Source organism: Scytonema hofmannii PCC 7110, from assembly GCF_000346485.2.
Taxonomy (GTDB): domain Bacteria; phylum Cyanobacteriota; class Cyanobacteriia; order Cyanobacteriales; family Nostocaceae; genus Scytonema; species Scytonema hofmannii.
Genome location: NZ_KQ976354.1, coordinates 1,825,874 through 1,880,126 on the forward strand (window position 1 = coordinate 1,825,874; position 54,253 = coordinate 1,880,126).

The 54,253-nt window shown below is 40.4% G+C and carries 69 protein-coding genes, 1 tRNA gene and 3 pseudogenes (2 of these 73 cut by a window edge); 39 read left to right on the top strand and 34 right to left on the bottom strand.

Annotated elements, in window-relative coordinates; translation table 11 throughout:
* The 7 genes from WA1_RS07810 to WA1_RS07840 all read left to right on the top strand — a co-directional run.
* Positions 1-156 carry the 3' portion of a hypothetical protein gene (locus WA1_RS07810; protein WP_148662651.1) on the top strand. The gene continues 129 nt to the left of window position 1, outside the view, so 156 of the gene's 285 nt are visible here — the last part of the coding sequence; its start codon lies off the left edge, out of view; its stop codon occupies positions 154-156.
* A gap of 18 nt (positions 157-174) precedes the next feature.
* The gene (locus WA1_RS07815; protein ID WP_017749081.1) at positions 175-1,101 is read left to right on the top strand and encodes an ABC-three component system protein; all 927 of its coding nucleotides are present in this window, start codon (positions 175-177) and stop codon (positions 1,099-1,101) included.
* Between the two features lie 11 nt (positions 1,102-1,112).
* Complete coding sequence (locus WA1_RS59535) at positions 1,113-1,424, top strand: three component ABC system middle component (RefSeq protein WP_017749080.1); 312 nt, start codon at positions 1,113-1,115, stop codon at positions 1,422-1,424.
* Positions 1,425-1,495: 71 nt separating this feature from the next.
* Positions 1,496-1,693, top strand: coding sequence for a hypothetical protein (locus WA1_RS59540; protein WP_017749079.1), 198 nt, complete (start codon positions 1,496-1,498; stop codon positions 1,691-1,693).
* 12 nt (positions 1,694-1,705) lie between these two features.
* On the top strand, positions 1,706-2,248 hold the full coding sequence (locus tag WA1_RS07830) for a metallophosphoesterase family protein (RefSeq protein ID WP_017749078.1): 543 nt from the start codon (positions 1,706-1,708) through the stop codon (positions 2,246-2,248).
* Between the two features lie 23 nt (positions 2,249-2,271).
* Positions 2,272-2,754, top strand: coding sequence for an SbcC/MukB-like Walker B domain-containing protein (locus WA1_RS07835; RefSeq protein ID WP_017749077.1), 483 nt, complete (start codon positions 2,272-2,274; stop codon positions 2,752-2,754).
* A 73-nt stretch (positions 2,755-2,827) separates the two neighbouring features.
* Positions 2,828-3,853 (top strand): tRNA guanosine transglycosylase family protein, encoded by a 1,026-nt coding sequence (locus WA1_RS07840; RefSeq protein ID WP_017749076.1) that lies wholly within the window; start codon positions 2,828-2,830, stop codon positions 3,851-3,853.
* 685 nt (positions 3,854-4,538) lie between these two features.
* On the opposite strand, the gene WA1_RS07845 is transcribed toward WA1_RS07840, so the two are convergent.
* The 3 genes from WA1_RS07845 to WA1_RS07855 form a co-directional block, all read right to left on the bottom strand.
* A complete protein-coding gene (locus WA1_RS07845; RefSeq protein WP_017749075.1) occupies positions 4,539-4,916 on the bottom strand; it encodes a type II toxin-antitoxin system RelE family toxin in 378 nt (125 codons plus the stop codon).
* A complete protein-coding gene (locus tag WA1_RS07850; protein ID WP_017749074.1) occupies positions 4,906-5,133 on the bottom strand; it encodes a hypothetical protein in 228 nt (75 codons plus the stop codon). Before WA1_RS07850 ends, WA1_RS07845 begins: the two co-directional genes overlap by 11 nt.
* A gap of 221 nt (positions 5,134-5,354) precedes the next feature.
* Entirely contained in the window at positions 5,355-5,558 is a 204-nt protein-coding gene (locus WA1_RS07855) for a hypothetical protein (protein WP_017749073.1), read from the bottom strand.
* Between the two features lie 619 nt (positions 5,559-6,177).
* Between WA1_RS07855 and WA1_RS07860 the strand changes: the two genes are divergently transcribed.
* From WA1_RS07860 to WA1_RS07870, 3 genes are read left to right on the top strand one after another with little or no spacing between them, the layout of a single operon-like run.
* The gene (locus tag WA1_RS07860; RefSeq protein WP_017749072.1) at positions 6,178-6,852 is read left to right on the top strand and encodes a hypothetical protein; all 675 of its coding nucleotides are present in this window, start codon (positions 6,178-6,180) and stop codon (positions 6,850-6,852) included.
* A 15-nt stretch (positions 6,853-6,867) separates the two neighbouring features.
* Positions 6,868-7,491 carry a hypothetical protein gene (locus tag WA1_RS07865; protein ID WP_017749071.1) on the top strand — a complete coding sequence of 208 codons (624 nt, stop codon included), beginning with the start codon at positions 6,868-6,870 and terminating at the stop codon, positions 7,489-7,491.
* 3 nt (positions 7,492-7,494) lie between these two features.
* The gene (locus tag WA1_RS07870) at positions 7,495-7,851 is read left to right on the top strand and encodes a hypothetical protein (RefSeq protein ID WP_017749070.1); all 357 of its coding nucleotides are present in this window, start codon (positions 7,495-7,497) and stop codon (positions 7,849-7,851) included.
* 232 nt (positions 7,852-8,083) lie between these two features.
* On the opposite strand, the gene WA1_RS07875 is transcribed toward WA1_RS07870, so the two are convergent.
* Positions 8,084-8,157, bottom strand: a tRNA-Pro gene (locus tag WA1_RS07875).
* Positions 8,158-8,394: 237 nt separating this feature from the next.
* Between WA1_RS07875 and lipA the strand changes: the two genes are divergently transcribed.
* The 4 genes from lipA to WA1_RS07895 all read left to right on the top strand — a co-directional run bounded on the left by lipA (position 8,395) and on the right by WA1_RS07895 (position 12,713).
* Positions 8,395-9,258: a lipoyl synthase gene (gene lipA, locus WA1_RS07880; protein ID WP_017749069.1), complete on the top strand. Its 864-nt coding sequence runs from the start codon at positions 8,395-8,397 to the stop codon at positions 9,256-9,258.
* Positions 9,259-9,342: 84 nt separating this feature from the next.
* Complete coding sequence (locus WA1_RS07885) at positions 9,343-10,254, top strand: NAD(P)H-dependent glycerol-3-phosphate dehydrogenase (RefSeq protein WP_017749068.1); 912 nt, start codon at positions 9,343-9,345, stop codon at positions 10,252-10,254.
* Between the two features lie 419 nt (positions 10,255-10,673).
* Positions 10,674-11,924, top strand: coding sequence for an RNA polymerase sigma factor SigC (sigC, locus tag WA1_RS07890; protein WP_017749067.1), 1,251 nt, complete (start codon positions 10,674-10,676; stop codon positions 11,922-11,924).
* A 333-nt stretch (positions 11,925-12,257) separates the two neighbouring features.
* A complete protein-coding gene (locus WA1_RS07895; RefSeq protein ID WP_017749066.1) occupies positions 12,258-12,713 on the top strand; it encodes a Fur family transcriptional regulator in 456 nt (151 codons plus the stop codon).
* A gap of 75 nt (positions 12,714-12,788) precedes the next feature.
* Here the strand turns inward: WA1_RS07895 and WA1_RS07900 are convergent, their stop codons facing one another.
* Positions 12,789-14,030: a peptidoglycan-binding protein gene (locus WA1_RS07900; RefSeq protein ID WP_017749065.1), complete on the bottom strand. Its 1,242-nt coding sequence runs from the start codon at positions 14,028-14,030 to the stop codon at positions 12,789-12,791.
* A gap of 241 nt (positions 14,031-14,271) precedes the next feature.
* The gene (locus WA1_RS07905) at positions 14,272-14,643 is read right to left on the bottom strand and encodes a cobaltochelatase subunit CobN (protein ID WP_026135282.1); all 372 of its coding nucleotides are present in this window, start codon (positions 14,641-14,643) and stop codon (positions 14,272-14,274) included.
* Positions 14,644-14,819: 176 nt separating this feature from the next.
* On the opposite strand from WA1_RS07905, the gene WA1_RS07910 reads away from it, so the two are divergent.
* Positions 14,820-16,850 carry a GAF domain-containing sensor histidine kinase gene (locus tag WA1_RS07910; protein ID WP_017749063.1) on the top strand — a complete coding sequence of 677 codons (2,031 nt, stop codon included), beginning with the start codon at positions 14,820-14,822 and terminating at the stop codon, positions 16,848-16,850.
* 25 nt (positions 16,851-16,875) lie between these two features.
* Here the strand turns inward: WA1_RS07910 and WA1_RS07915 are convergent, their stop codons facing one another.
* A complete protein-coding gene (locus WA1_RS07915) occupies positions 16,876-17,064 on the bottom strand; it encodes a hypothetical protein (protein WP_017749062.1) in 189 nt (62 codons plus the stop codon).
* 175 nt (positions 17,065-17,239) lie between these two features.
* Between WA1_RS07915 and WA1_RS59545 the strand changes: the two genes are divergently transcribed.
* The 3 genes from WA1_RS59545 to WA1_RS07925 all read left to right on the top strand — a co-directional run bounded on the left by WA1_RS59545 (position 17,240) and on the right by WA1_RS07925 (position 18,070).
* Positions 17,240-17,368, top strand: a complete 129-nt coding sequence (locus tag WA1_RS59545; protein ID WP_017749061.1) for a hypothetical protein — start codon at positions 17,240-17,242, stop codon at positions 17,366-17,368.
* 108 nt (positions 17,369-17,476) lie between these two features.
* On the top strand, positions 17,477-17,674 hold the full coding sequence (locus WA1_RS07920; RefSeq protein ID WP_017749060.1) for a hypothetical protein: 198 nt from the start codon (positions 17,477-17,479) through the stop codon (positions 17,672-17,674).
* Positions 17,675-17,737: 63 nt separating this feature from the next.
* Positions 17,738-18,070: a hypothetical protein gene (locus WA1_RS07925; RefSeq protein ID WP_026135281.1), complete on the top strand. Its 333-nt coding sequence runs from the start codon at positions 17,738-17,740 to the stop codon at positions 18,068-18,070.
* A 46-nt stretch (positions 18,071-18,116) separates the two neighbouring features.
* Here the strand turns inward: WA1_RS07925 and WA1_RS07930 are convergent, their stop codons facing one another.
* Positions 18,117-18,332 (bottom strand): DUF4351 domain-containing protein, encoded by a 216-nt coding sequence (locus WA1_RS07930; RefSeq protein WP_017749058.1) that lies wholly within the window; start codon positions 18,330-18,332, stop codon positions 18,117-18,119.
* 64 nt (positions 18,333-18,396) lie between these two features.
* Here WA1_RS07930 and WA1_RS56765 point away from each other — a divergent pair, with 64 nt between their 5' ends.
* Positions 18,397-18,534, top strand: coding sequence for a hypothetical protein (locus tag WA1_RS56765; protein ID WP_017749057.1), 138 nt, complete (start codon positions 18,397-18,399; stop codon positions 18,532-18,534).
* 70 nt (positions 18,535-18,604) lie between these two features.
* Here WA1_RS56765 and WA1_RS07935 read toward each other — a convergent pair whose 3' ends face one another.
* On the bottom strand, positions 18,605-19,864 hold the full coding sequence (locus WA1_RS07935) for an HhoA/HhoB/HtrA family serine endopeptidase (protein ID WP_017749056.1): 1,260 nt from the start codon (positions 19,862-19,864) through the stop codon (positions 18,605-18,607).
* A 254-nt stretch (positions 19,865-20,118) separates the two neighbouring features.
* Here WA1_RS07935 and WA1_RS07940 point away from each other — a divergent pair, with 254 nt between their 5' ends.
* The 3 genes from WA1_RS07940 to WA1_RS07950 are packed head-to-tail and all read left to right on the top strand — an operon-like array spanning position 20,119 to position 21,722.
* Positions 20,119-20,769, top strand: a complete 651-nt coding sequence (locus WA1_RS07940) for an AAA family ATPase (RefSeq protein ID WP_033336670.1) — start codon at positions 20,119-20,121, stop codon at positions 20,767-20,769.
* Positions 20,770-20,782: 13 nt separating this feature from the next.
* On the top strand, positions 20,783-21,250 hold the full coding sequence (locus WA1_RS07945) for a hypothetical protein (protein WP_017749054.1): 468 nt from the start codon (positions 20,783-20,785) through the stop codon (positions 21,248-21,250).
* A gap of 16 nt (positions 21,251-21,266) precedes the next feature.
* On the top strand, positions 21,267-21,722 hold the full coding sequence (locus tag WA1_RS07950; RefSeq protein ID WP_017749053.1) for a restriction endonuclease: 456 nt from the start codon (positions 21,267-21,269) through the stop codon (positions 21,720-21,722).
* 413 nt (positions 21,723-22,135) lie between these two features.
* Here WA1_RS07950 and WA1_RS07955 read toward each other — a convergent pair whose 3' ends face one another.
* The 4 genes from WA1_RS07955 to WA1_RS07970 form a co-directional block, all read right to left on the bottom strand.
* Positions 22,136-22,750 carry a Uma2 family endonuclease gene (locus WA1_RS07955; protein ID WP_017749052.1) on the bottom strand — a complete coding sequence of 205 codons (615 nt, stop codon included), beginning with the start codon at positions 22,748-22,750 and terminating at the stop codon, positions 22,136-22,138.
* Between the two features lie 37 nt (positions 22,751-22,787).
* On the bottom strand, positions 22,788-23,606 hold the full coding sequence (locus WA1_RS07960; protein WP_017749051.1) for a peptidylprolyl isomerase: 819 nt from the start codon (positions 23,604-23,606) through the stop codon (positions 22,788-22,790).
* Positions 23,607-23,922: 316 nt separating this feature from the next.
* Complete coding sequence (locus WA1_RS07965) at positions 23,923-24,537, bottom strand: NUDIX hydrolase (protein WP_017749050.1); 615 nt, start codon at positions 24,535-24,537, stop codon at positions 23,923-23,925.
* Between the two features lie 80 nt (positions 24,538-24,617).
* Positions 24,618-25,820: a phosphoglycerate kinase gene (locus WA1_RS07970; RefSeq protein WP_026135280.1), complete on the bottom strand. Its 1,203-nt coding sequence runs from the start codon at positions 25,818-25,820 to the stop codon at positions 24,618-24,620.
* 89 nt (positions 25,821-25,909) lie between these two features.
* Here WA1_RS07970 and WA1_RS07975 point away from each other — a divergent pair, with 89 nt between their 5' ends.
* Entirely contained in the window at positions 25,910-26,311 is a 402-nt protein-coding gene (locus tag WA1_RS07975) for a universal stress protein (protein ID WP_017749048.1), read from the top strand.
* A 191-nt stretch (positions 26,312-26,502) separates the two neighbouring features.
* Here the strand turns inward: WA1_RS07975 and WA1_RS07980 are convergent.
* Positions 26,503-26,703, bottom strand: a pseudogene (locus WA1_RS07980) (IS701 family transposase); the annotation flags it as partial.
* On the opposite strand from WA1_RS07980, the gene WA1_RS58060 reads away from it, so the two are divergent.
* From WA1_RS58060 to WA1_RS07995, 4 genes and pseudogenes are all read left to right on the top strand, one after another.
* Entirely contained in the window at positions 26,657-26,794 is a 138-nt protein-coding gene (locus WA1_RS58060; protein WP_169886872.1) for a hypothetical protein, read from the top strand. The pseudogene WA1_RS07980 and the gene WA1_RS58060 overlap by 47 nt on opposite strands.
* Before the next feature lie 337 nt (positions 26,795-27,131).
* A complete protein-coding gene (locus tag WA1_RS07985) occupies positions 27,132-27,575 on the top strand; it encodes a DEAD/DEAH box helicase (protein ID WP_066612797.1) in 444 nt (147 codons plus the stop codon).
* A 63-nt stretch (positions 27,576-27,638) separates the two neighbouring features.
* Positions 27,639-28,855, top strand: a pseudogene (locus WA1_RS07990) (ISAs1 family transposase).
* Positions 28,856-29,088: 233 nt separating this feature from the next.
* The gene (locus WA1_RS07995) at positions 29,089-31,143 is read left to right on the top strand and encodes a helicase C-terminal domain-containing protein (RefSeq protein WP_081402859.1); all 2,055 of its coding nucleotides are present in this window, start codon (positions 29,089-29,091) and stop codon (positions 31,141-31,143) included.
* 800 nt (positions 31,144-31,943) lie between these two features.
* Here WA1_RS07995 and WA1_RS08000 read toward each other — a convergent pair.
* Together WA1_RS08000 and WA1_RS08005 are read right to left on the bottom strand one after the other, a co-directional pair.
* Positions 31,944-32,840: a hypothetical protein gene (locus tag WA1_RS08000; RefSeq protein ID WP_026135279.1), complete on the bottom strand. Its 897-nt coding sequence runs from the start codon at positions 32,838-32,840 to the stop codon at positions 31,944-31,946.
* 9 nt (positions 32,841-32,849) lie between these two features.
* Entirely contained in the window at positions 32,850-33,953 is a 1,104-nt protein-coding gene (locus tag WA1_RS08005) for a ParB N-terminal domain-containing protein (RefSeq protein WP_017749044.1), read from the bottom strand.
* A gap of 334 nt (positions 33,954-34,287) precedes the next feature.
* Between WA1_RS08005 and WA1_RS08010 the strand changes: the two genes are divergently transcribed.
* Together WA1_RS08010 and WA1_RS08015 are read left to right on the top strand one after the other, a co-directional pair.
* Positions 34,288-35,436 carry an AAA family ATPase gene (locus WA1_RS08010; RefSeq protein ID WP_017749043.1) on the top strand — a complete coding sequence of 383 codons (1,149 nt, stop codon included), beginning with the start codon at positions 34,288-34,290 and terminating at the stop codon, positions 35,434-35,436.
* The gene (locus tag WA1_RS08015) at positions 35,433-36,041 is read left to right on the top strand and encodes a DUF4276 family protein (protein ID WP_017749042.1); all 609 of its coding nucleotides are present in this window, start codon (positions 35,433-35,435) and stop codon (positions 36,039-36,041) included. The genes WA1_RS08010 and WA1_RS08015 overlap by 4 nt, the downstream gene beginning before the upstream one ends.
* A gap of 103 nt (positions 36,042-36,144) precedes the next feature.
* Here the strand turns inward: WA1_RS08015 and WA1_RS08020 are convergent, their stop codons facing one another.
* Complete coding sequence (locus WA1_RS08020) at positions 36,145-37,992, bottom strand: tetratricopeptide repeat protein (protein ID WP_017749041.1); 1,848 nt, start codon at positions 37,990-37,992, stop codon at positions 36,145-36,147.
* Between the two features lie 247 nt (positions 37,993-38,239).
* Between WA1_RS08020 and WA1_RS08025 the strand changes: the two genes are divergently transcribed.
* From WA1_RS08025 to WA1_RS59550, 4 genes are all read left to right on the top strand, one after another.
* A complete protein-coding gene (locus WA1_RS08025; protein WP_017749040.1) occupies positions 38,240-39,244 on the top strand; it encodes a metal ABC transporter substrate-binding protein in 1,005 nt (334 codons plus the stop codon).
* An 87-nt stretch (positions 39,245-39,331) separates the two neighbouring features.
* Positions 39,332-40,108: a metal ABC transporter ATP-binding protein gene (locus tag WA1_RS08030; protein ID WP_017749039.1), complete on the top strand. Its 777-nt coding sequence runs from the start codon at positions 39,332-39,334 to the stop codon at positions 40,106-40,108.
* Entirely contained in the window at positions 40,108-40,965 is an 858-nt protein-coding gene (locus WA1_RS08035) for a metal ABC transporter permease (protein WP_017749038.1), read from the top strand. Before WA1_RS08030 ends, WA1_RS08035 begins: the two co-directional genes overlap by 1 nt.
* A 34-nt stretch (positions 40,966-40,999) precedes the next feature.
* Positions 41,000-41,134 carry a hypothetical protein gene (locus tag WA1_RS59550; RefSeq protein ID WP_017749037.1) on the top strand — a complete coding sequence of 45 codons (135 nt, stop codon included), beginning with the start codon at positions 41,000-41,002 and terminating at the stop codon, positions 41,132-41,134.
* Between the two features lie 83 nt (positions 41,135-41,217).
* Here WA1_RS59550 and WA1_RS08040 read toward each other — a convergent pair whose 3' ends face one another.
* Both WA1_RS08040 and WA1_RS59555 read right to left on the bottom strand, forming a co-directional pair.
* Positions 41,218-41,820 (bottom strand): hypothetical protein, encoded by a 603-nt coding sequence (locus tag WA1_RS08040; RefSeq protein WP_017749036.1) that lies wholly within the window; start codon positions 41,818-41,820, stop codon positions 41,218-41,220.
* Between the two features lie 299 nt (positions 41,821-42,119).
* The gene (locus WA1_RS59555) at positions 42,120-42,251 is read right to left on the bottom strand and encodes a hypothetical protein (RefSeq protein ID WP_017749035.1); all 132 of its coding nucleotides are present in this window, start codon (positions 42,249-42,251) and stop codon (positions 42,120-42,122) included.
* Positions 42,252-42,510: 259 nt separating this feature from the next.
* Here WA1_RS59555 and WA1_RS08045 point away from each other — a divergent pair, with 259 nt between their 5' ends.
* A complete protein-coding gene (locus WA1_RS08045; RefSeq protein WP_017749033.1) occupies positions 42,511-43,032 on the top strand; it encodes a tetratricopeptide repeat protein in 522 nt (173 codons plus the stop codon).
* A 687-nt stretch (positions 43,033-43,719) separates the two neighbouring features.
* Here WA1_RS08045 and WA1_RS08050 read toward each other — a convergent pair.
* Positions 43,720-43,923, bottom strand: a complete 204-nt coding sequence (locus WA1_RS08050) for a CHAT domain-containing protein (RefSeq protein WP_017749032.1) — start codon at positions 43,921-43,923, stop codon at positions 43,720-43,722.
* A gap of 221 nt (positions 43,924-44,144) precedes the next feature.
* Between WA1_RS08050 and WA1_RS08055 the strand changes: the two genes are divergently transcribed.
* The 3 genes from WA1_RS08055 (at position 44,145) to WA1_RS08065 (ending at position 45,272) form a co-directional block, all read left to right on the top strand.
* Positions 44,145-44,456: a hypothetical protein gene (locus WA1_RS08055; RefSeq protein ID WP_017749031.1), complete on the top strand. Its 312-nt coding sequence runs from the start codon at positions 44,145-44,147 to the stop codon at positions 44,454-44,456.
* A gap of 62 nt (positions 44,457-44,518) precedes the next feature.
* On the top strand, positions 44,519-45,028 hold the full coding sequence (locus WA1_RS08060; protein WP_017749030.1) for a DUF4365 domain-containing protein: 510 nt from the start codon (positions 44,519-44,521) through the stop codon (positions 45,026-45,028).
* Positions 45,029-45,083: 55 nt separating this feature from the next.
* Positions 45,084-45,272: a type II toxin-antitoxin system HicA family toxin gene (locus tag WA1_RS08065; RefSeq protein WP_272819099.1), complete on the top strand. Its 189-nt coding sequence runs from the start codon at positions 45,084-45,086 to the stop codon at positions 45,270-45,272.
* Between the two features lie 210 nt (positions 45,273-45,482).
* On the opposite strand, the pseudogene WA1_RS62085 reads toward WA1_RS08065, so the two are convergent.
* The 5 genes and pseudogenes from WA1_RS62085 to WA1_RS08080 all read right to left on the bottom strand — a co-directional run.
* Positions 45,483-45,593 (bottom strand): annotated as a pseudogene (locus WA1_RS62085) (IS701 family transposase); the annotation flags it as partial.
* 288 nt (positions 45,594-45,881) lie between these two features.
* The gene (locus WA1_RS58570; RefSeq protein WP_017749028.1) at positions 45,882-46,148 is read right to left on the bottom strand and encodes a hypothetical protein; all 267 of its coding nucleotides are present in this window, start codon (positions 46,146-46,148) and stop codon (positions 45,882-45,884) included.
* Between the two features lie 130 nt (positions 46,149-46,278).
* Positions 46,279-46,434, bottom strand: coding sequence for a hypothetical protein (locus WA1_RS58575; protein WP_201789077.1), 156 nt, complete (start codon positions 46,432-46,434; stop codon positions 46,279-46,281).
* Complete coding sequence (locus WA1_RS08075; RefSeq protein WP_033336658.1) at positions 46,434-46,805, bottom strand: type II toxin-antitoxin system PemK/MazF family toxin; 372 nt, start codon at positions 46,803-46,805, stop codon at positions 46,434-46,436. The genes WA1_RS58575 and WA1_RS08075 overlap by 1 nt, the downstream gene beginning before the upstream one ends.
* Positions 46,787-47,029: a ribbon-helix-helix domain-containing protein gene (locus tag WA1_RS08080; protein WP_017749026.1), complete on the bottom strand. Its 243-nt coding sequence runs from the start codon at positions 47,027-47,029 to the stop codon at positions 46,787-46,789. Before WA1_RS08080 ends, WA1_RS08075 begins: the two co-directional genes overlap by 19 nt.
* Positions 47,030-47,094: 65 nt before the next feature.
* On the opposite strand from WA1_RS08080, the gene WA1_RS59560 reads away from it, so the two are divergent.
* Positions 47,095-47,265 carry a helix-turn-helix domain-containing protein gene (locus WA1_RS59560; RefSeq protein ID WP_272819100.1) on the top strand — a complete coding sequence of 57 codons (171 nt, stop codon included), beginning with the start codon at positions 47,095-47,097 and terminating at the stop codon, positions 47,263-47,265.
* A 164-nt stretch (positions 47,266-47,429) separates the two neighbouring features.
* On the opposite strand, the gene WA1_RS08085 is transcribed toward WA1_RS59560, so the two are convergent.
* The 3 genes from WA1_RS08085 to WA1_RS08095 all read right to left on the bottom strand — a co-directional run bounded on the left by WA1_RS08085 (position 47,430) and on the right by WA1_RS08095 (position 49,429).
* Entirely contained in the window at positions 47,430-48,533 is a 1,104-nt protein-coding gene (locus WA1_RS08085) for a glycoside hydrolase family 3 N-terminal domain-containing protein (protein WP_017749025.1), read from the bottom strand.
* 123 nt (positions 48,534-48,656) lie between these two features.
* Positions 48,657-49,145 carry a PIN domain-containing protein gene (locus tag WA1_RS08090; RefSeq protein ID WP_017749024.1) on the bottom strand — a complete coding sequence of 163 codons (489 nt, stop codon included), beginning with the start codon at positions 49,143-49,145 and terminating at the stop codon, positions 48,657-48,659.
* Positions 49,145-49,429 (bottom strand): UPF0175 family protein, encoded by a 285-nt coding sequence (locus WA1_RS08095; protein ID WP_017749023.1) that lies wholly within the window; start codon positions 49,427-49,429, stop codon positions 49,145-49,147. Before WA1_RS08095 ends, WA1_RS08090 begins: the two co-directional genes overlap by 1 nt.
* A 152-nt stretch (positions 49,430-49,581) precedes the next feature.
* Here WA1_RS08095 and WA1_RS08100 point away from each other — a divergent pair, with 152 nt between their 5' ends.
* The gene (locus tag WA1_RS08100) at positions 49,582-50,025 is read left to right on the top strand and encodes an SNF2-related protein (protein WP_017749021.1); all 444 of its coding nucleotides are present in this window, start codon (positions 49,582-49,584) and stop codon (positions 50,023-50,025) included.
* Positions 50,026-50,136: 111 nt separating this feature from the next.
* On the opposite strand, the gene rppB is transcribed toward WA1_RS08100, so the two are convergent.
* The 6 genes from rppB to WA1_RS08130 form a co-directional block, all read right to left on the bottom strand.
* Positions 50,137-51,438 carry a two-component system sensor histidine kinase RppB gene (gene rppB, locus WA1_RS08105; protein ID WP_017749020.1) on the bottom strand — a complete coding sequence of 434 codons (1,302 nt, stop codon included), beginning with the start codon at positions 51,436-51,438 and terminating at the stop codon, positions 50,137-50,139.
* The gene (rppA, locus tag WA1_RS08110) at positions 51,425-52,129 is read right to left on the bottom strand and encodes a two-component system response regulator RppA (RefSeq protein ID WP_026135278.1); all 705 of its coding nucleotides are present in this window, start codon (positions 52,127-52,129) and stop codon (positions 51,425-51,427) included. Before rppA ends, rppB begins: the two co-directional genes overlap by 14 nt.
* A gap of 1 nt (position 52,130) precedes the next feature.
* Positions 52,131-52,643, bottom strand: coding sequence for a hypothetical protein (locus WA1_RS08115; RefSeq protein ID WP_017749018.1), 513 nt, complete (start codon positions 52,641-52,643; stop codon positions 52,131-52,133).
* A gap of 278 nt (positions 52,644-52,921) precedes the next feature.
* A complete protein-coding gene (locus tag WA1_RS08120) occupies positions 52,922-53,434 on the bottom strand; it encodes a hypothetical protein (protein WP_148662653.1) in 513 nt (170 codons plus the stop codon).
* A gap of 37 nt (positions 53,435-53,471) precedes the next feature.
* Positions 53,472-53,939, bottom strand: a complete 468-nt coding sequence (locus WA1_RS08125; protein WP_158516614.1) for a hypothetical protein — start codon at positions 53,937-53,939, stop codon at positions 53,472-53,474.
* A 214-nt stretch (positions 53,940-54,153) separates the two neighbouring features.
* Positions 54,154-54,253, bottom strand: partial view of an alpha-amylase family glycosyl hydrolase gene (locus WA1_RS08130; RefSeq protein WP_017749015.1) — the 3' portion only. It continues 1,829 nt past the right edge of the window; 100 of the gene's 1,929 nt are visible here — the last part of the coding sequence; the start codon falls outside the window, past its right edge; the stop codon is at positions 54,154-54,156.

Here is a 54,253-nt window from a genome sequence, read left to right on the forward strand (position 1 = left end):
AAGCTGGGTTCTAAACGTTTTCAACCAGTTATTACTATTCCTGAAGCAGATAAACGATTATTGTCTTTTACTAATTTGGTAGAATTGCACGTTCTTAATGCGATTCGACGATATCATCAAGTACCTTTAGAAAAGGTTAGGCAAGGGGTTGCATAACTTCAAAAATCTTATGGAATGGAGCATCCGCTAGCTTATAAAAAGCTGTATACCGATGGGATAGATTTATTTATTGAACATTTAGGAAATTTGGTTAATGCTTCCAGAAATGGACAGTTAGCAATACCAGAAATTGTGCAAATATATTTAAAACGAATTGAGTGGGATGAAACGGATTTACCAGCAAAGCTTTATCCGTTTACTCGTACAAAAGAAAGTGAGTTACTACTAGTTGATTCTATTCAAATTCTCGACTACTCTCCAAACATCATCGATCTAACTCCAAAAATTAAAGAGAAATTGGTTGCGGTCAGAAGAGAACATCGAAATAGTGTTTACGAACGACTGGAGGGTTGGTGGTTTGGAAAAGTCGTGCAGCATCTTCGTGATAATTCTGTTAATTTCATCTCAGGTTTTGAAGTACGCGATAAAATTTGTGAAATTAATGACCAATTTAAACCGGATGCTTTGCCGATTGACTTTTTTGATTTAGAAATTCCCGAACAATTTGCAATGTCACAAGACAAGAGACGTTTTGTAGCTCAGTTGAAGGAAATCGCTGTTAATAACAAGCGAATTGAAAAAGCTATATTAGATTACTACAAAGCATTCGAGCAGGGTTCTAGGTGGGCGCGTGAAGAACTCCTGTTTGGAGGCGAAATCGAAAAATACGAGAAAAGATTAATAGATGAGTGGGAGCGTTATATGCTTGCGCTCCAAGATGAGATGCCAGATAGTAGTGAAAATGAGCTTGAGCATCAAAAATTTGGTAGAGAAGTATTTAAGTGGATGGAGCAAAAGGCTGACATTCGTATTCGGTCTCAAGTTACAGAACCATACGTAATGCGTGGGAGCTACCACATACTCGCCGATCAAAATCCACCTCGCGTACACTGGCATCCCAAATTTTTAGAGAGGCTAACCCAGTTATTAGCAACTACGTAGGAGACAAGTTTGTGCGGTCTTGGCAGGAGCGTCCAGTTGAATATGCTAACCTTCTAAATCCAGCTTTTTGTTCTATTCTGCTTCAAAATGCTGTTAAGGGTTATCAGAAAGAAAAGAAGCAGGGTATGCCATATCCTCTTCTTTTTTTCGTTTTACCACTTGTTCTTCATAGCTCAACGAGAAACGCTTTACCAAGAACAACAATAACTAAGTTACATATTTGGCTTCAAAAACAACCTGAAGTGCGTGTTGGATTTGGCGATCGCAAGGAATCATTTTACTTGGTGCTCAACAACAAGCCTCAAAAGTTTCTGAAAAAGTAATCGAGAACGCAAGTATCCGCGTAATTGGTCGTAGCGGAAGTCTCGAACTTTCCCAATCTATCTGGCGTTTTTTGAGTAAAAGCAACCAACGCAAAGCTGCTGAATTAACTGTCAGCGAAAAAATGGTAATTCAGGAGAATGAACCAATGCACATCCGAGTACCGCTTCCACCTTGGGCGATGAATCCTAGAGAAGCAACAGGTAATCCCATTGTTGATGCTAATGCAACAATTTTGGAAGAAGAAGACGACGATATTGCTACTTATTAATGAGGAAATAGAATGCGGATTTTACATACATCTGACTGGCATTTAAACGACAAATTAGGGAGAATACCTCGCCAAGGCGATATTGTAAAACGTTTAGAAGAAATCGCCAATTACTTAGACGAACATAGGGTAAATGTTATGGTTGTTGCTGGTGATTTATTTAGTCAGTATAACCGACTTGAAGAGCTAAAATCAGCAGTTGAGAATATGAATGAAGTATTCAAGCCATTTTTATTAGGAGGTGGCACAATTGTCACTATCAGTGGCAATCACGACAACGAAGCTTTCTTTAATTTAATGAGCCTTACTCTAGATCTTGCCGTTCCAATTGACCCCAACAAACCTGGTGCTAGACCACGCGGAAGGCTTTATTTAGCAGCACGACCAACTTATTTATTACTAGAAGATAATGCTGGTCAGCAAGTTCAATTTGTTTTGATGCCCTATCCAACTTCGTCTCGTTATTTAAAAGACGAAAAAACAAAATACAGCAGTATGGATGAGAAAAATAGTTTACTTCATCAAGCCATGCTTCAGAACTTTGTGATTTACTAGGTAATGGGACACAAGGTCTGCAATTGCATTTATTACGTCGTGCAGAACAAGCTATTGTGCAACTTGCCAATGAAATTTTAGACGGTTTATCACGCGGCAAAATGCGATTGGAATTACGTGGAGAAGCAGAAGAATCTAGCGGAGAGTCTAGCAAAGCTCTTGATTTAGTGGCGTATAACCAAGAAATTGGGTCTTATCCCACACCAATAGCTCAAATTAGTGGTAGCCAGCGATTTAGAGTTGCTGTTAGTTTAGCACTAGCTATTGGTCAATATGTGGGACAAGGCGCACGCCACATTGAGTCAGTCATCATTGATGAAGGCTTTGGTAGTTTGGACAAGAATGGGCGCGATGATATGATTCAAGAACTTAACGAATTACAACATCGGCTAGCACGCATTATTTTAGTTTCCCATCTCGAAGATTTTTCCTGTGCCTTTTCCAATGGTTATGCCATTGAATTAGTCAATCAAGCCTCAAAAGTCAGACTGTTAGAACCTGTCTAGTTTAAAAATACTAAATTGCTAGTAATTTATAAGTCTATGCAAAACTATATGTAGTTGCTCAGGTCGCCTGTTAATGCAAATTGTTGCTGGCATTAGTCTGAAAGGAATTAAACCTTGCGTGTGGGATAAGAATTCTCCGTATTATCTTCCACATTTGCAAGCAGTTATGGTTTCCTACGCCAAATTTTATCAAAGACCCGTACTTCGACGTAAAGTTATGGAGCAAAGTCTTAGAAAATATCTTGGCATCCCAGAGGAAGTAAAGCTTTACCTTGACAATGGCGCTTTCTACTTTATTAGTCGTGGTGGGGAAATATCAACAAACGATTATGAAGAATTTGTTCAAGGTGCTAAGCCTGATTGGTGTCCAATTCCTCAAGATTTTATTCCTACTCCAAAAATGTCATTATCCCAACAGAAACAATGCTTTAACCTGACAATGAAAATGAATATTGCTTATAAAGATAGTCAATTTATTCCTGTTATTCACATTAGTAATTTCTTAGAAGACTATGTTAGAAAAATTAATAAAAATAAAGCACTAAGACAAAAAAAAGGTATTGCATTGGGCGGTATTGTCCCTAACTTACTACGCGCACCAAAAGCTATACCTCACAAAAAAATTCTTGATAGCATTCGATATGTTAGAGAAAATTTTAAGGAACAAAAACTTCATATCTTTGGTATCGGCGGTACTTCTACTTTACATATAGCCGCTTTATTAGGTATTAATTCTGTAGATTCCAGTGGTTGGAGAAATCGTGCTGCTCGTGGGATCATACAGCTACCAGGAACTGGAGAACGTATTGTAGCAGAATTAGGAAAATGGCGAGGTCGTAAACTTAGTCAACAAGAGATCAAAAAGCTTGAAGAATGTCAATGCCCAGCATGTAAAAATTATGGAATAAAGGGTTTACAACAAAGTGGAAGCATAGGTTTTTGGAATCGAGCAACTCATAATTTATGGATACTTTTGGAAGAAGCCCGACTTATTGAAGAACATTTAGTAGCAGGTACTTATAAAGACTGGTATCTAACGCATTTGGATAATACTATTTATCGTCCATTAATCGAACAAATAGTTTTAATGTCTCTCTGAATGTGTACACGACTTCATGACGGATGCGACTACCTTCGATAACTTCTAAGCCTGCGGCTTTTATTGCGGGGTCAATTAGTTCAATGCGGGTTTCGGCTTCGTTCGTATTTCGCTCATCACAATTTGCATTAAAACACTTTTTTGTTGGTTCTGCAAGGGTTTCGGGATTTGAGAGCCACTCCGAAGCGATTTGCGCTAAAACACTTTTTTGTTGGTTCTACAAGGGTTTCGGGATTTGAGAGCCACTCCGAAGCGATTTGCGTTAAAACACTTTTTTGCTGGTGCTGCAAGAGTTTCGGGATTTAAGAGGGACTCCGAAGCGATTTGCGTTAAAACACTTTTTTGTTGGTTCTACAAGAGTTTCGGGATTTGAGAGCGGCTCATGGCGATTTGCGTTAAAACACTTTTATGCCCAAAAAGGGAGATAGCGGGCGTAGCGGCTAGAGGTTGATTCGGATTTGTCTGTCTCGATCCACCCAGCTTCTTTTGTAGCTCCTATAATCTGAGATAACGATTACAGCCTCTGACTTACCTTTTGCGATGATGGTAAGAAAGCAGAAGCAGGGTTAAGGAATGCGATCGCACACCATAAATCAGTCTAAACCCTTGCATAGCAAGAACTTTAAGATTTAGGCAAATGCTCTACCCCCGTGAACGGTTACCAGTTTATAGGTAATTTTTAGTATTAGTTTTGGTTATCTTCTCTTTGAATTTCTTTTTCATATTGTGCGATCGCCTCTTCAATAATTTCATTACTAACATCGGAAATATCGGATTTGGAATAAATAGTAGCAAGGATGATTGCTTGAGTAGTTTTCAGATAATAAATGATTCGATAGCCTCCACTTTTTCCTTTTTGAATGTTGCTATTTTTGAGACGAACTTTGAAAACCTGATATTTCACTCCAGCAATTCTGTCTCCAGGGATTTCACCTGCTTGCAGTTGCTCAATTAACGGTTGGAGATCGCTACGAATTGAACGATAACGTTTAGCCAGTTCTCGAAGATCCTTTTTAAACCGAGGAGTCAGAGCAATTTGGATCTGTGATAGTTCACTCTGCATCAATACCTTCCCACATTTCTGAAAGAGGTAGAGTTTGCCCGCTTAATGCTTCTCTGATGCCTTGATGAATACCTTCAATCACAATTTCAGTGGGTGTTTCTTCATCAGATAATTCTCGATCTAAGTCTAAGCGAAAGGAGTGAACTATATCATAAATTTCTGCTAGTTTGTCTTCGGGTATATTTTGCAGTTCTTGGATGATTTTATCAATTAGCATAAGTCAATCCCTCGGTTTGTTAGTGGTTAATCATCAATAAGAGGTCATTTATCAAGTCAATCTTAAATCGCCAACATCATATATTACGTAGGTTGGGTTGAGGAACGAAACCCAACATTGAATCGAATTGTTAGGTTTCGTTGTTCAATCCAACCCACGATGTCTTAATGTTTACTTTATAAATCATCAATAAGTTTAGCTGCATTCATTATGGATTGTCTTTAGAATATGATAGTCCGTTCATAATGGAATTTTGAAGGTCTCTGTAAACGTTCTCTTCCAAGAGATTTATAGTCAATAAACCACAAACTTTTGGTTCCGTAAAAATCAGGGTTTTCCCCTTCACCAACCAGGCGGTAAACAGTATTGGTTTCAAGGCGTTCTCGTAGGTCGGCTGACCCATCGCCAATATGTACTAGTGACATCCCCTCAAATCTTCAACCAACGATTGTTGTGTGCAATCCCTCAAGTTATGTGAAATGTCTGCACAAGGCTGCTAAAAAACTTTTGAGTTGACTGATATCAAGTTATTTTGCACCATTAGACCCATCCTAAAACTCGCAAGCCTTCATCGATCGGGTCTTGGTTAGCACTCAACACTTCTGCTTCTTGTCCGGTGGGGCACAACACGAGAGTTAATCGATAAACTGAGAGTGGCTCCGAAGCGATTTGCGTTTAAGCACTTTTTTGTTGGTTATGTAAGGGTTTCAGGCTTTGAGAGCGGTTCATCTCGATTTGCGTTTAAGCACTTTTTTGTTGGTTCTGCAAGGGTTTCGGGATTTGAGAAAGATTCCGAAGCGGTTTGCATTAAAACACTTTTATGCTCCTTTTATGGAGGGCTAGCATAAAAAGTTTGTTTACAATGTATTTAAAGTTCTTTGCTTTTTCTGATAAAAAGGTACATTTTTAGGATGATATGGATATATAGCATTGTAAAGTGGCTGGAAAGTAAATGGTTATTCATGTAGTGTATTACAGTTGCATGAGGAGGTTGTTGTACTCAGTCCCACGTAATATTAGCCGATAGCGAGGGTTAATTGTCTAATGCTCAATAAAAATGTGGAAATTCGGGATTTTTCGATTGTGGTGGTGGGGGATAAGCAAAACCCATCAATCTTGAATCCTGACTTTTTGAAGTACAAACAAATTGTACCGTCTGACTGGGAATTGGCAATGCCGTTTATTTGCACCCCTGCTCTGTCTCAAGTTGTTTTCAAAAATGGAGTTAATGTAGTAGTCCAATCCGATAGAGTTACCTTCTGGGAAGTATCAGATAGCGATAATCCTGTATTTCAAATACCCGAAATTTTTTGTAAATATATTGATATTGTTCCTGCTGTTGATTATCGAGCAGTGGGTATTAATATAAATGCCGATCTCCTTGTGGAAAATCAAGAAAATAATCAAGACACTGTTCTATCTAAATTAATTAGTGAAGGGAAATGGAAAAATTTTCAAGGTAAATCACCAAATACTGTTGTTCAATTTACATATCAACTGGATAATACTAATTTAGTGATTGCTATCCAAGAAGCAATTATTCAAAAAAACTCTAAGAACGAAATAGGAAATGTTCTTAACTTTTCAGCGAATTTTCATAGAGAATTAATTAACGGAACTTACCCTGAAAGAATATCTTATGTGAAAAATATTATACAATTATATAAGAGAGATTTAGATACATTGTTATCTTTTATAGAACAAGCTTTTTTAGAGTGATGTTAGGGGAAACGTATGAGCACAAAAACATGGGAAAATACAAGCCTCAATGGTATTCAAAGCACCAATATAACTTTAACTTATAAAATAGCGGAGCGAATTTATCCTGTTTCGACAACTTATACCTGTCACGATCCTGTTCAAGCAGTTTCCAAAACTGCTATTTTGAAGAAATTGTTATCTTTTAATCGTATTTATGATATAAGAGATTCTTCTTTGTTTATCGATCCGCGCAAGCAACAAGATTTTGACTGGCGGAAAAATACTAATGCCTATCAAAGAATTATTCACTTATCAGATTTAGAAGATAAGTGGGATGGTTACGATGCTCCTAAATTTTCTCAAGAACAAATTGATTTAGCTCTTACTCTCTACTCGCACTTGCGTACTTACTGCATTGAGAGAGGGTTTGATTCTTCAAAAGTTGAGCCATTTATTGCTCCATCCTCTGATGGTACGGTTTTGTTTGAGTGGGCTGGTAAGCGTTTTACTGCGAGACAGTTAGAAATCTATATTCCGGTGTCAGGAGAAGGTACACTTGAATACTTAAAGACTGATGGAAAAGATGAAGATGAAGGAGAATTTCATTTAGAACAGTTGTATTCTATACTAGACTGGCTATTTGAATTCAAATGTTGATAAATGGCTGAACCGTATCAAGTAAAGCCCTCTGATAAGTTGCTGAGGTGGCTGCACCCAGGTCAATTTAACTGGGAGGAAAAGAGACCAACCTCAGCAGCTTTTAAGGACGATGAAATGTCTATCGATATACTTTGTTTAACGACAGTAGAAGAAAGTTATAAAAGAGCTAAGAAGATAGGTAAAAATGCCGTAGTTTCTATCGCAGCTAGTTCAGTTATGGAGAAAGGGTTGGAAGTATGCCATTCTCCTGTTGATGGTAACTATGCTCATGGGCTTGTTTTAGGAAAAAAGACTAAATCGATTGCTAAGTTTTTAGCTAACAACTGCGAAATAGAAATTTATCCACAGAATGAATAGTAGAGGTAATTCATATAGCCGAAGGTTTTCGCAGGGTATTACCTCTACAATTCGCCTTTAAATGTCTTGTCCAAGATGGAAGGTAGCAGCACATCAAGTTTTGTCATTGCCTTCTTCAAGTGCTTTTGAATATGAGGTGAATTTAACCTTGAATCACATAAGCAATTGTGAAAGCTCCCACGACATTAATCTGTTAACGACGACAAATAATGTGTTAATCGACAATTAAAAATCGGGATGACTGGATTCGAACCAGCGACCCCTTCGTCCCGAACGAAGTGCGCTACCAAGCTGCGCTACATCCCGGCAATAAAATGCTAATATAAGCATATCACAGCAACTGAATAAATGACAAAACCAGATGGAAAATTCCGTGCATGGGGTCAGGAGGGGGCTTTATAGCGTGTATACAAGCTATAATAAGAGATAAACCGGGTACGGCTTGCGCTTGGCGATAAGCGAAGTTTAACGGCTGAAGCCGTATCGCATCTCATAAACCTTGCTACCATAAGTTGTGTATATCTAGAGTGGTAGAAACGAACTGTGACTGTAAAGCCAGACTGGTTGCGGGTAAAAGCGCCTCAATGGGAGCGCGTTGGCAACGTTAAAGAAATTTTGCGGGATTTAGCCCTCAATACAGTTTGTGAGGAAGCGTCCTGTCCGAACATTGGGGAATGCTTTAACGCTGGTACAGCCACATTTTTAATTATGGGACCAGCTTGCACCCGTGCCTGTCCCTATTGCGATATTGACTTTGAGAAAAAACCCAAGCCTCTAGACCCCACAGAACCAGACCGACTGGCGGAAGCAGTACGGCGGATGAAACTCAATCATGTGGTCATCACCTCTGTGAACAGAGACGATTTACCCGATGGTGGCGCTTCGCAGTTTGTCCGTTGTATTGAAGCCATCCGCACTGTTTCTCCCCACACCACCATTGAAGTCTTAATCCCGGACTTGTGCGGAAATTGGAAAGCACTAGAGTTAATTCTTCAAGCAAAATCGGAAGTTCTCAATCACAACACAGAAACAGTTCCTCGTTTGTATCGTCGCGTGCGTCCCCAAGGGAACTACGAACGGACAATGGAATTGCTGCAACGTTCTCGCGCCTATGCACCAGAAGTTTACACAAAATCCGGGATTATGGTGGGTTTAGGTGAAACGGATGAAGAGATTCGCCAAGTGATGCGGGATTTACGGGCTGTGGATTGCGATATTTTAACACTTGGGCAGTATCTCCAACCTACTCAAAAACACTTACAAGTCTCTCAATTTATCACCCCAGAGCAATTTGATGCTTGGAAAACTTTTGGTGAAGAACTGGGATTTTTACAAGTTGTTTCTTCACCATTGACAAGAAGTTCTTACCATGCAGAACAGGTAAGAGAACTCATGGAGAGGGAGTAGGGAGTAGGGAGTAGGGTGGGCTTTAGCCCTACCTACCAGCAATTAGCCATTAACCACTAACAACTAACAACTAACAACCAACAAATGACAAATGTTGCCATTTTAGGTGCGGGTGCTTGGGGGACAGTTCTAGCAAATTTGGTTAAAGCAAACGGTCATGAGGTACGCTTGTGGTCGCGACAGGGTGCTGAGACTTTAGCACAGGTTGTCCAAGGTGCCGATCTGATTGTTTCTGCTATTGCCATGAAGGGTGTCAGAGATGTTACCTCTTCACTCCAGTCTTCTCTTGTTTCACCAAAAACTATTTTTGTCACGGCGACGAAGGGCTTAGACCCAAAAACCACTTGCACACCTTCACAAATTTGGCAAGAAACTTTTCCTCAAAATCCTGTCGTTGTTCTCTCAGGTCCCAATTTATCTAAAGAAATCGAACAAGCATTACCAGCCGCAACTGTTGTCGCCAGTCAAAATATGGAGGCGGCGGAATTCGTGCAATCTATCTTCTCTTCTAACCGTTTCCGGGTTTATACCAATTCCGATCCTTTGGGTGTGGAATTGGGGGGAACATTGAAAAATGTGATTGCGATCGCAGCTGGTGTTTGTGATGGTTTACAATTAGGTACTAACGCCAAAGCTGCTTTAGTCACCCGTGGACTTACAGAAATGGTCCGTATTGGTAGCCATTGGGGTGCAAAAATGGAAACTTTTTATGGTTTGTCTGGGTTGGGAGATCTGCTAGCAACCTGTAACAGTCACTTAAGTAGAAACTATCAAGTAGGGTACAAATTAGCTTGCAATCAAACACTTGCAGAAATTCTTGCCCATTTAGAAGGAACCGCAGAAGGAATTAACACGACTAACGTTTTGGTGGAACGAGCCAAGCAGCGCAATATCCCTATCCCAATCACCGAACAAGTTTATCGTTTGCTTGCTCAAGAGGTCACACCCCGACAAGCATTATTCGAGTTAATGTTGCGCGATACCAAACCGGAATAGCTTAACTTCTTAACCACATAACTAATTATTTGTGAAGAGGAAATTAGCAAATCTTCAGGAAACTACTTAAGCACTCATGTAGATATGACTATGAAAACGACCCTTAGGACTTTATACCGATATATGGCTATACTTAGCACCCAAAGTAAAAAACCCAAATTATTAAGGTTGAAATCCTAAACAAGGAACTCGCTTTCTCTAGTCCTGTTCTAAATTTTCATAGCTATTGATAAAAGGGAGAAGCTCAGTAACCGAGCCTTCGGAGGCACTGTGTCAAAAAAAACCAGTACAGGTTTTTTGAAAAAAAACCTAAAGGTCACCCTCAACCGTGTTATTTCTTCAAAAATCACGGGAACAATAGCAACAGTTAATTAGCTGACCTAAATCTGTTGTTACCTGGAGCCATTGAGACGAACTTTATGCCAGCAACATTTTCTTACGCAGATGCCGCCTACAAGTCAACACAGTCTAGCCCGGAGTTTGACGCCGATCTCACGGTTGACGAGAGTGAATTGCCGATAGAGGAACTCGAAGAATTGGAAATGGCTGCTTCCGACCCTGCAAGTCTTGGTGCTATTCCGAACCGTCGCAGCACAGACCTAGTACGTCTGTACCTTCAAGAAATTGGTCGGGTTCGCTTGTTGGGGCGCGATGAAGAAGTTTCAGAAGCTCAAAAAGTCCAGCGCTACTTGCGGATGCGGATACTCCTTGCCAAAGTTGCGAAGGAAGGAGATGCGATTATTACTCCATATCTTCGGATTATTGAAGTTCAAGAGCGATTGGTATCAGCACTAGGACATCGTCCTTCTTTGGAACGATGGGCGCGTGAAGCTGGTGTAGATGTGTTTGAACTCAAGCAAGCATTAGGACAAGGAAAACGCCGTTGGGCTGAAGTTGCCAAAATCACAGTCGAAGAACTCGAGCAAATTCAGTTACAGGGTCTCCAAGCCAAAGAACACATGATCAAGGCGAACCTTCGCTTAGTGGTATCCGTTGCCAAAAAATATCAAAATCGCGGTTTGGAATTACTCGATTTAGTCCAAGAAGGAACTCTTGGCTTGGAAAGAGCCGTTGAGAAGTTCGACCCAACTAAGGGTTACCGCTTCAGCACCTATGCTTACTGGTGGATTCGTCAGGGTATTACTCGGGCGATCGCTACTTCTAGCCGTACTATCCGCCTACCAGTCCACATTACAGAAAAACTGAACAAAATCAAAAAAGCTCAGCGCAAAATTGCTCAAGAGAAAGGTCGTACCCCAACCTTAGAAGATTTGGCGCAAGAGTTAGAAATGACACCCACCCAAGTGAGAGAAGTCTTACTGCGAGTTCCTCGTTCTGTTTCTTTAGAAACCAAAGTTGGTAAGGACAAAGACACAGAGTTGGGAGAATTACTCGAAACCGACGGCGTGACTCCAGAACAAATGTTAATGCGAGAATCTTTACAAAAAGATTTGCAACACCTTCTGGCAGATTTAACCAGTCGCGAACGCGATGTCATTTTGATGCGTTTTGGTTTGTCAGACGGTCATCCCTACTCCCTTGCAGAAATTGGACGTGCGCTCGATCTATCACGCGAACGAGTTCGCCAAATTGAATCCAAAGCGTTGCAGAAACTGCGTCAACCCAAGAGACGTAACATGGTTCGCGACTACTTGGAATCCTTAACTTAGTCGTTTGTCATTAGTCCTGAGTCATTCGTCACATCAATTATTACAAAAGTATTACAAATGACAATGGACAAAGGACAAATGACTGTTTAGATCCCCGTTTCCACACTTCTTACTAGGTTGTAGCATATCATTCTCATTTAAGCCAATTTAAACTTTCCATAACTTTTTTAGATGTCTCTCCAACGGGGATCGGGAACCAGTTAAATGCTCATCAAAGTTTAATTACCTATATCCGAGCATTTAACAAATGTTCTCAATAAGCAAGTTTTATTGCAAATTACTCCGAACATTTGCTATATTCTCAATTAATGGGTTTTATTGAGAAAAATAGCTATGACTGTCTACTCAGCAACCTCACTCAAGGCAGAATTGAATGGACGCGGCTGGCGTTTGACACCCCAGCGCGAGACAATTCTACACATTTTTCAAGACCTTCCGCAAGGAGAACATCTCAGTGCAGAAGATCTCTATGAAAGATTGGAAATCAAAGGAGAAGGAATCAGCCTATCGACCATTTATCGCACTCTCAAATTAATGGCGCGAATGGGCATCCTGCGAGAGTTAGAACTTGGAGAAGGACACAAACATTACGAACTAAATCAACCTTATCCCCACCATCACCATCACCTTATCTGTGTGAGGTGTAACACTACTATTGAGTTCAAGAACGATACAATTTTAAAAGTTGGAGCAAAAACTGCCCAAAAAGAAGGTTATCACTTACTCGACTGTCAATTGACAATTCATGCGATTTGTCCCAAGTGCCAAAGGTCATTAATGCCCCTTTAACACTCAGGTAGATATGTTCTGGAATGTTAGGTAACAGGCGCAAGCATGAAGAACGGCAAACACCCGAAGCGGATGTCAAAATCGTCCGCTTCTCACATCCCTCAAGCTAATACCGTAGAATTCTTGGGCTTGTTTAATCGCTTGCTTTGTCTCATCCCCCATGACACCATTCAGATCGCCTTTGTAGAGACCCCGCGATTGCAATCGTCTCTGTATTTCCAAAGTATCAAAGTCACTTTTGGCACTAGGACTAACTAAATCGTGTAATTTAGAGCGAGTTGTGGGACCCGCAATACCACTGACTGCTAAGTAATTATTTGCTTGAAATCTCTTAACTGCATCTGCCGTGTAAGGTCCAAAGTAACCATTTGGTTCTCCCTGCAAATAGCCAGCCTTGATTAATTGTTCTTGCAGCACTCTTACAGCTTCTCCGCTATCGCCCAGGCGCAGTTTATCTTGACTTGTACCCCGTCTGGTAGTATCTTCGCCAGAACCAATATTCCGTGGAGGTAGTCTTCTTTGCGTAGCTGCTCCTACGATACCGTCAACAGTCAAGTTGTAATTTTCTTGGAAACGTTTCACCGCATCTTCGGTAATAGGACCGTAAATTCCCGTTGAGTTACCGTGGTAAAAACCAGCAACGCGCAATCTTTCTTGCAAGGTTTTCACATCTTCACCTTCATCACCCCGTTGCAAGAGGTTGGCATCACGACGCTTGTTAGCAACGACTGTCTCACCAGAAGTTTTTTCAGCTTGAGAGTTTTCAACACTAGTTTTTTTGGCTTGAGAATTCTGGCTGCTAGGTTTTTTTGCTTGAGCAGTCTCAGCATTGGGTTTTTTGGCTTGGGTATTTTGGCTGGTAGGTTTTTTGGCTGTAGAACTCTCAACGCTAGGTTTTTTATTTTGGGAACTCTCTTCAGTGGTTTCCCAACCATCTAGCTTTTGTATAGTCACCGGTCCAGCAACACCAGTCACCTCTAAACCAGCAGCTTTTTGGAAGCGCCGGACAGCTTGCTCTGTAGAAACATCATACACTTGCGTGATAGGAGCTTGATAAAAGCCTGTCCTTTTTAATTCGCGTTGTAAATTTCTTACAGAAGGACCCTTATCACCTTGTTCCAATGCTAGAGCACTACCGTAAACATTAAGTACAGACAAGATAAGGGCAAGAGGTAACATATACTTCCATGCCTTACCAGAAAGACGGTTCCAGTCAGGGGGTACTGCCTTGTCAAACAAACTGCTGACAGAGATAATTTCACTGTTCGTCAGATCTTCGTAGACAGAAGCTGCATGCAGATACGCAAGATTCTCCATAATTTCTTTCTAAACCACCTATTTTTCTTCTTCTATGGCTGCTTTGGCTTGATGGACTAAGTATGTTAAATTTTCCAGTGTTGATATACTTACATCTTGCCATAAATCGTGCCGTTCCGCTTGTCAAAAGGCGGTAATGCAATACGGATGGTGCCGTAATTGTTCGCTTATCGCACTCTTGTCTCCGATCAAGTTAAACTAAATTTTGTCCAAAAATCCGTTTCATGAAGGACTTGCGCGGCTAATGGATTTTGTTCTTCTGGTTCATCAAGTGCTGCAACAGCAGACATTGCCCAAAAATACGCCATCTATCTTGAATTTGAGCTTCTTTTAATTCACATAGATAACCATTTATTTTGCTAATAGCTAATAGCTCCTTAGCATTACCCATCAGGAATGAGCTATGAGCAAATCTTAAATCTAAATGAAGGTTTTCTGGAACAACCAATGTTGGGATGCGAGTTCCCAATCCCCATCTTTCACCAATACTCTGCCTAACTGTAAAGAAGCGGAGTACTCTTGATACTCCTGAGCGCCATACCTGATGAACAGTGTTTAGAGGTAGGGTAAATAGAGAAATTAGGTGGGAATCTGGAGCGTCATCTCCTGGCATTACAATTAGAGTAGTACTATTATTAGGTCGCACAATTTCCTGTACGACTTCTAAGCCATAAGCCCAACAGGAACATTCTCCTAGTAAGACTAATTACCGTTTTAAACTGTTGGTTAGGACACAGTAGCAAATTTTTGAGCAACCGCAAAAAACCCTTTCGCGCCAGATTGTAAACAATGTCTAGTTCTTCTGATTTGAGCTTCTCTCGAACCCTACGCAATAGTACATTTGATCGACTAGGAGAATTGCTGTTGCAAATGGCTCAATCAGTGGGAAAGCCATCTCTAGTTCTTACAGAATCCGTGCTAGTGATGGTTAATATACCCCTAGAATGGCAGGCGCAACGCTTTACGGTGTTGGTTTCCCAACAGTTTAGTGCGCTTTTAATTGGAACTTATTTACAGGACACGGGTGACACGGGTGACACGGGGGATACGGGAGATATAGCAACATCTTCACTTTCCGTGTCACAGCTTCTTTCTTTCACAGCGTCTTCCTTATCCTGTCCTAGTGATTTTCTACTCAATTGTTATTGGACTTTTGATTTAGAAGAAATCGTCTCTTTTCTTTCCAATTTGAAAGGTTTGTTTGACCAAAATTCTCAAACATATCAAACGCTGGAAAATTACTGTCAAATTCCCATCACCAATGATGCTACACTTCAAAGCAAATTCACGTTATTACTGTTGAAAGACCTTTTGCCAGAGCCAAATCAATCAGAAACAAAATCACCTATAAATTACACTTATGTTTCTGTCTGTCAACCTGTGGAAAAAGCCCTGCAAAAACAAATAGCTCAAGAGAAGCTATTAAATCAGGTAACAACTCAAATCCGTAAAAGTTTAGACTTACCAGTCATCATGTCTACGGCAGTTGCACAAGTCAGAGAATTTTTGGAATTAGACAGACTGGTGATCTATAAATTTGAGCATTCCATTGCTAATAGTCAAGAGTCTATTGTAAGTAATGAACAAGACTCCTATTCTTTGTCCCTCCCTTTCTATACCTCTTTTTCTAGTCCTCATTCCTTACAGCAAGACTTACGAGATAAAGCAGGCTGTATTGTATACGAAATTCGCGCTCATGATGCTATTCCATCCGTTTTACATTACACGGAAAACAATTGTTTGACTCAAACAAATCAGTGTTGGGAAAAGTACAAACAAGGTTATACTTTATCTGTAGATGATGTGGAAAAAACTTATGCTTTAGAAGCATGTTTGTTAGATTTTTTAAGAAATACTAAAGTACGGGCAAAATTAGCTTCACCGATTATTTTTGAAGACAAACTTTGGGGATTGCTTATTGCTCATCAATGCGATCGCCCCCGTTCTTGGACTGAAAGTGAAAAAATTTTGTTGACATCTGTAGCGGAACAATTAGCGATCGCAATCTATCAATCCGAGTTAATGCGTTCTCTAACAAAAGAAAAAAAGAATTTGGAAGAACGTGTTATTGAGCGCACAGTTGCTTTACATGATGCTCTAGTTGCTGCAGAAGCTGCTAGCCGTTTAAGAAGCGAATTCCTTGCCACCATCAGTCACGAATTACTGACACCTTTAACTTACGTGATTGGAATGTCTTCCACTTTGCTACGCTGGTCTTTTGGTGAGTTAACGAAGCGTCAACGGGATTATTTGCAGACGATCCATGATAGCGGCGAGCATTTATTAGAGATGATTAACGATATTCTTGAACTTTCTCAAATAGAAGCGGGCAAAGCAGTATTAAATATAACAAGCTTCTCCTTGAAAAATGCAGCCGAATCTACAGTTAACGGATTAAAAGAAAAAGCAACTCTCAAAAGAGTGAATCTTCAACTCGATTTGCAAATCAATGCAGAATGCGATCGCTTTACTGCTGATGCCAGGAGAGTACAACAAATTCTGTGGAATTTGCTGACTAATGCTGTAAAATTTACACCCGAAGGAGGCAACGTTACATTACGCCTTTGGGTAGAAGACCAAAATGCTGTGTTTCAAGTAGAAGATACGGGGATTGGTATTCCAGAAGATCAATTGTCACTCCTGTTTGAGAAATTCCACCAACTTGATACACCTTACCGTCGTCGTTATGGAGGAACTGGATTGGGCTTAGCATTGACCAAACAGCTTGTAGAACTTCATCGAGGTCGAATTGAAGTGGAATCCACCGTAGGCGTTGGTTCGATTTTTACTGTTTGGATACCTCCGGTCGCTAGTAGTTAGCGTTAAGTAAGTCGGCGTTAAAAAATCAACCTGTGTAACGAAGTGCTACCAAAAACTGCTGCGCTTTATTACCTTTTTTTCGTTGAAGATATGCCACCCTTGATTCCATAACATTTGCTAAAGCTGGCCGCAAATAAATTTGTGCCTGTTGGCGATATAATCGTAAAAATTCTACAACGGATTGTGGTTTATTCCCTTCTTTGATAAATTGCATGATAACTTTCTAAAAGACATTCGGCATTTTGAACTTCTAAATCCAACCAATTATAAAAGTCTTGAAGAACTTTTGTTAAAGATGGAAGTTTCGTATCATTGAAAATTGCCCAATCGCTAATCCTATAAACACCACACTCTAGCCTGAACAACGAACTGTTTTACGAGTCACTGCTTTGGATAATATAAGCAAACGCCGCGAAGAATTCGCACAGCTTGCTGGTGGTAAATCTGCTACTGATGCGATCGCTTTTGCCGACTCTTTGTTAACTCAAGCTGCAAATCATCGTCAAAGAAAACACTAAGTTAACACTCACTAAAAATATTTATTCATCAAAACTAGTGTAAAAGCAATTTAATATAAATTTGGGGACAATTGTGTCCCCATTTACCAGTAAAAAGGAGGTAATTTATTGAATCAAAACGGTAACAGTAACGGTCATCGAGATTTTTGGAATCCTGTTAAGATATTTATCCGTCTTTTCCAAGGAGTTTGGAAAAAGCGAGACGAAGTATCAGGGGAAACCTACCTCGTTGACTCAGAAGTTGTTGAGCAAGACCTGAAAGACATCACAGATGAACCAGGTGAGCCAAACAACTTTGACAGCTAACATATAGTTAGTAGCCCCTAGTTGCCGCTAGGGGCTTTACTCAAAATTAAAACCGATCTAATTATGGCAGATTTCAACACCACGGTAGTTTGTCCCGTCTACTATCAAATTATCCAGCGTAGAGGTAACGGTTGGGCTTTTAAACACGGTGAGCCATTTTTGAACTTATTCAACGCACCAAATTTGTCTCCTGAAGACGAATTTGCAGCCTTCGACACTTCAATGAAAAAAGTTGCGATTGCACTTTTCCGCATCAATGGTGGAAAGCAGGGTTACTATATCGCAAATATTTTGGATAAAAAATATTACTATTGCGGTGCTACATGGGAGGATGTTCAAATCAAGCTAAGAGAATTGGGGATTGGCAGAGATGACCCAATTCAAGATAAAGATTAAATAGTATTATGAAGGAGATCGCTCCTCTTCTTCTCACTTACAGCAACTAGCTAAGATTCTCAAACCAAGCTTCTAAATCGGCAACAGAAGAAAAATCCAGCAATGCCTCACCCAGATTCTCTAGCTCAGGGGTTGACAAATTTTCAATTCTACCCATTAGCTGTGGACTAATTTCTCCCAAGCGACGGTTAAGTAGGCGCATCAGCAATTTTAATTCTCCCTGCTTTTCCCCTTTTTGCATCCAACTAGTAACTATCTGCATAACTTTTTCCTGCTCTCTTGGTTCAAGAGTAGCAAATTTTATTGATTTAATTGAAAAGAAAACTATGAAACTAGAAACAATGACCAACCAAACAGCCAAGAGAATATTAGAACAGGATTTAGACAAAGAAATTCACGGATTTGTCGCAATGAAGGACAAGTTAGTCAGCAAATTTAAAAATATTGTTGATGAAGGAGTATAGCAAAATAATTCGTAATTCGTAGTTGTACCATTAATTACGAATTACGAATTATTCGGTCACTGGTCACTGGTCACTGATTTCCAGCGTCTCTAAGTTCGCCCGGACGCACGGTAATCTGCTGCGTTTGATCGCCCCGCAGTACCGTCAATTGCAAGGGCTGGTTCACGCGGCTTTTTTCTACCAAGTTTTGCAACTGTTCGGCAGAGATCACTTTTTGTTCGTCAATCTGAGTGATCGCATCACCCCGCCGCAAACCAGCAGATGCAGCTGGGCTATTGGGTATGACTTGCATGACTAACACACCAATGACTTCCGGTACAGTCATAGTAGAATTAGGGTCACTGTTAAATTGTTTTGCTTGTTCTGGTGTCAAACTCACCATGCGAACACCAATATAGGGATGGGAGATTTTTTCACCACGCGCTAACGCATCCTTAATGAACTTGGCTTTGTCAATTGGAATCGCAAACCCAATTCCTTGAGCATCAGCACGAATGGCAGTATTAATACCGATAACTTCTCCTTGCTCGTTAACTAAAGGACCGCCAGAGTTACCAGGATTGATAGCAGCATCTGTTTGTATAAAGTCTAACCTTTTATCAGGGATGCCAACCTGAGCGCTAGAACGGCTCAACGTGCTAATAATACCTAAGGTTACAGTATTATCTAAACCCAATGGGTTACCGACAGCTATTGCCCAATCTCCTACCTGCAAATCTTGAGAGTGGCCTAAAGTCGCTACAGGGAGATTGTTTCCTGGAATTTTTACAACAGCCAAATCTGAGGGTTCATCTATCCCACGTACTTCTCCCTTGAGTTTGCGCCCGTCTTTTAGGGTGACGGTGACAGAATCAGCACCACTCACAACGTGAGCATTGGTCAAAATTATACCATTGGAATCAATGATAAAACCAGAACCTTCTCCTCTTTGACGGTATTCTTGAGGCGCTCTAGAAAGATCGTCACCCAAAAAATCACGAAAGAAAGGGTCACTAAAAAAGGGGTCAGGAGCACGCATCGTGATAGTACGCTCTGTATCAATCCTTACAACTGCGGGTCCTACTTTATTCACAGCAGTACTCACAAAACTGCGAATAGCCGCTTTTTGGGAATCGACAGGAGGTGCAATCTCTGGTGCGATCGCCTCTACTTCAGTAGTACTTGGTGTGGTAATACTGGAAAGAGACGATCGCCCTGGAATTGGCAGGTTAGGAAATGCCCACAAAGTTGTCAAAGTCAAGCCAATACTCAAGACTGCTACTAGAACATGGCTAGTCACTTGACGCAGAAGCGGTGAAAAACGTTGTTCTTCAGAAGATGATATTGACATATTAATTTCTACTATCCTGCAAAACATGACTCATCGTCTCTAGAATCATTATTACCGGGAAAACGGCTGATTGGTATAAATCTGACTTCATCCCTGGTAAGTTTGAACCCAGATGTGCTTAGACAAAATGCAGGCTACTGGGTGGCTTTATGTCTAAAAAATGGACTTGTGGGACAGTTTTGTTGGATTTGCATAGTGTAGAAACATAAATTTAGATTGGCCTAATTAATGAAGTGAATTTATGGAAACAGAAATTGATAATTCTTTGTACTCATAATGATGGAGGGGTAGGTAAAACAACCTTAGCTGTCCATGCTGCAGGTGTACTATTATCCCCGTTATACACAACCCTATTAGTAGACTGTGATGACCAAGCAGACTTTTGGCAATTTTATACTGGTCGAGAGCCTAATAAGGCGCAAGACATAGATACTCAGGGTTACAGAACAATTATCTCTAACAAAGAACGAAAGTCAATTAAGAGCTTAGCCAAACCACAACAATACGATCGCGTTGTTTTAGATATTGATAGTCCTTTAAAGAACACAGTTCAAGTCATTGTTGGTAACGATCCGGATATCATATTAGTTCCTGTCAACAAATCACAAAAAACTAAGGCACTACGTAACCTTCCCAGAACGCTTAAGGTAATTTCCCAACTGTCCAAACCTGGTTTTGCTCCAAAAGTGATTGTCGTTCCTTTAGGAATATCAAAAGACTCCGTAGCACAGGTAGTTGAAAGAATAGACCAGGATAATCAACCAAATCAGTGCGAAATTGCTTCTGAGATGCCAGACTTACAAGAATTGATGCAAATTGCGCTCTACGAAGATAGGAAGTATATTTGGGAGTATGAGAATTATGAATATTTGTTTGAATATTTTTGTACAATTTTAGAAATTTGAAGGGAAGTTAGATATGTCTGTTAACAACTATGACCAAAAGAAGCCATCCGAGGATTTCCTTGTTGACCAAGCCATTGTAGAAGGTCAGCGTCAAGCTACTGAAGTGACGTCTGAGCCAGAAATGACTCTTGAATTTAGTGATGAGCAAAGTAATATGCTAGGGGAGTTAACATCAGCGCTGACATTATCAGGAGAGACTTTATTGGAATCTGCTATTAGTTACGTTCATTATAAGTATAAGAAAAATCAAAACTTTGCGAAGAAGATTGAAGAGGATTACAAGCAACATACAAAAGATTTTCATAAAATTCAAGATTTAAGAGAAAATTCTTCTAAGCAACGTAGTAAACTCACAAGGAAACTCATATTATCGGCAGTCATCTCTCATAAGTTAGAAGAAATGGGTATGACAGAAAAAATTAATGAATGTGTTTTAGTAGGCATCAATTTACTATATGAACAATTAACTAAAAATAAATAGAAAAAGACAAAAAATAATGGATTACTTGGAAATTGATGCTTTAATACAGGGAATCGTATACTGCGATCCAGCAGTTAAACAAGATCTTGGACGTCGGTTTGCTGCTTATCTTGGACTAAAGCCAGGTAAAGCAGGAGCAGATGGAGGAATAGATGGAGAAGGAGAAATTAACGGGCAAAAGGTTTATTTTCAGTCGAAATTGTCTAAAAATCTGCTAGATGCTTCATTGGTAGCAGAGTTTTGGGGGTACTTGACAAAATACGAAGCTGATATTGGTGTGATGCTAGCAGGCATTGGCTACACATCTGGGTTTCAATCACGGTTGGAACAATTCCCGAATATCGATAAATTGAAAATTCACTTATTGACTTTAGAAGATATTTTTGCAGAAACTCTCAAATTTGAAGAAGCTGTAATAGATTTACCTCCACTACAGGATTTGAGTAGTGGTAAATGGGCAAGCTTTAGGTAAAGTTAAGCCATAATTGGTTGGGAAAAACTTATTCCTTCAGCGAAGATATCAGGAATGCAAAATTTGATTTAACTCTATAGTATGTTGCGTGAAATTACCGTCCAAGAAATGCGACGTGAATTGTTACGGGTAAACTCTGATTACTCCCTTCCCGGTGTAAGATTACCGCTCAATAACTTTCTTTTTCTTGGCGTCCTTGGCTCAGGAGCGGTTTTTTAATAGGTAATTTTCTGGCGGAAAGGGAGTAGTTCTTTCTAGCACTACCCAGAATCACAGTTTTTCTCTCTAAAAAGTGATATGCTCTCGATGCAATGCTTAGGTCGTGCTGACAATTCTCAATCGCCTTCAATTTCAACTGCTAATGGGGTAGCTTCAGGCTTGACCCCAACCTACGCTTGTTTAAGTGTTTTCCTTTACAAAGCCGCATCAAAAATCTGTTGTGCGGTGATGTTGAGTTGGGGAAAAGTGGGGGAAACGATTTGGTTATTACCCCTAAACAAAGTCTTCACATATTCCCCATCTACAAGTTCGCACACAAACATAGCTGGTTGTTTGGGATTCCCGATAAAATCACGTCCTCCCAACCCGGCATAATCCGCAATCCAGTATTCAGGAATGCCCATTTCCTCATAATCGGCAAACTTGAGGTGATAATCATCCCGCCAATTAGTGCTAACGACTTCGACTACTAAGGGGACAGATGTTGATTGAGTGACTGTTGACTGTTTTTGAAAAAGAACTTCATTCCTGAGATTATCAAGGTTTAGTAACAAAATATCGGGTAAGTAAGTGGATTTGGCAGAAGGTGTCTTAACAAAAGCAGTTTTGGGGATACGATACGGTAACCCTAATCTGACATACTCTATGGTAATTTTCTCGGCTAAAAATCCAACAACTTTTTCATGGTCTCCAGTTGGCGGTGGCATCTCAATAATAACTCCATTGCGTAATTCATAGCGCTTTCCGTCGTTTGGATACCAGTCGATAAATTCTTCGTAGGTTACTAATTTAGGTAGGGCGTGGGTCATAAGTTACCACCTCCACATATATTTGCCTTCTATTGCCCTAGCTTAAATTATTTGCCTCAGAATTAACTACACGGGAAGCGCTATCAAGGCTCTTAATTCCCTTGTATTCATCTTGAATTTCTGGAAATTCCTCTTTAATATTTTGCATGCATTCTTTTAACTGAGTTTGCAGCCAATTTTCATATAATTCATTCACTAGACGCTGCTTTGTTGCTTCATCCAATTGTGCTGGCAAAAACTTTTCGAGCCGCACTATCACAATCCAATCACCTAAAGGCGTGGGAGGCAAAAGTTGACCGGGCTGAACTGATGACAGCATTTTAGCTAAAGCTGGATGGGGAACTCCTAACTCCACAGGACCGAGTATACCACCTGTTTGGGCTTCCGGACCATCTGAATATTCGCGAGCCAGTTCGCTAAACGATTGTTCTCCTTCTTGAATTCGGAAGTACAATTCTTGGGCAATACAAATATCTTTAACCCGTATCAGAGAATAAACAACTCTATCTAACTTTGCTTTGCGTTGGACAAAGTAAGATTGCAATTTATCGCCCCAAGTCGTTTTCTTAAAGTTTTCGAGCTTAACGTTGCGGGTCACTTGATAATCGAGTTGTTTGCGGTCTATTCCACGGGATTGCAACCAAGCTTGGAGATCCGCATCAGAATTCAGCTGTTGCTGTTGATAAAACTGCTTGTAGATCTGAACTGTTTCTTCTTGTGACAGGGTAATGTTAGAAATTGCCGATTCTACGACCATTTCTTGTACCAACTGCGGGAGTATCCCGTACTGCTTGAGTAGAGGAACGATATTACTTTTTGTAATAATTTGCGAACCTATTTGTAAAATTGGGGTCATAAACAGTTAAAGTTCAAAATTTTAGAAAAACTTTAGATCGGCGAGCACCTTGCTTAGTGATTTTACTTAAATTAAAAGTATCAATAAATACTCAAACAGGGTATAACAAGAAACTTAGCGCTTCTAAAAGTATTTTAATTGTATTTCTCGTAGTTTACATATAAAACTGATTAGATTTCCGACTTCTTCAATCTAGAGCGTCAGTCTACTAATCCCAAAAACCCGGTAACTTCATCGTTGAGTATATGAGATACCAAGCTTGACCGCAGAGAGAAACCGGGTTTTTTGACCCCATTTTAACTACCGGACTGGCGCTCTAGTCAAAGTCTGTGGGTAAATTTGGATTGCGGTGATGTTCAAAAAGTCGAGTGATTTGAGTTGGTGTCACACGCCCAAGAGAAAGTTTTGGAATGCCATCTTCTGGAAAAAAACTGACTTCTTCCGTTTCAATACTAGGTGATGGAGAACCACTAAGAAGTTCGCAAAGAAAAAACAGCTTATATATGTAATTTGCATGTGGTGGATGTCCCTGTCTGTCTCTGTCATAAACGGCTAGTAATTTGACAGCACGGGTAAGATAACCTGATTCTTCGAGAACTTCTTTGACGGCTGCTTCGCTAGGGGATTCTCCTACATCAGCCCATCCGCCAGGTAGTGTCCAACAACCGTCTTCACGTTCTTTAACTAACAAAATCTGATTTTCGCAAAACACGACTCCGCGCACGTCAACCTTGGGGGTTGCGTATCCCACTTCACGGGTAAATAAATCAAGAATGTAGCTATGTTCGACGTTTGAATGAGTTGCTGCGATTTCAGCAGCAATTACCTGTATTGATTTAAACCGTTCGATATCGTAAGGATTTTGAGAATAGGTCAGACCAATTTGAGCGATCGCTTGCAATTTTTGCGCCCATTCAAGCCATCTTATCATTTTTTGTTAGTGGATAGTGGATAGTTGTTAGTGGTTAGTGGAAATACTACTAACCACTAACAACCAACCATTATCGTATTTTACGCTTCATCCAAGGCAGCGATACCGGGTAGTACCTTACCTTCGAGCAACTCCAAGCTAGCGCCCCCACCAGTGGAGATGTGGCTCATTTGGTCGGCTAAACCAACTTTTTCCACAGCCGCGACGGAATCACCACCGCCAATAATGGTGATCGCGCCTGTTTTGCTAATCTCGGCAAGAGTCTGGGCAACTGCCTCAGTACCAGCAGCAAACTTATCAAATTCAAACACACCCATTGGACCGTTCCAAATTACCGTTTTGCAATCAGCAAGGGCATCTTGGAAGAGTTTGACAGAGTCAGGACCAATATCCAACCCCATCCAACCGTCGGGTATATTTTCCACGCTCACGACTTGTGAGTTGGCATCAGCAGCGAATTTATCTGCGACTACCACATCAGTAGGAAGCAGGAAAGTTACGCCCTTTTCCTTTGCTTTAGCTTCCAAAGACTCAGCTAATTCCAGCTTGTCTTCTTCCACCAAAGACTTACCGACATTTAAACCACGAGCTTTAAAGAAAGTGAAAATCATACCACCACCCAGGATCAGCTTGTCACACTTCTCCAGAAGGGCTTCAATCACACCAATCTTGCTGGAAACTTTGGAACCACCGATAATAGCCACCAAAGGACGTTGGGGATTCTCGATAGCGTTTTGCAGGTACTGCAATTCTTTTTCAATCAAATAACCAGCAACAGAAGGTTTTAAGTATTTTGTGACACCTTCAGTAGAAGCATGAGCGCGGTGTGCTGTACCAAAAGCATCATTAACATACAAATCTGCATTTGCAGCTAATTTTTGGGCAAACTCAGAGTCATTTTGTTCCTCTTCCTTGTAAAAACGGACGTTTTCTAGTAAGAGAACTTGACCATTTTGCAATGCTGCGACTTTGGCAGCAACATCATCGCCGATGGAGTCATCAGTTTTCACAACTTCTTGCCCCAATAACTCAGAGAGGCGCTTGGCAACCGGAGTTAGGCGAAGTTTATCATCGACACCCTTGGGTCGTCCAAAATGACTTGCTAGAATTACCTTAGCTCCCTTCTGCGTCAAATCCTGAATGGTTTGTAGAGCTGCCCGGATGCGAGTATCATCTGTGATGTTACCGGCATCATCTAGAGGTACGTTAAAGTCAACTCGCACTAGGGCGCGTTTACCAGACAAGTCTGCTGTAGACAAATTTGCCAAAGATTTCTTTGACACGTTACGAACCTCCTGATTGCCTTTTTGATATGTTTTGATAAGTAGACCCATCCAGATTTTACCGACTCAGGGGGCGGAGGTGAATCCAAATGTTCAAAACTGTATTATTTCCAATTGACCAAAGCCGAGAAGCACGAGAAGCAGCCGATGTGGTTGTGAATATTGTGCAAAAGTATGGTAGTAACTTGGTGCTACTGAGTGTGGTTGAAGAAGTTACAGATTCCACTGGAAGTGTAATGACATCCCCAGAGACAGTAGCCCAACTACTGGAAAATGCCAAATCCTTGTTTTCCCAACAAGGAATTCCATCTGAAACTCTTGAACGGCAAGGAAAACCAGCTTTTACCATCTGCGATGTTGCAGATGAGATAGGAGCAGATTTAATCATCATGGGCTGTCGCGGGTTGGGATTAACAGATGAGGGGTCACAAGATAGCGTGACAGCTCGCGTCATTAATCTTTCCCCCTGTCCCGTGTTGATAGTGCCGTAGGAGGAAACTTTTCTTGACTGAGTGGGGCGCATCTACCTTAAAGTAGTACATAAAATCAAGTTCTTGTAGTGCGGGCATCTTGCCCGCCTCATGATGGGTAGTGCAGAACTTGGTCGTGAAGGTTATCTGTCATTGCAGTTTTATTTGGAAAATGCTTGTATTCGGTCAATACAGCCCTGCTCTGCTAAATTAATATGTACCTTGATTTCATCAAATAAATCCTTGGGTTCATAACGCTCTCGCAGTAAAAACCTATTGACACTATCATGTGACAAATCTTCCATAATCTCTGCCAAACGCACACATCCTGAATATTTTGATTCTGCCAGTAGGAACAGCGTGTAAATGTTCAGGTTACACTTGGCTGTGGATGGTTTGGTCGTAGCTCTGATAGTCCGAACCCTCATAGAAACACATCAGTATTATCCGTCTGATAACGTCTCTGGAGATTGGCGATCGCCTGTTCATAGCTCGATTTCTTAAATGCATATTTTGTCCACATTGTCAATGCGTAAGTCCTAGCCCATTAGCTTTTACTCTTGCAAGAGAGTTTTTCTGGATGTCCAGAAAAAGTCAGTTTATTGACAAAAAAGGAAATTTATCAGGCGGGAAGCAGAGCAAGAGGTGCTGCACTAAGGGCGAGCAACACTCGCGGATTAATTTTTCCTTAGGTTGGGGGAAGTGGCGAAGCTGTCATGAGCAGCAATGAGCTGTAACAATAAAAATTAACTGTGAATTTGGTAATAATATGAAAAGCCAAGAGATTATTCTTGGGGAATCCGAAAATAAATTATAACCAGATACTCAGCGTCTCAAAAACATGGCACTCAAAAAAGTTAGTCATTCTCACACCTCCGCCGAAAACCCTGAAGCACTTTTCCGAGATATTAAAAATAAACAATCAAAAGGGTTAATTTCTCACCAAGCTGACATACTTAGAAAATATTGTCAGCCAGAAACTCTCAACCTACCAGATGTTGCCTTACAACTTCCAACTGGTAGCGGTAAGACAGTAGTGGGTCTTGTGCTCGGAGAATGGCGGCGTTGCCGTTTTAATGAAAAAGTAGTTTATCTTTGCCCTACTGTTCAGCTTGTGAATCAGGTGGTAGAACAATCATTAACCATTTGTGGGATAAAAGCAAATGCTTTTACAGGTAAACAAATTGAATACTCTCCTAATATCAAGGCTGAGTATACTAATCAGGGTCAGCGCGTCTCAAACCCTATTGACAAGAGGACTGACTTGAGCGGTAATAGGGTTTAAAACAAAGTGGCACTATCTGAGCTAGGGTAAGATTTAATCCATCTAGCTGCAACATCTGTCGTCATGCCAACAGGATTTGAAAAGAAAAGTAAAACTGAAAAATCTTTGACACCCAGCGTAGACAGTTTTGACATTACCAGTAAGTTTCAAGAATACTTCACACAAGTAAAAGACCCAAGAGCAGAAAGGACGAGATGGCATTTACTGACTGATATTATCACCATTTCTATTTTGGCAGTCATTGCCGGTGCTCAAGGTTGGGAAGATATTGAAGAATATGGAATAAATAAAAAAGAATGGTTGGAGACATTTCTAGAACTGCCCTTCGGAATCCCCAGCCCCGATACTTTTAGGAGAGTGTTTGAGAGAATTAACCCCAAAGAATTTGAGCAATGTTTTCGAGTGTGGGTGCAATCGTTAGTTGAGAATTTAGGAGTAGAAGTAGTCGCCATAGACGGCAAAGCTCTCAAAGGCTCATATGACCGAACATCTCAGCTGAAAGCTTTACATATGGTCAGTGCTTGGTCTCAAGAACACCGTTTGGTCTTGGGACAAACGAAGGTGAGCGCCAAATCGAATGAAATCACGGCCATACCAGCACTCTTAGAAATGCTAGATTTATCTGGCTGCATCATTACTATTGATGCAATGGGTACACAGAAATCAATTGCCAAAAAAATTAGAGAAGGTGGTTCTGATTATATTTTGAGCCTCAAAGATAATCATCCCACACTACACCAACAAGTGAAGAATTGGTTTGAAACTTCCCTATCTCTTGGTTTTAAAGGTGTTGATGTGAATATTAGTCAACGGGTAGAAAAGGGACATCACAGAATCGAAAATCGTCAAGTTTACACTGTGTCAGTGTCACAACTTCCTGCACTTCATGAACAAGATGATTGGGTAGGACTGACAACAGTGGTGATGGTAGTGCGTTCAATTCAGCATTGGAATAAAACTACCCACGAGGTGCAATTTTACATCTCTAGTCTCACCAGTGATGCTAACAAGATTGGTAGCGCAATTCGACAACACTGGGGAATTGAAAATTCTGTTCATTGGACATTAGATCAAGTTTCCATGAAGATGAATGTCGGATTCGTTCTCTACACAGCCCACAAAATTTTGCTTTACTACGTCGCATTGCACTCAATGCCTTAGAACAAGAAACATCTTTTCGCCGCAGTATTCGCCAAAAGTCACGGCGAGCCGCTATGAACGATCAGTATATGCTTTCTGTACTGGCGGCGGCTGTCTCAAACTCGAACTCCATACTATGATCCGCCTGTCAACAGAATTTGAGACGCGCTAACCCTGGTATACTAATGCCGAAACTATTGCTATCACTACTTATAGTGGATTTTTTAATACAAATACATTCTTTAACAATGCCGACATAATAATTCTTGATGATGCCCATTCTGCTGAAAATTACATAGCAAAATATTGGTCTCTTTCTATTGAGCGAAATAATCCGAGACATAACACTCTTTTTAAAAGTTTAGTTTCAGCAATGCGTGGAATAGTTCTAGATGCACACTATTCACGTTTGATTTCTAATTCTCCTGATTTAGGAGATATTCAATGGGTTGAAAAAATACCTACTCCATTCCTGTATGAAAGACTTGAAGAAATAACTAGAATACTGGATACACATATTAATAAAGATATAAGCGACTTATATTATTCTTGGTCTGTGCTAAGAGATCACTTATTTTCATGTCATATATACAGTAGCTATCACTCTATATTAATTCGTCCTGTTTTACCACCTACTCGTACTCATCAACCATTTTCCAATCCTAAACAACGCATATATATGTCTGCTACATTAGGAGAAGGGGGAGAACTAGAAAGGCTTGCAGGTACAGAAAAAATATTTCGTTTACCAGTTCCAGATGGATGGGATCAACAGGGCATTGGTCGTCGCTTTTTCTTTTTTCCAGAAAGGTCTCTTGATGAACAAGCTTCACTCAATCTTGGTATAGATATGATCAAAGAAACACCAAGAACTCTTGTCCTTGTTCCGAATGATTCTACTGCAAATCAACTCGAAATACAGATATCTACAGCGACTAGCTATAAAATATTTGATGCTAAAGAAATTGAGCATTCAAAGCAGCCTTTTATATCTGAAGAGAGAGCAGTAGCTATAGTTGCAAACCGATATGATGGTATTGATTTGGGAGGTGATGAATGTCGTTTATTAATAGTCAAAGGATTGCAAAAATCAATAAATCTTCAAGAAAAATTTTTAGTGACACGAATGCCAGCAAGTATTCTTTTTAATGACCGTGTGTTAACTAGGATTGTTCAGGCAGTTGGTCGTTGTACAAGAGCAGATAATGACTATGCCGCAGTGGTAGTTCTTGGAGCAGAATTGAATAGTTTTCTACTAGATAAGGATAAAAGAAAATATTTGCATCCAGAAATTCAAGCTGAGATAGAGTATGGAATTGAGCAATCTAAAGATGTTCAAGAATCGGATTTTATTGAAAATTTGCAAATTTTTCTAAAACATAAAGAAGATTGGAATGAAGCAGAGAAAGAGATTATAGATTTGAGAGATAATTTAGAACAATTTCAACTTCCAGGCTTAGATAAATTACAGGCATCTGTTGCTCATGAAGTTAGATATCAAAACGCACTTTGGAGTGGAAATTTTGAAAAGGCAGTTGAAGAATGTCGTTCTGTATTAAGTTCCCTGAGTGGAGATGATGTTAAAGGATATAGAGCTTTTTGGTGCTACCTTGCTGGAAGTGCAGCTTGGATAGCAGCACAACGTGGTATTGCTTCTATGGAAGGAGTCGCCCGTGATTTCTTTCAGCGTGCTGCTTCTACTACTGAAGGGGTTAGTTGGCTCTATCAACTCTCTAGGTTGAGTATAGAAGAAGATCAAGAAAATCAAGTTGATAAATTTAGGCTGACTTCTGTTATTGAAGGACTAGAATCACAGTTGTCACAATATGGCAATTACAATGATCAAAAGTTTGAAGCACAGGTAAAAGGAATTCTTGATAATCTCCAGAGAGTGAAGGATACTCAGAAAGACTCCAAAGCCTTTGAAAATGGGCATGAAAGATTAGGGCGTTTATTGGGTTATCAAGCTGGAAATTCTAACGGAGATGCTGATCCAGATCCCTGGTGGATTGCTTATGATGACTTTTGTATTGTATTTGAAGACCATTCAACTGATAATCATGGAAATCCACTAGGAGCCAACAAAGTTAAACAAGCAACTTTACACCCTAACTGGATTAAACAGAATATTTCATCACTTTGCAAAAAATCAGAAATCATACCTGTTGTGGTTACACCATGTAAAAGTATTACCAATGGTGCAAAGCCTCATACACAAGGTTTGTGCTATTGGAATCAGCAGGATTTTCAAGCCTGGGCTGAAAAAGCAATTACTGTACTACGTGAGCTAAAACGTAGTTTTCCTGGTGAAGCTAACTTGGAATGGAGAAAACGTGCTATGCAAGCTTATCAAGATAATGGTCTTGACCCAGCATCTTTAGCAAAAAATTTACGTAAGCGACGATTAGCTGACCTCCCAATTAGTTGATAGTTAACAACTATAGGTCGCGGCTGGCATGGAGTTAAACTAAGTCACCAGAGCAACAGTTTTAGTAGTTATAACAGTTTGAGTTAAGTGAGCGGGGAAAGCAAAAAGGCTTCCTATGTACTTCTAAAGGTGTTCTCGTTCAAGAAGATTGCGTAATTTTATGCAGTCTTGTATAGATAGACTAGGCTGGTACGATCCAGCCCGGTCTACCAAACTAACCAAGGCGAAAAAACTATTTGACGCCATAGCCGTTCATTCCCCTTGCTTGTCCTGCCTTCTTGGGTGCCTGCCGAGATACGCGCAAATTGGAACACGTTGTAAAGTTTTGTTAATCAGATTATCCAAATCCTTGATTTACCGTTGTTTCATAGCTGAACTGTAAGAGATTCGAGCAATGAAAACATTCCCCAAATTGACCATTAATGGACAAGTTTAAGGTATTGAAGAAGGTGAAGAGTTGATATTACCATGTAAAGCTTTGATTTTCCCAATATCATTTTTGGGCAAGTTAGTAAATCTATAAAGCACGTTCTTCAACATTTATTTACAACGTGTCCTGTTTTGCTGGTATCTTGGCAGTGACCCTCGATCGCTTTTGTCTAGATGTTATGCGTATAGTGGCAAAACACCTTTCTCATTAGCTGGTTAAAATCAAGCAGTCACTTTATAAGCTAGTTACTCTAACTACTGTGTAAATCATTTTTACAAAAATAGCAATCGTTAGCAATACTTTATAACCTTAAAGATATCAATAAGCACCTGTACTTATAACCGTAATAACTACGAGCTGATTCTTTTTTTCAAATCTGTGGTGGTCTTAATGTAGCAAAAGCTATATCTCGACGATATGGTGTAATCACTGGCGCAAGATTTTGGCTGAGATTCCGAATTAAGCTTGTACCAAGCTTTTGCCGCATCTGACGCAGGCTATCAACACTGAAACTTTGGCTCAGCCAAAAAGCTGCTTGCCGACGCGATCGCAATAAGATCCCTTCACGTCGCGCATACTCTCGAGATGGCTCCTTGAATTCAGCACTAGCAAACATGGCGTAGCATACTGCTCGACCGTCAGCAGAGTTACCCGTTCCTAATGCGGCCAAGTACTCAGCAAATTGACCCGTTCTTTGAAGGTCTCGAAATTTTGCATACTCCAGTTGTACAGAATCCTTAGTAATTTCCGTTGAACTGGTTCGTGCCTGTGCGAAAATACAAAGTGAGCGTGCAGGTCCTGCTATCACTTGACCAACACAATCAACCCCCCCATCACCACTACCATCAGTAATTAGAATTGGATTGCAGCCAGCAAGCTGGAGAAGACACGCAGGAACAAGTAAAAATTCACGTGGTGAAAGGGATGCGATGAAATTATACACTTCAGGAAAGTCTGTCGAAATTCCCTGCATTTCCAATGTCGGCTGGTAGTTACGATGTCGAAATGTAATGAACGTAAATGGTGAACTAGCTTGTACCAAAGGTCGTGGAATTCCTAGTAAGTCCCACTCTACCAGTTGCTCCTCAAGTTCTTGCTGCAAGCGTTCGACCCAATTCTCAGAAATTTCAGTCGCTTTTAATGATGAAACTCCTTTTTGCTGTAAGCGTTCTCTTAGAACCCTCTGCAAATTCACAACTTCTACATTTACTGAAGCATTTGCTAGATCGGCTGCTAATTCTCGAATAATTTGAGCAATGCCCATCATATACCAAATCTATTTTTCTAAATTGGACAATGCCATTTGAACAAGGCTATGTAGCTCAATAAGTGCTTCTTTTAAAGGTGCTGGGTATTCTTGAAAAATTTGGAATGGCAGTCCATTGACTACCTTTTTTGCTTTATCTATTTCTGCTACCCAATCATAGCCGTTATTATTTGATGCTGCGTCTATTCTTCCCCAAGCTTCTTCGATAGTCATTTCATGGCGCTCGATGGCATTGAGTAAATCAGGCCTTTTTTTATCTAATAATTCTGCTAAATATCGCATATGTCGAGGATCTTTAATACGTCGCAGTTTTTCTTCATGCTCTTCATCTGGAACAATCCAGCTATAAAACTGTTTTAAGTTGCTTGTGTTTTTGTACTTATACTCATTTTCATCCCACTCTAACCAATCACGTACCGTTTTATGCTTATATGCTTCATCAAATAAAGTAAACTGGTCGTTTTGCGCTTTATCACCATACTCATCGTCAGTCCGCATTTGATTTAAGGATTTGTGAATCCTATACAGCCGCCCTATAGCTTTTCCACTAAGCCCAAATTGTTGTCCCACCTCAGTAAAAGAATATCCATCTTCATCTTTTAGGCGTGCAATAAGAATAGCTTGTTGGGCGGGAGACCACTCTTTAATCCCTGAAATATGACGGATACCTTGAAGACGCCACGAGATGTCGTTAGAAGAACCTTTATAAAGAAGTACTTCGATAGTTTGAGTTGCTGCTTTCAGCTTTTCGAGATATTCCTCATTAATTCCCTCCTCGTTTATTTCACTCTCTTCTATTAGACGATGGAGGCTTTTGAGCGCTGAGAGGCGACGGTTTCCCTCGACAACAACATATTTATTTCCATGATTATTAATGGGACGTACAACGATGCGATCCATTGGCAGAAATCCATTGCGAAGAATACTATCGCGAACCTCCTTCACTCCAAAATTTTCGCTCATTTTCTTCAAAGTTTTCTCTTGAATTTTTGGATCGGGAATTTTATTTTCAGGAGTTAACTTATCACGTTCGCTGGAAAAGCGAGGATTATTCGGATCTAAAAATAGCTCCTCTAAGGATAATTGACGTGATTCGAGTTCATCATTGTACATAATGACAACTTTTAAAGTAAGGTTACTGAGAAAATCGTTCCAAATATAGCATAATTATACGTGTTTTTTTAAATAGAGTACCTTTAAGCACATTTATATGGCATTATGTAAGGTAGCTAGCTTAAAACAGGTCATAGAGCATGGGGCATAGTAAGAACAGGGTGGATAAAAATCATATTTTTTCTATTGCTTACTCCTGACGCTTCACTTCTCACTTCAAGTCAGCTGATAAAGTGATATGAACGACTAACTTAAAGCATTGGAGTAAGCGAGAATAAGAAGGTGTAGATGGTAAAAAACAATAGCTACTATAACAGTTTACAAGAAGTGCATTATGAGTTCTTTTCAAGAAATTACTATTGAAGGATATCGGCGCTTATACAACGTACACGTTGAAATGCGTCCCCTAACTGTGATGATTGGAGCTAACGGGGTAGGCAAAACCTCCCTTTTAGAGATTTTTTTACTCTTAGCAGCATCAGCAAAAGGTCAGCTTGAGTTAAAAATTTCTGAACTCAGTGGTCTTAGTGAAATTATGACTCGTGACAAAGCCGATAGTCTGGTGTTTAACTTATCTATGGCTTTGACTCATGGGGAACCGTTAAATTACTATCTCAAGCTTATTCCTAAAGGTCAGTTTTATGAAATTGCTTTGGAAACCCTAAGCCAACAGCGCGCTCCTCAAGCTTCTCAACCTTTCAAGCATATTGATTCTCGTGGTTTGGACGTAAAGTATTCTACTCCACAGCGATATGAGTTAATTCGTCCAAATTGGGAACATAATCCCTATGAAACTTCTCTTTCTCAAGTTCCCAAAATGTACCAAGAACCAGAGAATTTCCGCAAACAGCTAGCTTCTTGCACGTTTTATGGGGCATTGAATGTTGTACCTAAAAGTCCGGTTCGTTTACCTCAATCTATGCGTCCGGTAACATTGCCCGGTTCTGATGGAGAAGATTTAGTATCTTGCCTTTATTATCTGCGCGAAACTGACCCGAATCGGTTTGAAATTGTAGAGGATACGCTTGCTGCAGCTTTTCCTGATTTTGAGCGATTGGGATTTCCTCCAGTAGCAGCAGGAACTTTGGCGATGACTTGGAAAGATAAAAATTTCTCGCGACCCCTTTATATGCACCAGCTATCTGAAGGTACTTTGCGATTTCTCTGGTTGGTAACACTCCTGCAAAGCCCAGATTTAACTGCTGTCACTCTAATAGATGAACCAGAAGTCAGTTTGCACCCTGAATTATTGCGGTTGCTTACTGATTTAATGAGAGAAGCTTCAAAACGAACTCAGCTAATTGTGGCAACACATTCAGATAGATTAGTAAGATTTTTACAGCCTAAAGAAGTATTAGTTTGTGATGCTGAAGATGGTACAACCACTATGACTTGGTCTGACTCATTAGATCTGGAGAAATGGCTAGAAGACTATAGCTTAGATCAAGTTTGGGCAATGAATTTATTAGGTGGTCGTCCATGAAAATAGCTATTTTAGTTGAAGGCGCAACAGAAACAGCTTTTAAGCCGATTTTAGCAGCTTTTCTTAAATTGCGGTTACAACAGAAAATGCCTAGACTTAAGTTTATACCTTATGATGGTCGCATTCCTAAAGAAGCAAAACTCAAGCGTATTGTTGAAAATTTGCTAACTGGCAAAGACGCTTATAATGCTGTAATTGCATTAACAGATGTATACACGGGAACAGATGATTTTATAGATGCAACGGATGCCAAAGCTAAAATGAACGCTTGGGTAGGGAACCATACCAAGTTTTATCCTCACGTAGCTCAGTATGATTTTGAAGCTTGGTTGTTACCCTATTGGTCAACCATTCAAAAATTAGCTGAGCATAACAAGTCAGCACCTAGTGGCTTACCTGAACAAGTCAATCATGATAACCCACCCTCATATCGTATTAAAGAAATATTTGAAATAGGTAAATGTAAACGTAGTTATAGTAAGATTCGTGATGCAGCAAGCATTTTGAAAAAAAATAATTTGATGGATGCAGTGAATTTATGTCCAGAATTGAAAGCATTTATAAACACTATTTTGTTTTTGTGTGAGAGTGAATTGATTCCATAAATAGAGCACACACACTCAATTGTGAGTTAACTTTACGCGTGAACTCAATAGGCGTTTTTTTAGTAGGTAATCTTATAGCGGGAAGGGAGCCAGGGTATTATCATTACATACTTCGCCTATATTCCTCTAACAATTGTGGAATGTAATCGTAACCATCTACTCCAATGACAGAAATAATTTTAGAACGGTTTTGCTGTAGTAACTGACTAAATGCTTCTGCTCCTATCTGTCCCTGCAAAATTGTGAGTAAACCTGCTGTTTTTCGCCACTCAATTGATGCAATTTGATTTAACAAATACATTCCCAAAACACCAGTATAAACTCCTTGTTCTTGATTTTGCAGTTGATAGTAAGCTTCTGCTAAATTAGCTAAATTTAAACCTTGAAGGTATAAATCACCAGATATTTGTGCTGTTTGCAAGCCGTCTTCTAAATGTTTAATAGCTGCTTGCGGTTGTCCAATGACTAAGTAAGCAATACCTAAACTGCTGAAACACAAAGCTTTACTTTGAAGGTCGCCCAATCTCTCTGATAATGCTAAGCCTTGTTGCAAATAGTTAATCGCCATTTCATAGGTTTCTGGTTCTGTTTGTTCTGTCTGCTGTGCTTGCATGACTTCGCTATAACCTAAATTCACCAGAGCATTTGCTTCCCCTGTACGATCGCCTGTCTGACGGCTCAGTATTAATGCTCGTTGGCTGTAATTAATTGCCTCTGCATACATTTTTTCGGCAACGCAAGTGCGGCTGAGGTGATTGAAATTGGCGATTTCACAGGGGCGATCGCCTGAATTGCGGGCTATTTCCAGTGCTGCGCTGTGAAACTCTGCCGATCGTCGATACTGCCCCATTGCACGCTGAGAATAACCTAAAAGTGTCAATATTCTTGCTTTTTCTTGAGTTCCTTCTGTTTGTTGCAGTGGTTCATTCAGATAATCCAGAGCATCCCGTAAATAACTCCCAGAGAAGGAAGCAAAAATTCCTCCATATAGGGGAAAATACGGGCGTTGTGCAAAGGTTCGTAAAATCTGGATCATAACTTGATGACAAGCAGCGCTATACACGGGCGCAGTGTTACTAAAACCGTTTGCGAGTAAACTCCAAATCACTGCAAAGGTTAAGTAAGTTGAAATTGACAAATTCGATCCAGCTTTTACATTGTAGGGTTGTTGGTCAAACCAATTCACTAACCCTTTCTGTAAGGACTGCAAAATCACTGCAATTTCTACCCAATCACTGAAGTTCATACCACTTCTGTGTTGGGCAAATTCAATAGCAGATTGTTCCATTGCTAAGGTACGAAACAGTGCTTGGAGACAACTACTGTGTACCTGCTTCGCCCAAGTTGCCCAAGGGCCTTGTTCTCCAGGTACACCTCCAAATCCCAGTGTTCCTCGGCTTTGTTCGTACATCCAGCTAATCAAATGATCCTGTAGCCGTTGCCAAGATGCCACACCACGGGTAATGCCTTCTGAAATTTGCTGAAAATCAGGATTGGCTTGGGCAAATTGCTGTAAAGATTTTGAGACTTGTTGGATTTGCTGTAAGGTGAGAGAATTTTTCCGATTAGGATCGCTTGCTCTTAAGAATGCGGCTAAACGCCCGCTTGAATCAGCCGAAGTAATCTCTTTGACTGCGGAAGTAATCGCTTCTGTGACTTTGCTTTGCTGCTCGGCGCGTTGCCATTGACTCTGAATAGTCTTTATTGCCCTGAGACTGCGGGTTGCCTTAGCTTGCTTGAGTTCGTCTTTTTCAGTATCGACGTGTTGCTGGGTGGAGTTGAGGCGCTCGCTCAAAACCAACTCAAACACTTCTCCTGTACCTACAGTTACACCTTTGAGCAGCATTTGATACACTTGCTCTTGAGAGCTAATCTTGCCCTTAAGGGTGCTTTGAACAATTTCATCGATTAAAGCGAGGTAGCGATCGCGCAATGGCAAAGAGTCAGACACTGTAGCAACCTGAAAGCATTAAAACAATTATGAACTACTTCTCCACAATCGTGCTATTCATCAAGGGCTTTTCGTGTTTTTGCCAATTTTGCGATAAGCTGGGTACAGCTTGCGCTTCGCGATCGCACACCAAGTAGACAATGCACGGTAGACTCACTACTGAGTGTAAAGTTTTTCATATTTCTTTCATTTTTCTTTCCTTTGTAGTAAAGTAGTGGGAAAAATGAGGGAATTATGAAATCTATAAATGAAATATAATCTCAACAGTCGCCAGATACGAAGGCTGCTCTATGTACGTTCGTGGGTTGTAACATCTGGGGTGCTGTTAGGACTCTGGCTGAGTGGGTGCAACTCCACACCGAATGATGCTGTGCAGTCACAGGTAAATCCAACCTTAGGAGAAACCAATACCACAAACCAAAAGACAAAAGACAAAAAGGTAATTCTGACGACGTTTACAGTGATCGCCGACATGGCGCGGAATGTGGCGGGAGATAAGGCGATTGTTGAATCTCTTACCAAACTTGGCTCAGAAATTCATGGTTATGAACCAACACCTAGCGATCTAGTTAAGGCACAAAACGCTGACTTGATTTTAGATAATGGTTTGAACTTAGAACGGTGGGCGGAGAAATTTTATAACAACATCTCTAAGGTTCCTCATGTCACTCTAAGTGCAGATGTTCAACCTGTAGAAATTGCAGAGGATGTTTACAAAGGTAAACCTAACCCCCATGCTTGGATGTCACCACAAAACGCCTTAATTTACGTAGAGAATATTCGCAAAGCGCTAGTTGATTTAGACCCAGCGAATACGAACACCTACAATGCCAACGCTAAGACATACAGCCAGAAGATTAGGGACATTGACCAAAAGCTACGAAAAGAGATGTCAGTGGTTTCACAAGACAAGCGGTACATGGTCAGTTGTGAAGGGGCTTTTTCCTACATCACCCGCGATTATGGCTTAAAAGAAGTATATCTCTGGGCAGTTAACTCAGAACAGCAAGCGACTCCCAAACAGGTTGAAAAGGTTATTAATAAGGTTAAGGCAAATCAAATACCAGTTATTTTTTGTGAAAGTACGGTGAGCGATAAAGCGCAACGTCAAGTAGCCAGGGAAACGGGTGCAAAATTTGGCGGAGTTTTCTATGTTGATTCCCTCTCCTCTCCTGATGGTCCAGCATCGACTTATCTCAAGTTACTGGAACATAACGTCACAACTCTCATTAAAGGATTACAGGGAAGTTAGAGGGACAAATGACCAGTGACCAGTGACCAGTGACCAGTGACCAGTGACCGGTGACCAGTGACCAGTGACCAATGACTAAAAACTAATATGGAATCTATCAGTATTAATGTAGAAAACTTAACAGTTGCCTACCACGGCAAGGTGGCATTGCATGGTGCTTCTTTGCAAATCAAAGCAGGCTCAATTAGTGGGCTGGTTGGAATGAACGGGAGTGGTAAATCAACCCTATTTAAAGCAATTATGGGGTTTGTGAAGCCAACAACGGGGAGGGTATTAATTAACAGCTTGCCTATTAGAATAGTGCAGAAAAAGAATTTGGTGGCATATGTGCCGCAGTCAGAAGAAGTGGACTGGAATTTTCCAGTGAGCGTCCACGAAGTCGTGATGATGGGACGCTACGGATATATGAATGTACTGAGAATTCCCTCTGCAAAAGATAAAAGGGTGGTTCGAGAGAGTTTGGAGAGGGTGCAGATGTGGGAAATGCGCGCTCGCCAAATTGGGGAACTCTCAGGAGGACAAAAAAAACGTGCCTTTTTTGCGCGTGCTTTGGCACAACAAGGAAAAGTCTTACTGTTAGATGAACCATTCACAGGGGTAGATATCAAAACAGAAAAAACCATGATTGACCTATTACTTGAATTGCGAAATATGGGTCATACTATTTTGGTTTCTACCCACGATTTAGCTTCAATTACGACTTTCTGTGACCAAGTAATTCTCATCAACCGCACTATCCTAGCTTACGGCAATACCTCTGAAGTCTTCACAGAAGAAAATCTCTCTCGTACCTTTGGCGGTTCTCTAGGAGATTTGCCATTTAGCAAAAGCCGCTTAGCGCGTGAAAATCAGGAGGCATTGTAATGGAATTGCTACAATGGTTTACCGCACCTATGCAACATGAATTTATGGTGAAGGCAATTCTCATTAGTGCCTTAGTTGGGTTAGTTTGTTCAGTGCTATCTTGTTACATGACACTCAAAGGTTGGGCATTAATGGGGGATGCTGTTTCCCACGCTGTAATGCCTGGGGTAGTCATCGCTTACATTCTCAAAATTCCTTTTGCTGTTGGTGCATTTGTGTTTGGGGTAGGTTCAGTCATTGCCATCGGTTTTATTAAGGAGAAGACGAGAATTAAGGAAGATACAGTCATTGGATTGGTGTTTACAGGTTTTTTTGCGTTAGGGTTAGTGCTTGTGTCTAAAACTCCAAGCTCTGTAGACTTGACACACATCCTGTTTGGCAACGTTCTAGGAATTTCTCAACCAGACATCATCCAAACAGTCATTATCAGTGTTATTACCTTAGCTACTATTGCTATCTTACGGAAAGACCTTCTGTTATTTTGTTTCGATCCCACCCATGCGCGTTCTATAGGTTTAAATACAGGAGCACTCTACTATATTTTGCTATCTTTACTTTCCTTAACTGCTGTCGCTGGACTACAGACTGTTGGAATTATTCTTGTCGTTGCTATGCTAGTGACACCTGGAGCAACGGCTTATTTATTAACAGACCGCTTTGACCGTATGATGCTTATTGCTATGGCTTCTGGAGTATTTTCTAGCGTTATGGGGACTTATATTAGCTATTACATTGATGGTTCTACTGGAGGTTGCATTGTAGTGTTGCAAACTCTGTTATTTGTCGTAGCGATGATATTTGCACCCAAGCATGGTTTACTCATGAGGGCAAAGCAGCAGAGTCTTAGCTCTAAATAAACGCATTCCATTTGCTTTTATCTTCGGTAACAGTTTGCTTTATACTCTGCTTGGCAACAATGGTGCGATCGCTGATTTTCAGAAAGCATCTGTATTGTTTAAACAAGAAGGAAACCAAGAATTTGCCCAAAGAGCAGACAACGCTATTCAAACTCTAAAAGCTAGTTGAAGCGATAAGCCGGGTACGGCTTGCGCCAAGGGCGATAAGCCGGGTACGGCTTGCGCTTCGCGATCGCACTGTATGTAACAATATTATCCTGCATTCATCATCCAAACAAGAAAGCCCAAAATTTGCTCGACAGGCGGGAGGGGATAATCTGTCAAGTCAATTGACACGCATTGCCCTTCTAACTTTAAAAACCGCCATACTGTACCACTAGTTACCGTTCCGTAAATCGTTAAGATCGGTTGTTGCTTTTTTTGATTAAAGCGTTGAGCAGCAACCATTTCTGCAAGGCATTGTCCTAGGGCTGGTTTTAAATCTTCCTTCTTGGCTTCTACAAGCACAACTACAGGAGCTTTAATATATAGCTGTTCTGAGGAACGACTCATGAGAAAATCAACAAAGCCCGTAAGTTCAGCTTCTGGTTCTACATTGAATTCTTCACCAGAAAAAACGCTAATTTGTCCTTGAAGTTGGCGTTTGACTTCTAGCAAGACGGGATTGATAATGCCTTCAGAACGAGCTTTCTCACTACTGACTGCGATCGCCCAAGGGAGTGTTTCTTTAAGAATATCTTGAAGTAAAGGAGTTGGAGTGATAGGGGGAATTTCTGGTAAAAAGCGATCGCCTTCAACGATTGTCAGTTGAAAATCCTCTACAGCTTTGCTCAGAGTAAATTTACTATAAGGCATGAGTCGATCGTTCTTAATTAAAGAGCTGATTGAAATCCCAGTATAACAATTCCCACTTCCGTGAAGTACAGAATATTGAATTAACCGCAGCCTGTAGTGGATGGACGCAGATAAATTTATACCTCCGCATGACAATCTGCTCTGTTTAAACAAGAAGGAAACCAAGAATTTGCCCAAAGAGCAGACAACGCTATTCAAAATCTAAAAGCTAGTTGAAGCGATAAGCCGGGTAAGGCTTGCGCCAAGGGCGATAAGCCGGGTACGGCTTGCGCTTCGCGATCGCGCTATATGTAACAATATCATCCTACATTCATCATCCAAACGAGAAAGCCCAAAATTTGCTCAACAGGTGGGAAGGGGTAATCTGTCAAGTCAATTGACACGCATTGCCCTTCTATAGCGATTTTCATCCGAATGAGGTACGGCTTCATCCGCGTGCATCCGCGTGCATCTGCGGTTCTATAACTTTGAGGAGGAAAATAAATTTCCTGTTTCCCATGTCAGTTTGACTTTGACATAAAATAAGGGCTTTTTGGGATCTTATCATTAGATGTTCCAAGTTATTTTTGCATATCCCTTGAAAGTTCAGAGATATATATCTGTGAGCAAGCAAATTCTTATCTGGAACTGTTTGGATTCTACTAAACGTTCCAGAAATTGTACGTACTGAGTATTAGAGGAAATGCAAAAATGAAGGGTTTGAAATTAGCGATCGCCATCCTGGTATTCGGAACAACGACTATCAACCCTAAAGCCAATGCTAAAAGTTTATTAGACAAGCGACAATCATTTGATTCGCCAACTACAGCACAGATTTCCAGTATCCAAGATAACAAGCTCAATAATACCAAAGCATATTTTGAACGGGGTTCCAATCGCTTTGAAAAAAAAGATTATCAGGGAGCAATAGAAGACTTCAGCCAAGTCTTGAAAAGAGAGCCTAATCATGTCTATGCTTACTTTGGTAGAGGAACTGCTAATCTCTTAGTTAAAGAATATCAAGCAGCCAAGGCAGATTTAGACAAAGTTATAGAAATCGATCCCAATATTGCCTATGCATACTATTTCCGTGGTTTTACCAAGTATGCTTTACAAGACAAACAGGGAGCGCTCGCTGATTTTCAGAAAGCATCTGCATTGTTTAAACAAGAAGGAAACCAAGAATTTGCCCAAAGAGCAGACAATGCTATTCAAACTCTAAAAGCTAGTTGAAGCGATAAGCCGGGTACGGCTTGCGCCAAGGGCGATAAGCCGGGTACGGCTTGCGCTTCGCGATCGCGCTACATGTAACAATATCATCCTGCATTCATCATCCAAACAAGAAAGCCCAAAATTTGCTCGCTTCTGTGAAGTACAGAATACTGAATTAACCGCAGTCTGTAGCGGATGGACGGAGATAAATTTCTACCTCAGCATGACATTCATTCGGTAATTTCTCATGATGGCTACTAGTCTGTTGCATGAATTTCTCCTTCTTAACTATCTACTTCTTTCTGTGAAGATTCTCAAATCACTTACTGACACGCACCATGAAACTACTCAATGAAGCAGCTACATTGTAACCAATACAAATGCCAAAAAGTCGGGCATACGGTTGCTTTACACTTAAATTACGTGCTGCTTTCAGTAGCAGTTTTATCAATTTCGTAGTCACCTGTCTCAATGTCGATAATTATCTTGCCAATATTTTCTTCTACCTCCACTTGTTTGGGGATTCCATTTCATACAGTTGCTTTACACGTCATTCAACCTCGTCGCGGTTTATATAAGGATGGCTTGCATATACTGACTCCCAATCACTACGCGGCTTCTTTTAACTCCTTCATAGTATCTTAAATACGAAAACAGCATGATTTTTATCAAACGCATCGAGAAACTAGGAAGGTTCTTGCTAAAATTCTATTTGTTGTGAAGAGAAGTCCAATCCCCAGAAGCAACAAAGCTCGCCCAATACTTTGGATGTTGGTATGTTGGTGTCGCTAGCATGGATAATTGTGCTTCCCTCAATGCCTCATGTCTGCCCTTACCTGCTTTCAAGTTCTGATAATATTTCATCATCAAGTCTTTTGTTCCCGCATCGTCCACTTTCCACAAACTCAACACGGCTTTGATTTCCCAATGAGATGAACCATCTGTATTTACCTCCAGAGCCAGTGGGGGTATGCAAAAATCTTACTGTGTTTCCTGTGTCCGGTTGAGTCAAATTTGTTTGCGATCGCTCGCGATCAACTCACAAGTATAAACATCGCTCGATTCCTGAGTAACTAGAAAACAGCAATTGACTTAAAATCGATATTAATATCTATGATTTAGAGAACTTAGTTATGCAATATCAAGTTTTTGTGCAAAGTCATCCAGAAAATAAATTTATCGCCTCTATTGTCGGTATTCCCAATACAACAGTTGAAGGTAGCACAAAAGAAGAAGTCATAGCACTTGCCAAAGCTTCTTTAGAAACCCAACTGGCAACGGGTGAGTTAGTTACAATAGAGGTAGGTCAAGAGTGCTCGCAGCAAGAAACAGATCCTTGGCTCAAACATATGGGAATTTTTGCTTCCGACCCAACGTTTGACGATTTTTTGGCAGAAGTTGCAGCTTATCGTCAGCAAGTTTCGGAGAAAGAGGTTTTTGAATGACAAGCTACATACAAGTATAACTTTGATATTATTTATTACACTAAAACTAAAAGACTCTATAAATGCCAAGAAAAAAGCGACCAAGAGAGCATATAATAGCAGACTTAAGTGTTAACTATGTTGAACGATATGTATTATTATGCGGTTACTCTGTAGAACGTGTTAAGTATGATTATGGTTATGACCTACTAATCTTTACTTATAATGCTGAAGGTGAAATTGAAAATGGTCAAATCTATATACAATTAAAAGCTACAGATTCACTCTCTACGCTGGCAGACCAAAAAACTATTACTTTTACTCTTGTGCGTTCCGACTTAGAACTATGGTTATTTGAGCCTATGCCATGCATCTTAATTATATATGATGCAAGAGACAGTCAAGCTTATTGGCTATATTTACAAGCATACTTTGAAAGCTTAGAAAAATTTGATTGCTCCAAGATTGGTGAAAGTGTAACTGTTCGCTTATCCAAAGACAATATATTAGATCGACAGGCAATCAAAAAATTTGCTACATTTAAAAATGATGTTCTCAACCAGCTAAAAGGAGTGATTCGTCATAATGGTTAGAGAAATTAAGTTTACTGAACTAGAGCAAATCCTATTAAATATAGGATTTGTAACAATGCCAACATCAGGTAGGCAGAAAGTTTACCAGTATCCATCATCTGGTACATTAGTTGTTTTACCTGGGTATGAGCAACAAGCATGTGTACGAACAGTGCATTTAGTAGCTGTACGTCGAATATTGTCAGAAAATGGCTTGATGGATAGTGATAAATTCAACCGTTTTTTGAACCTGGTAGCTTCCTAACCGTAACAATAAATTAATCAGCGCCCATAAATTACGCACCATACACCCAAAAAGCATCCAAAATTCTAGGTAGGGTGTGTGACAGTAAAAATTAATCACAAACACAACCAGAAAGTATAATCCTATCACGCACCATCAATATGAGTACAAAAACGGTAAAAGAATTATTTGTGGTGCCTGATTCCCATAGGACTTACGCATTGACAAAAACTAACTATATGCATTCAACCTCACCTTTTGTTTAAGGTGTTCGAGGATGAAGTCACGAGCGACCTGGAGAGATAAATTTCTTTGGAGTTCATACCAGTTTTCAATTAATTCTTAATTGATTTGACTACTAAGTAGATATTGGCAATAGTCTAATTTGGTAAATTTCATATCAAATGATCGAGACGGAAAATCTATCTATGATTTTCTCACTATTGAGAGAATAAAGATACTTTGACAATTTCCCAAGTTGGTCATTTAAAATACATTTCTACAAAATTTAATATTTCTTGTTTCTCATGAGGTTTTAAGCATTAATACTTAAGCTAATATCACAAATGTGACAAAGCCGCATCTAGACCAATTGTGCCAGTTGCGTAAGTCCTGTTTTTTTTCCTATTGTTAATTATAGGTCTTTGCTAAAATTCTATTTGTTGTCAAGAGGAGTCCAATCTCCAGAAGTAACAAAGCTCGCCCAAAACTTTGGATGCTGATACGAAGTTGCAACATCTGGATGATCCTGACCCAGTGCTTTCTCTCTAATTGCCAGTCAGCAAAAAATTGTGCTTTTTCAAGGGCAACTGTTTTCTCATCTGCTTTTTTTGCTTGCAGTTGTTTTTCCAAAGCCTTGAGTTCATTGGTTATTATCTGGCGCTCTTGCTTATCCATAATTTGAAAATTTGCAAATATGGTAGGATTATCACCTAAGAAGCCTTCCCATTTATAGCTACTTCCTGGTTGTAGCGCTTCTTTACCTGTGTAGATCGCCGAAGTTTTTTGCTCAATATTTGGCTTCCAATCATACTTGGGTGAATGGCGATGAGTAAGCCTGCTTTTCTGGGCAAAGATTAATGTAAATCATCAGCGATCGCCATAATGAGTCGATTGTGAACTTGATGCCAAAGTTTAGGTTGGTAGAGAGCTTCCGATAGTTTTCTGAAATTTCGATCTTCATCAAAGCTCAACTAAACCCAAACTAATTTTTATTGCTTGATTAACCTCTTCTATTGTTGCTTCTGTTAATTCACCTAGTTTTCTTATCAATCTTTGTTTATCAATCGAACGAATTTGATTTAACAACACAACAGAATTTACTGTTATTCCACCTTCAGGGGGTTCAATTAAAACTTCTGTAGGATAAAGTGTTTCATCAAATTGAGAGGTAATTGCAGCGACAATTGTAATTGAACTGTACTCATTAGAAACATCATTTTGCAACACTAATGCCGGACGAGTTTTTTGGATTTCAGCACCAACTGTAGGATCGAAATTAACAAGATAGACTTCCCCTCGCTTGGGTTGCATTATTATACGTTTTGCTGCCATGCTTCTTCCTCAAGTGCAAACCAATCTTCTGTTAGATTGCGATCGCGTTCTGCACGACGAATGGCACCCTCTTTCAATTGCTGTCGTAGTTTTTCTTTTTGTTTTTGATCGACGTAATACTGAATAGCTTCATCAATGAAACTACTGCGGTCTCCTTTTGAAGCAAACCGATCGAGTAGTTGCAGCGTTTTTTCAGGCAGTGCGATGTTGATACGATGATGCATACTTATTCCACACTTTAAATACATACCTATAGTATACCTTATTAATTTAACCATCCTTAAGGGTGATGACACAGGCTGAACTAGCAGACAAAATTCACTCCAGTCAACCACGTATTGCCAAGGCTGAAAATGGTGATGTTTCAGTTTCATATCATATTGTCTCTACAACTCCCGTCTCGTTAATACCTTTTTTGACGACTGACTTACAAAACTGCATACCGGGCGAACATCTATAGGTCGATTGTTAATAATAAATTTTAGTAATTCTGAACTAGGATTAAGGAGCCTTTAGATGGTCTAAATATTAGACATCTCCAGAAATTAATTATGCATTACCCAAAAGTCTTGGTAGGGGCGCGGCGACCTTGCGCCCTTACATCTTTTTCACTCCTATGTCTATTTATGTCCTATTATTAGATTGGAACAAACAAGCGATCGCAAGCTCGGAGTGCTGTAAAAGTGTATTGCGATCGAGACAATAGGGTTTGTATTGGGGAGTTGCAGCTAGTAGTTTTTCAATTCTCACTCTAGCCGCTTCAACTACTGATTCAGAGAGGCTACCACTCTCAAAAGAGTCTGAAAAATCTCGAGCAATCTTGTAGATTCGTTCTGAGGATGAGGAAGGGAGATTACGAGATACAATAAACAAATCGCAGCCAGCATGAAAAGTTTGTGCTACCGTTCCACTTTGAGTATACATATCTGAGACTGCTTTCATGTCCAAGTCGTCCGACACAACTACCCCCTCAAAACCCAGTTCCTCTCGCAGAATGGTATGCAATATGGGTTTTGATAGTGTAGCAGGGACATTTGGATCGATTTTAGAAAACAAAATATGAGCAGTCATTATCATGGGAACTTGCTTTTCAATCAGTGCTTTAAAAGTGATCAGTTCGCGATTTCGCAGTTCCTCTACAGATAAATTGAGTGTGGGTAACTCTAAGTGAGAATCAGTGCTGGTGTCCCCATGACCTGGGAAATGTTTCGCACATCCAATGATTCCTGAGTCTTTCAGACCGAGGTAGTAATCAAGAACACCTCGAGCAGCAATTTGCGGAGTTTCTCCAAAAGCGCGAGGTCCAATAATTGGGTTGTTGGGATTGGAGAAAATATCAGCGACAGGAGACCACGACACATTAATACCCAAAGATTTCAGTTCTACTCCTGTAGCTACTGCGATTTCACGGGATTTAGATTTGTAAAGTAACGCATGAGGAAATCGGGTTAGGGGTGGTGGTGTGCGATGGACTCGACCACCTTCATGATCTAGAGTGAGGAACATCGAATCGCGATCGCTGTACAGCTTTATTTGGTCTATCAACTCACTAAAGCTTTGCAACCAAACTTCATAGGGAGCATCATAACGAAAGTTCTTTTGAAAGAAAATAACTCCAATCGGTTTTAACTCATTAAGTATACGTTTATCATCATCATTCAGTGTAGTTCCGGAAATACCAACAATCAGATGGTTTCCAAAACGTTGTGGTTTTTGTGTTTCTGCCATTTTCCCTCCTAACAACTGTACAATTGAGGACGGGCGAGGACGCCCATCCCACAAGAACCTGATTTAATTAAGTTATGTAAATTTAAAAATTTTTAGCTGAGTGACCCTGAATCTAAGTTCAGTTTAATCACTTAAGTCCTTTTGGTACTTTTGTAACAGCGCCTGAATCAGCTTAGATGAAGCTCGAAAGGTGGTTTGCTGTAGACGGTTAATCGATTCGGGAAAATCTAGCAGATTTTGCCGAGCGGCTTCATCTAACACACCCAGTAATCCAGTTACTCTCAAACCACGGAATTGAGCAATCTGTCGTCCTAACAAATCATCAATAATGACTAAATCAGCTTTTTGCTGTTCTGCTAGAACAATCGCGTCTCGTTCGCCAGGATCTAAAGTATTTAAATTCTCATCAGATAAGGTATTTACAGATTGAATGACCAACCATCTAGGTGGTGTCTGAATCCACGCTTGGACGATACCTGGGGAACGAGGATCTGTAAGTTCTTTTTGAACAATTTTAGGAATCAGTACCTGACCGTATAATTGGTGAAGTACATCTATTTTGCCTATCAGTAAAAGATAACAAATTGGCGATGTATCTGACACTACAATCATTAAGAGTTCAACTTTCCTTCTTGTCGCAGTTGCTCATGAGTTTGGCGATCGCGTCCGTAATCAGTTTCGTCATACTGTAAATCAATACCTTTTGCTTTGAGAAATGCATCAACTTCTAAGCGCGTAGACATTCCGAGCAACTCTCGCACCTTCCCCACACTGATGGAACCGTCTATATAAGCTTCTATCACAAGCATTTCCAGCAACTTCCGTTCTAAGGATCCCCATTTCCTTTCTAGGGAATGAGCGACATCATCTGGTAAAGCAATCTGAATCTGCGTCATATCCTTACACTGTTAAAATTATCATTATCATTAAGTGTAGTTCCGAAAATACCAACAATCAGATAGTTTCCAAAACGTTGAGGTTTTTGTGCTACTGACATTTTTCCTCCTAACAACTATACAAGTTTAGCTCTAACTCAATCCCCAGATCCATGGACAACTTCTACACCTTCAAATTTAACCACTCAGAAGCGATGAGCGCCCTAAAAGAGGGGCAAATTAACTCTATTGATTATTACTTTGCCCGTTTGGACTTGTTTAACTTGTCTGTAATGGCGGATTATGACCAGCTCGTCTCGCTACCAACTCTTACAGCAATTGACAAGCATTGGTATCAAATTGAAACAGCGAGAAAAGTCCTCAGACAGATGGGAGGGCGGGCTTTGCTTGCAGACGAAGTAGGGTTGGGTAAAACTATTGAAGCTGGGCTTATCTGTGCTGAGTATTTGGCAAGAGGTCAAATTCAATCCATATTAGTTCTCACCCCAGCTTCCCTTGTGTCTCAATGGCAGTTAGAGTTAGCCTCGAATTCAGTGTACTTTGCAAAGAAAGAAAGCCAAACGGACAGTAACAGCAGTTTGGAATCCGTTTACTAAAATTATTGAGCCACTCCGTTGTGAAATATCAGGAGAACCTGTTTATAGCTTTTATTTAGATGATAAAGAGGCAAAAATTATCTCACCTACAATTTGGGAGTTAGGTGAGAATTAATTTAAAGGTAATTGAACCGTAAAAGTACTACCTTTACCCAACTCACTTTGCACGCTCAAGCTCCCTTTGTGTGCTTGCACGATCGCCTGTGCGATCGCTAACCCCAATCCAGAACCGCCCGTACTCCGAGAGCGATCGCTATTGACTCGATAAAAACGGTCAAAAATCCGCTTTTGTTCGTGAGATGCAATACCTATTCCACTATCTTGAACTTGAACGATCGCATAATAGCCGTCACTATCCACGATCACTTTAACTCCACCGCTAATTGGTGTGTACTGAATGCCATTTACAATCAAATTAGAAACCAAACGATAAATTTGGTCTTCATCACCTGTCACATATAAAGGTTGCTGTTTTCGGATTTCAGACTTCAAATCGACTTTATATGCGATCGCCAACGCTGCCAATTCTTCAACTAAATCGCTCACAATATCATTAAAACAACAACGCTCTCGTTTTACCGATACAGCTTGTCTATCCATACGAGCCAGCAGAAGCAGATCGGTCACCAAAGTCGTTAAACGCTGATTCTGACGCTGTATAGTTGTTAATGTATCCCGTGCTTCTTTATCATTCAAATAACTCATCAAAAGTGCAGACTCTACCGTTGCTTGTGTTGCTGCTAAAGGTGTTCGCAACTCGTGAGCTGCATCTGCCGTAAATTGTTCTACTTGCCTGTAAGATTTGTATATTGGTAGCATCGCCAATCTAGATAACCACCAGCTAGCACCACCTACCAAAATCATCGCCAATGGCAATCCCAATAATAAAGCTAACCTCACATTCGCTAAGTAACTATCCACATCTTGAAGATTGCGCCCCATTTGCATGTGTCCCCAAAGTCGATGATCCCTTGTATGCAGCTCTAAAGAAATCTGATGATAGCGATTTCCACTTGCATCTTTGAGATTTTGCCAAGTCAGATTACCTGGCGTTACAGCTAACCCCTTAGGCTCAAAACCAGCTTTAGCAACAACCCGCCCAGAACGATCTAACAAGCGGACATAGTAATTACCTTGGTGAACCGCGCTCAGAATGTGGCGTTTTGGTTCTCGTTCTGGCAAAAGCTGTCGGGCGGATGGTTCGAGACGTTCTGGTTGCTTCAACTCATTTTCAAGGCTGTCGTGCAAAGTTCCAGCAACAGCTTCCAATTCCCTATCTAAAGTTTGCCAGTGAGCGTGAACGATCGCTTCGTATACCCCCAAACCGCACAAACTGAGTATGAAGCCCATCACTACAGCATACCAGCTAGCCAGCCGCAAACGAGTTTGAGTAAAAAGCTTATGTTGGTTCATCGGTTGTGTTGAGACGGTAACCCTTACCATGAACCGTCTCAATGATATGGGTACTATCGACTTGTGCTAATTGTCGTCTCAGCAGACGTATTTGTGCTGCAACAACATTACTTATAGTATCTGCATTCACCTCCCAAAGCTGATTGCGAATTTGGTCGGTAGTCACAATTTGGTTGGGATGCTTCATCAAATATTCTAAGAGTTGAAATTCTTTATTAGTTAAAAGAATTTCTTTTTTGTTTCCATCTGATGTCAAACGGTAAACAGTGTGATTTCCATAATCGAAGGTTAGGTTAGCAATTTGTAATTTTTGGGGTTGAAACTGAGGAGAACGTCGCTGCAAAGCACGCAATCTTGCCAACAATTCTACCATACCAAAGGGCTTCACCAAGTAATCATCTGCACCTGCATCTAGCCCGGTGACTTTGTCTTCCATGCTATCTTTGGCAGTTAGCATCAATATAGGGCAAGAATTCTGTTTAGCCCGCAACCGCTTGCACAACTCCACTCCCGACAATCCAGGAAGCAACCAGTCAAAGATTGCGAGAGTATATTGCGTCCAACCCCGTTCGAGGTAATCCCATGCTTCAGATCCATCCAGAACCCAGTCTACAACATACTTTTCCTGGTTGAGCACTCGCTTTATTGCTGCACCTAAATCTGGTTCATCTTCTACTAATAAAAGTCTCATCTTATTTATTAAAGGTAAAACGTCCATCTACTTTTTTACCATTAATATCAGAAGTCACTCTTACTTGATATTGACCAGTTGCCTTTTCAGCAAGCATTCCTTTATAATGTTTTCCACCTGCATCATAGGTTAAGGGAATTGTCTTTTGCGTACCATCTGGTAACTGAACTAAGGCTGTTACTTTGGCATTAGGAATTGCTTCGTGATTCTCTCCTTTTTGCAGGTAAAAATCTAAGTGTGTTCTATTCGCTTCTTTTAAAGGAACAAATTCTAAGTGATAGGCTCCTGTTTCTACAATTGTTCCCCCATGAGATTCGCCATGTTGATGTTCTGTTTTTTTGGCTGCTGCAGGTGAGGCTGTAGGAACGGAAGGCTGACTGGTTGAGGTAGTGCTGGTTTGGCTTTGTGCTGTAGAAGATTCTGAATTAGCGGCTTGATTGCTGTTACTACATGCTCCTAAGAAGAATGTTCCTATAGTTCCCACAATAATGAGCTTGGATTTTAATGATTTCATTGCTGCTTCCTTTTCTATTTGTCAATTTCATAGCTAACGACTACTATCAGTTTGACAAATAAAAATGAAATTAGGATGAAATAGGTAAGTCGCCACAGCCTAACGGGGCGACAAAATAACCTAGTAAGTCAAAGGATTGACTAAGATCTGGTAATTTTTTAGTCTTTTCTACGAACTCTAGTTTCAGTATTTCGGATAATACTGTAGAAATTTGATATGATTCTGAATTAATGAAGGACTGCATACCCTAAACTTCTAAAGTTCTGAATTGACAAAAATTACCCTGGTGTTATCGCATTTAGCCTCTGAGTATTTTGGCCATAGCCGTAGAGTTTCAAGAAGCTATTCCTAACTTCCAAATCAGGAAACTCTGCTGAGTCCTCAAGTTTTTGGAGTCGTTCAGAAACAATGGGAACTACAGACAAAGCATGACCCGACTGAAATTCAGATTCATTTTCTATCATTAATTCCATGATAGAATTCAAAGTGTAAGGATTGCAGTGCTGTGCTTGTTTGCCGATATAATCCAGAGCCTGTTCTCGGTTTATGTAAAAAAGTATCTTCAGTGAAGCTGCCTGTAGATAGCAGTCTCCGAGAGACTTAGATAAAATTTGCCAAGCAACCGCACTAGCTTCTTGGCTTTCCCGCCTTGATAATTCTGCAAGAGCATAATTAGCAATATATAATTCATCGCCTAAAGCTAGGTTTCTTAGCATATCCTCTGATAAATTACTGTAATTTATATCATCAGCATTCATCATCATTAATAGATCTAATTCATTGAATTTCATCTGTTCAACCTCTTTGCACACGAACATGAATTTTGCACTACCCCTCAAAATGGAGGGTTGTTAAATATTTTGTCCCGTCTTCCAGTATTTTCCACGTACTTACAACTTTCATTTGACCATTGGGAGCTTCTAGTCGGCTTGGATGTCTAACTCTGGTATCAACAGTTATAGTTGCACCAATGTCTAGCAAGTGCGATATAATTTCGTTTACATTGTCAACTGAATCCACCATACCAACATTTAAAAGAACTTTGAGGTTTCCCTGAGAACGCTTGTAGTTATATTCTGGTCCTTCTTCTAAGAACCGTAATCTTTTTACTTTGGTCTGGTTTTTACTGAAGGCTCTTTGATCTGCTCGTCTGTCTGCTCTGAGCAATTCCAACTCTTCTCTTTCAGGAAATTCGACCTTACCCATACCAAAAACCGCTACCTTGCTAATAGGTATCAAGACAGAACCTCTCTTAGCACAGGGAATGATTTGACCGTTGGGTGCTGTAATCTCCACGGTCTCAAATAATTTGTACTCTTTGCTTCTCTCCTCGTTGATTTTAACCTCCACATGATAGGTTAGCTATAGCCACTCGTGCCTTCGTTGATGTTAAGCGAGTGCGGAATGTGGGGTGGGGTGTCAAAGCCCGCCCTCCTTTTCTGTAACGGGCGGGACGCCCGTTCCACAAGAGATTTTTGGAGACTTTTTTATTTGGAAGTCCCTTATTATGCTAAGATTCTCGTCCAGAAGCCCAAGTATCGCGCCACTTAACAGTACCTTCTTTGGCAATGACCCAACGGCGAGTCATGAGATTTTCCCGCAAGGGGGAA

What these genes read in the sequence shown, in the direction of transcription:
- WA1_RS07815 (WP_017749081.1), top strand. Translation starts at nt 175, where the DNA reads ATGGAGCATCCGCTAGCTTATAAAAAGCTGTATACCGATGGGATAGAT.
- WA1_RS07830 (WP_017749078.1), top strand. Translation starts at nt 1,706, where the DNA reads ATGCGGATTTTACATACATCTGACTGGCATTTAAACGACAAATTAGGG.
- WA1_RS07840 (WP_017749076.1), top strand. Translation starts at nt 2,828, where the DNA reads ATGCAAATTGTTGCTGGCATTAGTCTGAAAGGAATTAAACCTTGCGTG.
- WA1_RS07845 (WP_017749075.1), bottom strand. Translation starts at nt 4,916, where the DNA reads ATGCAGAGTGAACTATCACAGATCCAAATTGCTCTGACTCCTCGGTTT.
- WA1_RS07850 (WP_017749074.1), bottom strand. Translation starts at nt 5,133, where the DNA reads ATGCTAATTGATAAAATCATCCAAGAACTGCAAAATATACCCGAAGAC.
- WA1_RS07855 (WP_017749073.1), bottom strand. Translation starts at nt 5,558, where the DNA reads ATGTCACTAGTACATATTGGCGATGGGTCAGCCGACCTACGAGAACGC.
- WA1_RS07860 (WP_017749072.1), top strand. Translation starts at nt 6,178, where the DNA reads ATGCTCAATAAAAATGTGGAAATTCGGGATTTTTCGATTGTGGTGGTG.
- WA1_RS07865 (WP_017749071.1), top strand. Translation starts at nt 6,868, where the DNA reads ATGAGCACAAAAACATGGGAAAATACAAGCCTCAATGGTATTCAAAGC.
- WA1_RS07870 (WP_017749070.1), top strand. Translation starts at nt 7,495, where the DNA reads ATGGCTGAACCGTATCAAGTAAAGCCCTCTGATAAGTTGCTGAGGTGG.
- WA1_RS07885 (WP_017749068.1), top strand. Translation starts at nt 9,343, where the DNA reads ATGACAAATGTTGCCATTTTAGGTGCGGGTGCTTGGGGGACAGTTCTA.
- sigC (WP_017749067.1), top strand. Translation starts at nt 10,674, where the DNA reads ATGCCAGCAACATTTTCTTACGCAGATGCCGCCTACAAGTCAACACAG.
- WA1_RS07895 (WP_017749066.1), top strand. Translation starts at nt 12,258, where the DNA reads ATGACTGTCTACTCAGCAACCTCACTCAAGGCAGAATTGAATGGACGC.
- WA1_RS07900 (WP_017749065.1), bottom strand. Translation starts at nt 14,030, where the DNA reads ATGGAGAATCTTGCGTATCTGCATGCAGCTTCTGTCTACGAAGATCTG.
- WA1_RS07905 (WP_026135282.1), bottom strand. Translation starts at nt 14,643, where the DNA reads ATGCCAGGAGATGACGCTCCAGATTCCCACCTAATTTCTCTATTTACC.
- WA1_RS07910 (WP_017749063.1), top strand. Translation starts at nt 14,820, where the DNA reads ATGTCTAGTTCTTCTGATTTGAGCTTCTCTCGAACCCTACGCAATAGT.
- WA1_RS07915 (WP_017749062.1), bottom strand. Translation starts at nt 17,064, where the DNA reads ATGCAATTTATCAAAGAAGGGAATAAACCACAATCCGTTGTAGAATTT.
- WA1_RS07925 (WP_026135281.1), top strand. Translation starts at nt 17,738, where the DNA reads ATGGCAGATTTCAACACCACGGTAGTTTGTCCCGTCTACTATCAAATT.
- WA1_RS07930 (WP_017749058.1), bottom strand. Translation starts at nt 18,332, where the DNA reads ATGCAGATAGTTACTAGTTGGATGCAAAAAGGGGAAAAGCAGGGAGAA.
- WA1_RS56765 (WP_017749057.1), top strand. Translation starts at nt 18,397, where the DNA reads ATGAAACTAGAAACAATGACCAACCAAACAGCCAAGAGAATATTAGAA.
- WA1_RS07935 (WP_017749056.1), bottom strand. Translation starts at nt 19,864, where the DNA reads ATGTCAATATCATCTTCTGAAGAACAACGTTTTTCACCGCTTCTGCGT.
- WA1_RS07945 (WP_017749054.1), top strand. Translation starts at nt 20,783, where the DNA reads ATGTCTGTTAACAACTATGACCAAAAGAAGCCATCCGAGGATTTCCTT.
- WA1_RS07950 (WP_017749053.1), top strand. Translation starts at nt 21,267, where the DNA reads ATGGATTACTTGGAAATTGATGCTTTAATACAGGGAATCGTATACTGC.
- WA1_RS07955 (WP_017749052.1), bottom strand. Translation starts at nt 22,750, where the DNA reads ATGACCCACGCCCTACCTAAATTAGTAACCTACGAAGAATTTATCGAC.
- WA1_RS07960 (WP_017749051.1), bottom strand. Translation starts at nt 23,606, where the DNA reads ATGACCCCAATTTTACAAATAGGTTCGCAAATTATTACAAAAAGTAAT.
- WA1_RS07965 (WP_017749050.1), bottom strand. Translation starts at nt 24,537, where the DNA reads ATGATAAGATGGCTTGAATGGGCGCAAAAATTGCAAGCGATCGCTCAA.
- WA1_RS07975 (WP_017749048.1), top strand. Translation starts at nt 25,910, where the DNA reads ATGTTCAAAACTGTATTATTTCCAATTGACCAAAGCCGAGAAGCACGA.
- WA1_RS58060 (WP_169886872.1), top strand. Translation starts at nt 26,657, where the DNA reads ATGTTCAGGTTACACTTGGCTGTGGATGGTTTGGTCGTAGCTCTGATA.
- WA1_RS07985 (WP_066612797.1), top strand. Translation starts at nt 27,132, where the DNA reads ATGGCACTCAAAAAAGTTAGTCATTCTCACACCTCCGCCGAAAACCCT.
- WA1_RS07995 (WP_081402859.1), top strand. Translation starts at nt 29,089, where the DNA reads ATGCGTGGAATAGTTCTAGATGCACACTATTCACGTTTGATTTCTAAT.
- WA1_RS08000 (WP_026135279.1), bottom strand. Translation starts at nt 32,840, where the DNA reads ATGATGGGCATTGCTCAAATTATTCGAGAATTAGCAGCCGATCTAGCA.
- WA1_RS08005 (WP_017749044.1), bottom strand. Translation starts at nt 33,953, where the DNA reads ATGTACAATGATGAACTCGAATCACGTCAATTATCCTTAGAGGAGCTA.
- WA1_RS08010 (WP_017749043.1), top strand. Translation starts at nt 34,288, where the DNA reads ATGAGTTCTTTTCAAGAAATTACTATTGAAGGATATCGGCGCTTATAC.
- WA1_RS08015 (WP_017749042.1), top strand. Translation starts at nt 35,433, where the DNA reads ATGAAAATAGCTATTTTAGTTGAAGGCGCAACAGAAACAGCTTTTAAG.
- WA1_RS08025 (WP_017749040.1), top strand. Translation starts at nt 38,240, where the DNA reads ATGAAATATAATCTCAACAGTCGCCAGATACGAAGGCTGCTCTATGTA.
- WA1_RS08030 (WP_017749039.1), top strand. Translation starts at nt 39,332, where the DNA reads ATGGAATCTATCAGTATTAATGTAGAAAACTTAACAGTTGCCTACCAC.
- WA1_RS08035 (WP_017749038.1), top strand. Translation starts at nt 40,108, where the DNA reads ATGGAATTGCTACAATGGTTTACCGCACCTATGCAACATGAATTTATG.
- WA1_RS08040 (WP_017749036.1), bottom strand. Translation starts at nt 41,820, where the DNA reads ATGCCTTATAGTAAATTTACTCTGAGCAAAGCTGTAGAGGATTTTCAA.
- WA1_RS59555 (WP_017749035.1), bottom strand. Translation starts at nt 42,251, where the DNA reads ATGAAGCCGTACCTCATTCGGATGAAAATCGCTATAGAAGGGCAATGC.
- WA1_RS08045 (WP_017749033.1), top strand. Translation starts at nt 42,511, where the DNA reads ATGAAGGGTTTGAAATTAGCGATCGCCATCCTGGTATTCGGAACAACG.
- WA1_RS08055 (WP_017749031.1), top strand. Translation starts at nt 44,145, where the DNA reads ATGCAATATCAAGTTTTTGTGCAAAGTCATCCAGAAAATAAATTTATC.
- WA1_RS08060 (WP_017749030.1), top strand. Translation starts at nt 44,519, where the DNA reads ATGCCAAGAAAAAAGCGACCAAGAGAGCATATAATAGCAGACTTAAGT.
- WA1_RS08065 (WP_272819099.1), top strand. Translation starts at nt 45,084, where the DNA reads ATGCCAACATCAGGTAGGCAGAAAGTTTACCAGTATCCATCATCTGGT.
- WA1_RS58570 (WP_017749028.1), bottom strand. Translation starts at nt 46,148, where the DNA reads ATGGATAAGCAAGAGCGCCAGATAATAACCAATGAACTCAAGGCTTTG.
- WA1_RS58575 (WP_201789077.1), bottom strand. Translation starts at nt 46,434, where the DNA reads ATGAAGATCGAAATTTCAGAAAACTATCGGAAGCTCTCTACCAACCTA.
- WA1_RS08075 (WP_033336658.1), bottom strand. Translation starts at nt 46,805, where the DNA reads ATGGCAGCAAAACGTATAATAATGCAACCCAAGCGAGGGGAAGTCTAT.
- WA1_RS08080 (WP_017749026.1), bottom strand. Translation starts at nt 47,029, where the DNA reads ATGCATCATCGTATCAACATCGCACTGCCTGAAAAAACGCTGCAACTA.
- WA1_RS59560 (WP_272819100.1), top strand. Translation starts at nt 47,095, where the DNA reads ATGACACAGGCTGAACTAGCAGACAAAATTCACTCCAGTCAACCACGT.
- WA1_RS08085 (WP_017749025.1), bottom strand. Translation starts at nt 48,533, where the DNA reads ATGGCAGAAACACAAAAACCACAACGTTTTGGAAACCATCTGATTGTT.
- WA1_RS08090 (WP_017749024.1), bottom strand. Translation starts at nt 49,145, where the DNA reads ATGATTGTAGTGTCAGATACATCGCCAATTTGTTATCTTTTACTGATA.
- WA1_RS08095 (WP_017749023.1), bottom strand. Translation starts at nt 49,429, where the DNA reads ATGACGCAGATTCAGATTGCTTTACCAGATGATGTCGCTCATTCCCTA.
- WA1_RS08100 (WP_017749021.1), top strand. Translation starts at nt 49,582, where the DNA reads ATGGACAACTTCTACACCTTCAAATTTAACCACTCAGAAGCGATGAGC.
- rppB (WP_017749020.1), bottom strand. Translation starts at nt 51,438, where the DNA reads ATGAACCAACATAAGCTTTTTACTCAAACTCGTTTGCGGCTGGCTAGC.
- rppA (WP_026135278.1), bottom strand. Translation starts at nt 52,129, where the DNA reads ATGAGACTTTTATTAGTAGAAGATGAACCAGATTTAGGTGCAGCAATA.
- WA1_RS08115 (WP_017749018.1), bottom strand. Translation starts at nt 52,643, where the DNA reads ATGAAATCATTAAAATCCAAGCTCATTATTGTGGGAACTATAGGAACA.
- WA1_RS08120 (WP_148662653.1), bottom strand. Translation starts at nt 53,434, where the DNA reads ATGAAATTCAATGAATTAGATCTATTAATGATGATGAATGCTGATGAT.